Below are 57671 nucleotides of genomic sequence, written 5' to 3'. Positions count from 1 at the left end.
GATGAATAACCATATTTTTCAACATATTTCCAGTGAAGATCCCATAGCATAGATGCCCATATAAACCCAATAGAATGAGAATCAGCAACCATATCATTACCACTTGCAAACTCCAGTCCGTTAGTATCTCCATAAGTAAAACCGTTTATTGAGAAATCCGGAGAATATTTCGCAGGTCTGATACCACCACCTGTTATTGGCTGCCCAATTGGGTAAGTTCCCATTCCTCTTGCTACCGTAGAGTTATCTCCCGGTTTATTCGTTAGCATCAAAGCAAAGAAATCTGACCATCCTTCACCCATTTGTTCTTTAGAATAGGTTGTGTTATTCCCATAAGGGTCAGCATTTAAACAAGTATATCCATCTCCTGTTAATCTGTTGGATATTCCATGTCCATATTCGTGGGCTACAATACCATTATCAAAGCTTCCATCATATTTTGTATCAGCTCTCAGCGTTGTATTTACTGGAATATTGGCATCAAGTTTACCTTTCATAAATAACCCTTCGGCTTCAGTAATTAATATCGAAGGTATTGTAACTGTTGGAGAAACAACTCCATCTCCTGCCATATTACCAATGGTAGCACCATTGGCTGAATTGTTATATATGATAGCCCCTATAGCTCCAGCTAATTGTGCATTTTTAACTTTAATTGCAAAACCACAAGTTCCTCTTTGAATTAAAGCTATTTTGCCTGTTAGCTCTCCCGCAGGGATAGCTGTACAGGCTTCTAAAACGCTTGGCAACTTAACATCACCTGTAATTCCTATATCATTTATCGGAGTTCCAAACTGAGCTATTCCAGCATTCACAATTCTGGAAGTAGCATCTGCAGGGGTATTATACCAAACTTTTCTATTAGACTGTAACCAAAGGTACATTTGCATTACAGGATTATAGCTATCCGGGCCGGTAGCGAAATTTGCATTATTAAACCCTTTTCCATCCTGAGATTGAGCAAAAACTTCATCGTCATCTAACCCTCCAAGTGTAAAATTATTACTTTGGAAATTTCTTGCTGTTTCATTAAACCCGAATTTATAGAATATATCATGTACCATATTACTGATATAAAACAAATTGGTAGTTGCAGCAGACAAATTATTATATGTTAATGCATTAGGATCATATGTAAAATTAAAGTTTCTTGTAGCTCCTCCATCAGGTGAAGTTCCAAAAGTATCTTCATTATTATCTTTATCATCATAAGCATATACATTATTACCTCTTGTAATGGTATAATGAGTGGTTCCATTAGAATGCCAGCCTTCAGGTGAAGAAGCCAGAATCCAAGGATTATTAACTACAGAACGGGAGCCAAAAGTAGGTGCTTCAATTGGCAATGGAAATACATTATAAGATGCATTATCCGGAGCTAGAAACAACATATTCTTTTTTTGAATATTATCATGGATATAAAAATCCTGCACTTGTGGCATTACATTTAGCTGATTCTCACCATGTGCATAGGCTTCATCATGAAAATTACACGAAAGAGTCAGATTCATTTTACTAATGATCTTCCCAGTATTAGCATCTATCAAGATGTTCCAAGAATCAGCAGAATCTGGGTCTTTTAAAATAAACTCATACGCTAAACGAAGATCTTTATTTTTATTATCAATGTAAACAAGTCTTTGTTTTGCTGAAAGTAATTTATTCTCACTCTTTTCAAAAAAGCCTATGATTGGAAGGCTTGCAATCTTATCATTCCCCAGATCAGCCGCAATATTTTGAAGTGCTATTTTTTCACTTATTGATGCATTTTTGGAAGAAGCTGTTACATAGTCTTTTATAAAATTATCCGTATAATAGGTAACTTTATTATCTTTAATAAGCGCTGTTGCTACTGAACTATAGATAGGTAAGCCATTATAGGTCTGTACCAGCTTCACAACATTACCATTTAAAGATTTTGACGGATCTACATTATCTACAATAAAATTATTGAGATCAGATTTCTTATATTCTCTTATTTTGTTTTGAGAAATATAATCCTTAATAAGCTTTTCATTATCTTGTCCGAATGCTATTGACGGAAATACAGAAAACACCGCAAACAAAATAGGTAGAGTTTTATTTTTCATATCCATTATTAAAGACGCGAATCTACAAATATTTCATAAATAAAAATTAAAATAATGAAATAAAATACAAAAATAATTCAATACAATTCACTAGAAAATTTCAAATCAATAATATTCATTTATCAATACATAAAATCCACGTTCAATTTCATCCCTTTGATACGCTATTTAATACCATTTAATTGTTTCAACCTTAGTTTGTGATTCAAAAAAAACTGCCCTTTCGAGCAGTTTTACCTTTATTATTTTTTGATAATTTTTTCTGAATATATTTCGTTTTTATCTGTTATTACATTAACAATATAAACACCTTCTTTTCGGGAACTGAGATCTATATCTATTTCTTTTTCTCCACGTAATATTTTATTATAAACGGGATTTCCTACCAGATCTCTAATTTCAACCGTTCCTGACTTAATGCCTTTATTCAAAATCACTTTAAATAATCCATTGGTAGGATTAGGAGTTAGTTTAAAAATCTTCTCTGCGGTTAATGGATTAGAAGTTCTATGTTCTGAACAATCCATGGTAATATCATAATCAAAAAAAGGATAGTTATTCCAGCTATAAGCAACTTTATATTCACTACCTTCCAAATAGCGCATAGTTACCCTGAACTTGTGCTCTCCTGTTGCTCCTGCATTTACCGCAGCATCAAAATCTGAGGGTTGGAAATTATACTGGAAAAAATTCCCACTTCCAAAGGTAGGATTGAACACTATAGGATACGCATTACCTGTCTGTAAATTCACCAAATCCAATTTAAATTCAATTAAAGTTGAGAGGCTATTAAGATGATAATAACCAGAAATATCAGAAGTACGATTGATACATTCTCCCGGTTCATATTTAAAATTCACAGCTCCTGCATAGCTGTAATAGTCACAAATCTTCTCTGCTATATCCTTCCAATAATTCGTTTCCATAGCCGTCATACCAAATCCGTTGGGTCTATTATAATACAATCTCATTGAACCATTATTAGGATCACCCGGAACTGTTTCAATAGGTCCCGAATAGTCACCTCCGCCACTTGCAATAGATGCAGCAGCCTTTACCGCATCAATATTGGTATTGGCATGAACTACTGTAAATCTCGCATATCTGTCGTTTTTAAATTTCAACATGTTCGAAAATGCCTGAGGAGAACCATAATTTGTATTGTTAAAATTTACAAGATATGAACCATTCATATTGCCTGCATTTCTTTCTGCATCAGTAAATACAACAACTCTTAAAGGCTGTAACTGATTTAATGTTGTTTGGCTGCTTACAATATCGGGATTCGGATTACCATCCAAAGCATCCCCAACCAACCCTAAAGATTCGTGGAAATGATCTCCAAAATCCAGACGTCTCTTAAAATTCTGAACAATAAACTGATCGCTTGTAAAATCAGACTCAATATAAATCATAGGTGTAAATATACCACTAGTATCTCCATACTTTCCGACTCCATATTGCACAACAGCTACTCTATGTGCGGGATTACAAGCTAGGAGCTGCTCCATTAACTTTACAGCACCACGCTTCATTTTGGTATAACTATCATTAGTAGTAGAGCTTCCATTATCCAGCATGATGACATAATCAATACCTTGTTGTGCCTTAAAGCCATTCCATGACATTACAAATGTCAGAAGAAAGAATAAAAAAGTTTTTTTCATGGTTAAAATTTTATTTTGATTGATGAAAATAGCATTTTTATCACAATACAATGATGTATTTTAATCTATTTTAAATAAATAACCTGAGTTCGGGATAAAACATTTCTGTTTTCAGGAAGCAAGGAAGCCGGGAGATGGAAGTGAGTTGAGGTTAAAAAAACACTTACAATCCTGTAATCTATTATTCCTTTAAGACTGCTTCATCAAATTTTACGGCAACGTCAGAAATTGTAGTTCCGATAATAACTTCCAGCCTCACTCTTCCTGCTTACAGCCTATTATCCTTAATTTTATGATCCCAAACTCGGGGGTAAATAATTAAAATTTAACCAAAATAGAAACCTATTAGGTTTATTCACTGTTTCCGTTACTTTATCTACAACTATTCATCATTGTGATCCTTTCCTAGCCCCGATAGGAACGGTTACCCCACAGCATGAGCCGGAGAATTTGGGAATCCGGGTGTTGGAGTGCGATGGCGCGAGGAGTATGAGTGGATAGCGGGAAAAAGCTCCTGAAAATAAGGCACAAAAAAAAAGCCGCTCAAATGAGCGGCTCCTTATTTATAAATGGTTCAAAGATTATTTACCTTCTTCCATTTTTCTTTTCAACTCTGCTAATGCATCGATGTCTCCAAGAGTAGATCTTTCTTCGTTGTTTGAAGAAGAAGATACATTTCTAGAAGAAGATTCTTTAACGTTTTTCTTTTCTTCGTCTCTGAAGATCCCTGTGTGAGAAACTACAACTCTCTTGAATTCTTTGTTGAATTCAATTACTTTGAATTGAGCATCTTCACCTTTCTTGATTTTAGATCCATCTTCTTTCTCTAATAATCTTGAAGGACAGAAAGCTTCAACCTCAGCATCTTCGAATTGTACAGAAGCTCCTTTATCGTGAACTTCTACCGCTTTACCAGCGTGGATAGTTCCTTCAGCATATTTAGTTTCGAATTTATCCCATGGGTTTTCAGTCAATTGCTTGTGACCTAGAGATAATCTTCTAGCTTGGATATCTAGTTCAAGAACTACAACATCTAATTTATCACCTACTGCACAGAACTCAGATGGGTGCTTGATTTTCTTAGTCCAAGAAAGATCAGAGATGTAGATTAATCCGTCGATCCCTTCTTCTAACTCTACGAATACACCAAAGTTAGTGAAGTTTCTTACAGTTCCTACATGCTGAGATCCTACCGGATACTTAGCTTCGATGTTTTCCCATGGATCTTTAGACAATTGCTTGATACCAAGAGAAATTTTTCTTTCTTCTCTATCTAAAGTTAATACTTCAGCTTCCACTTCATCACCTACTTTTACGAAATCTCCAGCAGATCTTAAGTGAGTAGACCAAGACATTTCAGAAACGTGGATTAATCCTTCAACACCTGGAGCGATTTCTACGAATGCACCATAGTCAGCAAGAACTACTACTTTTCCTTTTACTTTATCTCCAACTTTCATGTCAGCAGAAAGAGCATCCCAAGGATGAGCTTCTAATTGCTTCATACCTAATTGGATTCTTGTTTTCTCATCATCGAAATCAAGGATTACAACTTTTACAGTTTGTCCGTCCTCTAGGATTTCAGATGGGTGGTTCACTCTAGACCAAGAAAGGTCTGTAATGTGGATCAATCCATCAACACCTCCTAAGTCAATGAATACACCGTAAGAAGTGATGTTCTTAACAGTACCTTCAAGAACCTGACCTTTTTCAAGTTGAGCGATGATTTCTTTTTTCTGACCTTCGATATCTGCTTCGATCAATGCTTTGTGAGAAACCACTACGTTTTTGAACTCAGGGTTGATTTTCACAACTTTGAACTCCATAGTTTTTCCTACGAACTGATCGTAATCTTTAATTGGCTTAACGTCAATTTGAGAACCTGGTAAGAATGCTTCGATTCCGTGAACGTCAACGATCATACCACCTTTAGTTCTAGATTTAACAAAACCGTTAACGATTTCTCCAGTTTCGTGAAGTTCGTTTACTTTATCCCAAGCTTTAAGCGTTCTAGCTTTTCTGTGAGATAATTGTAATTGACCAGTTTTGTCTTCTCTCTTGTCAACCATTACTTCTACCTCATCACCTACTTTTAGGCCTTGGTTGTAACGGAATTCGTTAAGAGAAATAACACCTTCAGATTTGAAGTTGATGTCTACGATAGCTTCTTTGTCAGTTAATCTAACTACTCTACCAACTAAAACGTCATTATCGTTTAGGCTGTTAAGAGATCCGTTGTAGATTTCTTCTAAATCGCTTTTTTCTTTTCTCGCATCTGCATCAAGACCTGATTCGAAAGAATCCCAATCAAATTGTTCTGGTGCTACGTTTTGGTTTAAAATAACCTCTGCTGAATTTGTCTCTTTTGACATTTTCTAATAAAATTTGTATTCCTTCTTTTTTAATGGTTTGAATAAATGCGGATTTAAAAAATACGGAAGTAATTAATTATAAGTATTTTACTCTTCAAACCTTTTCGCCACAAAAGTGGGTGCAAAGATAAAAATTTTATTTGAGATAAACAATAGTTTTCAGGTTACAACATTTTCCATTAAACAACTGAATACCAACACGTATTATTAAAAGAGTAAAGGATTTAAAAATTTAAAGATTAGGAAGAATTCGAAAATTAGCTCATCAACGTTTTTTCTAAAGCTCTTTCAAATTCTTTTTCAGTTTCATGGTTATAAAAAGGTACTGCAGTAATTAAATATTCATCCGTATGAATGGTAATGGTTTTCTTTTCCTCTCCCATCTCCTTCAAAAAATCTTCTTTCCATCTGTCATAATCAATTAAATGAGTTCCTTTCGGCTCTATAAAAACCTGGTAAGTCAGCTGTTTGTCTTTTCTCTGACTGCAAAACAAAATAAAATCCGGTTCAAAAGCACGTCCTAACTTATCAAAGATCTTAATTTCCCTTTCATTACGGATCAGATGAATATCCTGATACTTTTGATTCAATCCTTTGAAGCGTCTGGAAAACAATTCTACAAATCTTTTTTCTTCACTGGTTCCATAATTAGCATTGTAAACATACCATGGTTCTTCTGAAACTATATTCTCCTGTCCTTTTGCCCTTTCACTGTTTTTATTAACCCTGATCTCTTTATCTTTGAAAACCTGATGAATAGGCTGCGGCTGGAACGATGAACCTTCATAATCTGGAGCATTATGTTTAATATCCGCTTCTATATTTTGCAGTAATCCATTGAGTGCCTGAAGGTAATCAAAATGTGAAATTTCCTGAAGGCGGCTTTGCGTTCCATGGAATATGATTTCCATTCCACCCAAATACTTCTCATCCTCTATAAAATCCCGAATAGATCTTATATTAGGAAAATAACGTGAAAGGTTATCGAAATAGTAAAAAGGATTCCGACTTAAGGCATATCTTACTACATGTTTCTGAATATCCTGAACTCTCACCCCTTCAGATTTTATTCCTTCTTCAGGAGGAGCTGGTTTCTCCAATTCAAAAAACACATTGGACATGCTTCCACTTCCTGAAGAAAGCTGATAACTGAACTTAGGCTTAGAAACTCCTAAATCTTTAAAAGACTTTATATGAGTAAAACTTTTAGGGATTTTCTTATTTGAAAACACAACTCCTTTTTTATACAAGTCTGTGGTTTTAAATATAGATTTTAGTTTTAACTGTTTGGTTTCAAGATTGGCTTCATCTTCATATATTCCGGAGTCTACTAGTGCTTTTTTGAGTTCCGAAATATAGCGGCTGTCTTCCTTGGTGTGATAGTATAATTCTTCTAAAATTTTCAGATCGTTTGCCATATCATCATCATATTTTCTCACAAACTTATCTTCGTCTTCTCCTACAGCAAATGGATAATACCTTGCTCCACGACCGATTAACTGAGCTTCAGAAAGGGTTGTTTTGCCTGGTTTACCATCTTTTCCGTCGCGGTCTTCATATAATCTTACAATATCAAACAAATTGAGAACATCCCAGCCTTCATTGAGCTTCTGTACAGCAAATACAGCACGAATTGGATTATTTTCTTCTTCTAACGTATTGAGTAAAATCTGGTTTTTCTCTGCTTCTGAGTCATTATTGGCACTCAAACAATTTTCTTCCCTGAAATGAGTCTGTATCCGTTTTACAATATCATTGTTTGAAATATTTTTAGTTTTAAAAAAATCAAAGGCCTTTTGAACAACAGAAACTGTAGATGTTTTCCTTATTTTTTCTACTATTTTTTCAGAGAAGTCATCAATCAGCTTGTGAAAGTTTTCTTTATTGTGTTCGGATTCTTTGATGGTTTTCTTGGCCTTGAAAAGAATAACAGGTTTCAGGTTAATATGATGAATGGCAGCCAATTCCTGGCGGTACAAATTGAGGATCAAAGCCTGAACAATCCTTTCCTGTTCATCATACATGGAACGTACAAGATTAATTTCCTTGGAAAACTTATCGGTTCTGAACTGGGCAAGATCATATTTATAAATGACTTTATCTTTATATTTCTCTGTGATTTCCCGGCTTTCATAATCCAAAGTAGCTGTAAATTCCAGCAGGATATTCTCGAAATTCTGATGCAGAATCTCCAAAACGGTTTCTTCCCAGCTTCCGAAGAGGTTTCCGCTTTTAGTGCCACTGTTCAGATGATGGGCCTCATCGGCAATCAGGACAATCTTTTTATCCTTAAAATCTTCATAGGTTACACTGTTTTCTTTGGTATTGTTTAAATCTATATGAAGCTGCTGGATCGTGGTAAATTTGATATTAATATTTTCATGATCGGATTCATCAAAATTATCAATCTGTTTCAAAAAGACCTCTTTACCATCAATAACGATTTTGTTCTGAAATAAATATTTGGATGTTTGAGGATTAAGAAAATTATCTTTCGTTTTCTGAATGATATTATTGCTGTTGACAAAAAACAAAAAATTACGATATCCTTTTTCATAGAGATGAAGCATTAAACCGCCCATTACCATTGTCTTTCCACTGCCCGTCGCCATATTATAAAGGAGATGCAGAGGTTTCTTGGGTTTCCCGTCAAAATCTTCCCGCTCCGTATATAAATAGCGTCTGAATGCTTCTTCCTGATACGGACGGATTCCAAATTTCAGATTATCGGTGATTCCATTGGGTAAAGAAACTTCTGCCAAAGCCTTACGCGCAAATGGATTATTGAATATTTCGTGTAAAAATACCATCTGCTTACTTTTTAAGTTGATAAAATGCTTTTGTTACTTTTTGCTCTTCCGGAGTGCATTCAAAGTTTCCATCATTAAGAGAAGAAAGGTTTACATAGAGCTGGTTCTTGTCGAGCAGTTCACAAAGGTGTTGTTTCTGTTCCTGTAGGCTTAATGTTTTGAAATCCTCAATATATTGTTCCTGTTTCTGAAGATCTACATTATAGTTAAGAAAAGATTTTTCTTTCATCTCTTCCCAAATCTGAAGAAGTGTTTTTTCATCTTTTGCTTCTTCTATTTTTTCTATGAAGGTTTGATTGTATTTTTTGAGTTCAAGATAGATGAAGGAGCCGCCGCCTTGCCAGTTGACGGATTTTGAGATACCGCCTTGTTCACCATCAATTACTTTCTTCAAACGCTCTACCGCAACAGTCTCTATGTAATCCATTTGCTCTATTCCGATATATTGGCGGTTCATTTTGTGAGCTGTGGATGCCGTGGTACCGCTTCCAAGATGGTAGTCTAAGATAATGTCATTTTCATTTGTCGCCAACTCAATAATTCTTTTTATAAATCCTTCTGGTTTAGGATTCGAAAAAACTTGATTACTAAATAAACTCTTCAAATGTTGTGTCCCATTTGTTGTAGTTTCAAGATCATCCCAGATTGTTTTTGCAACTTTTCCTCGTTCCATTGCTTCTGATAAAAACCGTTTTCTTTGAGGCCCTGCATTACCATCAACTCCGAAAACTATTCTATTATCCTCTAATAATTCTTTATATTTTGTAAAATCATTCTTCCAACTACATCCTACATTTGGCTTATACACTATTCCCGTATTTGGATTTTTAATTTCGTATTGCTGATTTGGACGCCAACCACCAACCTGAAAAGGATCTGCTTTCCAAACACCTCTTGCATCATTATCAGGATTAGAAAAACCAATTCCATCCTCTTGCAATCTAAACTCCATTCTATTCTTCACATAATAGTTTTTATCTTTAAAATAAACTAAAGTATGAGTATGCGAATTAGATATAATTGCTGTATTTGTCACGGACTTTGTAGAGTTCCAAATTATATCAGATAAAAAATTTTCATATCCAAAAACCTCATCACAAAGGACTTTCGCATAATGAGCTTCTCTATCATCTAAACTTATAAAAATTACACCATTATTTTTCAGTAATAATTTTGCAACCAAAAGTCTATTCTTCATAAAAGTTAACCAAGTAGAATGATTAAAACTATCATTATATTTAAACCCATCGTTTCCTGTATTATAAGGCGGATCTATATAAATAAGCTTCACTTTTCCTGCAAATTCTTTTTTCAGAGAATGCAATGCTAAAAGGTTATTCCCTTTGATAATCAGATTATCGGTAATGGTTCCGTTTTCATTTCGGTTGAAAAGAGATTCTTCACTTTGTTCAGAATGACAGAGTGCTTTTTCGCCCTCTTTATCAAATCTTTTAGCATTGGTTAAGACTTTTGGATCCAACAATTCAGTAATTTCATCCTGTGCCAGAACTTCATTGAAGAAAATCTCTTCTCTTTTATCTTCCTCACGGCTTTGTCCACCTTCCAGAATACAGTCTTTAAATGGCCATACCAATGAGACTTCATTGCGTTGTTTCAAATGCTTACCATCAATCGTTAGGCCTACTTTGTTTTTGAATTGAGTATAGCTGTCATTCAGATAGTTTTTCTGCTCAAGGAACTGAATAAAAAGGTTTTGTTTGAACACCCAGACCTCTTTTACTTTTATGAAAAATTTTTCTTTCAAATCGGAGTCTTCCAATAGCAATCCGATCAATTCTTCATCAAAGTTCTGTGCTTTATTCAGGACAACCCATTTTTTTATTTCTCCATTATCGGAAACATAGTTAGGTTCTTTCTTAATCTGTTTTTCAAGAGTTTGGTAGAGTTTCATGGTATTAATTTTATTGCTTCAAATTTATTTTGAAAGCACGTGATATTTCTACGGGAATCCGTAAAACAAAACGCAAATAGTGAATTTTGCTTCGCAAGTGAATCATCAGTTATTATAATGTAAAAAATCACTAGTTCAGCAGATAGATTATTTATTATTGAAAGGTTCTTAAATCTATAGTAAAAAGGCTTCGACTCCGCTCAGCCTGACCATACATAATTCAACAGCATATTATTAGAGTTGTCATTCTGAGCGGAGTCGAATCATCTATAATTAGTAGAAGACAAAATGAGATTCTTCACTTCACTAAGCTTCATTCAGAATGACAGCAACACCAAACTACAACTAATCATCATTCTCACACCCTTCCATTCTAAAATTCTCAAACACCTCAAACTCCAAAATTCACTACCTTTGCACCATGGAACTACAATCAATTTATCAAAAGCTGCAGATTCAGGATATGAATCAGATGCAGAAATCTACTTATAAAGCGTCTGAAAACAATACCGATATTGTTTTGCTCTCTCCTACCGGATCCGGAAAAACGCTGGCTTTTTTATTTCCGGTTCTTAGAAATCTGAAAAAGAATGTTCAGGGTGTTCAGGCATTAATATTGGTTCCTGCGCGAGAGTTGGCCTTACAGATTGAACAGGTTTTCAAATCAATGGGAACTGATTTTAAAGTTTCCGTTTGTTATGGTGGCCATGATAAAAAGATTGAAGTCAATAATTTAATTGAAGCTCCAGCGGTTTTAATCGGAACTCCGGGAAGAATTACCTATCACGTAAGAAATAACAATTTCGATCCGAAAACAATTAAGACATTGGTTCTGGATGAATTTGATAAGGCTTTGGAACTAGGGTTCCATGATGATATGGAATTTATTTGTAGTTCTTTAAAAGGGCTTTCTCAAAGAATTTTAACGTCTGCAACAGCAATGGATGAAATTCCTGCATTTACAGGCTTGAAAGATGAAAAAATCATCAGCTTCCTTAAAGAGAATGAAGTAAAGCCGGATATTCAGCTGAGGAAAGTAATGACGATTTCGGAAGAAAAACTGGATACCCTTTTCAACCTGGTTTGTAAAATCGGGAATAAAAGGACTCTGATCTTCTGTAACCACCGTGATGCAGTAGACCGTATTTCTGAACTTCTTCATCAGATGGGCATCGATAGAGAGACTTTCCATGGCGGAATGGAACAAGATGAAAGAGAACGTGCTTTACTGAAATTCAGAAATGATTCTGCAAGAATCCTAATTACAACTGACCTTGCTGCCCGCGGACTGGATATTCCTGAAGTGGAATCTATTGTACATTATCAGCTTCCTCCAAAAGAAGATGCTTTCATCCACAGAAACGGACGTACCGCAAGAATGAATGCCAAAGGTTTTGTGTACCTGATTATGACAGAAGAGGAAAATTTCCCATTCATCAAAAACGACACTCCTGAAGAAAGTGTTGCCGGATTTACTAAAGTTCCGCAGAAAACACCTTTCCAGACCATTTACATCAGTGCAGGAAAGAAAGATAAAGTCAACAAAGTAGATATTGTAGGTTATCTGCTTAAAAAAGGAGAATTACAAAAAGAAGATGTAGGTGTTATTGAAGTAAAAGACACCACTTCTTATGTTGCCGTTTCAAGAAATAAGGTGAATGCTCTTTTAAGAAAGCTGCAGAATGAAAAGCTGAAAGGGAAAAAAGTGAAAATGGAAGTTGCTTATTAAGCGTACTCTCAATACTATATAGTCATTGCGAACGAAGTGAAGCAATCTCATACCAACAAATCATGTTAAATGATAAGAGATTGCTTCGTCGCTATGCTCCTAGCAATGGCACAAAAATTATTTTATTCCTCTTACTCTCATCGGAAAAGTATACACCGATTTTGAAGCGGTAATGAATAAGACATCATTATTTTCTCCTCCAAAAGTCACATTGGAAGTCCATTTTTCAGGAATAGAGATGTGATAAATTTTCTTACCATCACGGTTAAAAACATGCACTCCGTCTCCTGTTAAATAAAGATTTCCATGTTTATCCAGGGTCATTCCATCTGAACCCATTTCACAGAATAATTTTTTCTCAGACAATTTTCCTTCTCCCAGAATATCATATACATACGTTTTTCCGGCATCAATATCGGAAAGGTATAATTTTTTTAAAGTCTCACTGCCTACAATTCCATTGGGTTGGATGAAGGTGTCTAACTTAGACATCTTTCCGTCTTTATTTCGGTAGTAAAGGCTTTTATTGGGTAATTCTTCCTTAAAATTTCCCCAATAGTCTCTTTTGTATAAGGGGTCCGTGAAGTACATCCCTCCAAAAGCATCATTCCAGACATCATTAGGGCCATTCAACCTTTTACCTTCAAAATTTTTGAATAATACCTCTACTTTTTTATCTTTTGAAATCTTCCACATTTCTCCGTTATCATCTGAACAGGTAATCAGGAAACCATCCTTATCAAAATGGGTTCCGTTTGCTCTTCCTGTTTTATCTAAGAATTCTATAACCTGATTCGTTTTCCAGTCCCAGTAATAGATTTTATCATTAGGCTGATCGGTAAAATATACATTTCCCTCTTTATCTGCTGATGGGCCTTCTGTAAAGCTAAATTTATCAGAAACCATTTTAGGTTTTACTCCTTCATAAAACATTTTACTACTATTTACTGATTGACAGTTTACTAATGCGAAAACCAAACCAATCAGGCCTGCTTTACAAATATTCTTCATACTTCATTTTTAGATCTGCAATTTACGACATGCTTTTTTGCTTTCAAAAATATTTTCTCTTATTGATATATTATTTTACAAAATACAAAATGTCCCAATTGTCCTATTTTTGAAGTAGATCATATTAGGAGTCGATGGATATAATTCAGAGCTTTGCAGTAGAGGAATCAATACCGTTTATCTACAGAAATTCAGTTGGGTAAGCAGGAATTGATCCGGATGAAAAATATTACCAAAATACTTTTATAGCATACGATAATGAGCGCAGAGTCCAACAACATCAAATCCCTGGAAATTGAAAATGAAGATTTTAGAAATTCGGTAGGAACAATGGATGAGACCGGAAAAAGAAAATGGATCTTCCCCAGAAAGCCGAAAGGAAAATATACCAATTACAGGAACTACACCAGTTATGTTTTATTGGCTTTATTCTTCGGATTACCTTTTCTAAAAATTAACAATAATCCATTTTTCTTATTTAATGTTATTGACCGAAAGTTCTTTATCATTGGACAGCCATTTTACCTTCAGGATTTTTTCATCCTTGCCTTGGGAGCAGTTACCTCTGTCATCTTTGTCATGTTGTTCACCGTGGTTTTTGGAAGAATATTCTGTGGCTGGCTTTGTCCGCAAACCTTATTTATGGAAATGGTATTCCGTAAAATAGAATACCTAATTGAAGGAGACCGAAACAAACAAATGAAACTCGACAGACAGGAATGGGATGCTGAAAAGATAAGAAAGAGATTAACGAAATGGTCTGTATTTATCCTGATTTCTCTTACCATCTCTACTTTCATGTTCATGTATATTGTAGGCTATGAACAGGTCTTCCAGATTATGATTGAAGGCCCCTCAGAACATCCTTTAAAGTTTATCACAATGATCTTTTTCACGATGACTTTCTATTTTGTTTTTGCGTGGCTCCGTGAGCAGGTATGTACTCTGGTTTGTCCTTACGGAAGACTTCAGGGAGTATTAATTGATAAACAGACGATCAACGTATATTATGATTTCAGAAGAGGAGAAGGCCGTTCAAAATGGAGAAACAATGAAGACAGAAAAGCGGCTGGTAAAGGAGATTGTATAGATTGTAATCAATGCGTTGTAGTCTGTCCTACAGGAATTGACATCAGAAACGGACAGCAGTTGGAGTGTGTTAACTGTACAGCGTGTATTGATGCCTGTGATGAGATCATGGATAAAGTAGGCCTGCCTAAAGGATTAATCCGCTATGCAACTGAGTCTGAAATCGAAAATCGTGAGAAGTTTAAATTCACTTCTAGAATGAAGGCTACAACTGTCATTCTTGCTCTTTTAGTAGGATTCCTTGGCTTTTTAATGTATGATCGTGGTTCTATGGAAGCTAAATTCATTAAGCCTGCTGGTTCTACATTCTTCATTAAAAATGGTAAAATCACCAATACCTTCATTTATACACTTCTGAATAAATCCAATGAGAAAAAGGTTCTGACCATTAAAGTCATCACTCCTGAAGACGCTGAAATCACTTATTTCGGATCTGAAAAAATTATTTTAAAAGGAGACCAGATCTTAAAAGGAAATATCAACATCTCTTTCCCTGAAGATAAAATCAAATTCTCTAAACAAAATATGACAATTGGCGTTTTTGATGAAGAAGGAAAAATGGTAGATTCTTTTGAAACTACGTTTGAAGGACCGTTTAAACTAGTGCTGTAATATATAGAGAGAGTAAGAAATAGGGGACCTGGGTTTTGAAGTTTATAAAATCATTAACTGATAACCAATAATATAATAAAAGAATTAAAGACCTGCCATTATAAAAGCTTTAAGTCTTGGACTTTATCCCAAATTAGGCCTTATATTTCCTCATAAACTGAGTAGGGGTCATTCCGGAATTTTTCCGGAAGACTCTTACAAAGTAGGAATATTCTTCATACCCTAGTCTGAAGGCAATCTCTACAAGGTTTTCATCGAGGTACATCAGCATTCTCTTAGCTTCCAGCACGACCCTTTCTGTGATAACTTCTGTAGCTGTTTTCTGCACTACCGCCTGTACGGTTCTGTTCAGATGTTTTGATGAAATACCCAATAAAGATGCATAATAAGCAATGGATTTATGTTCAGTAAAATATTGCTCGATAAGATTTTCAAAGTCCTGATAATGCTTAAAATAGGAAAGTCCGGCAGAAGAGGTTAGTGTATCGAAATCCTTTGAAAACAGCCGGGTTGAATTGATGAAAATCTGAGACATGAATGATAGGATAAGTCCATTTTTCATCAGATTGTTAGATAGATGCTCCCTTCCCAGTTCCTGAAACAAATGGATGTTCTTTTCCAGTTCTACGACATCCAGTTGCAGTTTTCTGGGAAAAGATACTGAGCCGAAAAAAGGAAAATTTCTTAGTTTCTGATTCACATAATGCATTTCATAAAATTCCTGGGAACAAAAGAAAATATACCCTTCAATATCTTCTGAAAGCTCCCAACTGTGAATTTGTCCCGGTGAGAGAAAAAACAAGCTTCCTTCCGAAACATCATACCGCTGAAAGTCTATCTCATGAACACCATTTCCGTGAGTAAAAAGAACAGCTGCATAAAAATCATGCCTATGAGGTTTTTCTATATGCTGATGCCCCACAATCAAATGGTTTTTCATCGTATTAAAATAAAAATCCGAAGGATTCTTACCCTGAAAAAGATCAATATGAAGAACGGAAATAGAATTCATCCTATAAATAAATGGATGATAAAAGTACTATAAATAAAGCCAAGCTACAAATCCAATACAAAAAAGGACCGACTATTGCCGATCCTTTTTATACTATTGAGTGATTATTATTTTATAACCAGTTTACTGTTGTATACTCCTTTTGAAGAGTTAATGCTGATTACATATACTCCTTTAGGTACCTTAACATTCATTTCTTTGGTATTATTTCCTTCACTTTGATAGGCTGATGAATGGATCAGTCTTCCACTTGAATCAAATAACGTTACTTTCACTTCCCCTTTTATATTCTGAGATTTGATAAAGAAATTGCCATCACTTGGATTTGGATATACTTTAATATCATCGGCCAATGGAGACGAAGATACTTCTCTGGTAGCTAAAGTCCCTGTTTGTTGTGTACATACTTCCAGTGACCATCCTGTAATAGTCCCTACACTTCCCGGATTATTGTCTGAAGCAAACAGTTTCCATTCTCCCTGTGCTTTATGACCTTTAAAGATAGTTAAAGTTTCATACGATTTAGTTTCTCCCTGAACTGGCGAAGCACAAGCAACAGCAGCTCCAGTATCACTGAATGCCGCTGTAATTCCGGAAGAATTGTTACAGCTTCGGTTCCAGAACAAAGCAGAAGCTCCTGTAGGACTTTCAATACCCAAAGATAAGTGTCTTACATTCGGATGGGTAACAGCAGGGGTAATTTTAACCTTGGTAATAACTCCGGGATTGTTTACCATTAAAGGGACTTTCACAATAGGTGATGATATATTGCTTCCTCCAGGACCATCTTTAATGGATATCGGATCTCCGCTATACGTATAGGTACTACAACTTTCACCGGTTACACTATAATCTATCACAAAGCTAGGGCTCACTGCATAGTAAACATTTCCTACTGCTTCAATCATAATATAAGCATTGGATGCGGTAGAGCCTGCAGGAATAGTTATTTGTTCACTCCCATCATTAGGTGTATTGGCAACAATTGTAGTAAATGTTTGTCCTCCATTTCTAGATAATTTAATGTTTACATTGGCTGTATTTACTGGTGCAGCATTGGTACCAGCCACATCCCAAGTTACCATAAAGCTTCCTGCTGAAGATAATGACTGCCCAAATGTTGGCGCAGTCACTTGAAAAGGACCCGTATTTGCATTTACTGTTACTGCAGACGTATTCTGCCCTACCTGAGGCTGCAAAGGATTATTATCTCTTACAGACATATTAAAATTAAGAGTTCTCGCAACACTGGAAACAGACTCCCATCGGGTTGTCAACACACCGGATAATACGGTATTAAACTCAGGGAAATATCTCTGTGAAGTACTTATTGGCATTTTTGATCTAAAAACAGGACCTGAAGGTTTTGTAGCATAAGCATAGGAATTAGTTCCCATTTGAGCATTAGCAGCCTGATCCGTCTCTTCTATCGTATAAGTATAAGATCCTGCATTAGCATCGGTTGTTGTTCCTTTTAAAACAAATGGAGTAGATTTTGGAATAATATAATTCCCTCCAAGTGTTACTGTAGGTGCTGGGTTTGTGAAAGCTGTAGTTACTCCACATGAAATTGAATTTATTCTATTTTTAATTTGGTTAACACTATTTATATGGTAATAAGCATCAGAATTGAACTGAACATCTAAATTCCCTCCTATAATTCCTGTATAAGCCATAATTGTACTTCCACTGGCTGGTTCTACTTTTTGATTAGCCTGATTTGTATGGGAAGTATAAGTATGTCCTGCCCCCATTTGATGCCCCATTTCATGAGCAACATAATCTATATCATAGGTGTCTCCCTCAGGGAAGTTACAGGCAGTCCAACCTCTTCCAGGAAGAGAACCGCATAAAGCATCAGTATAAGCTGCTCCATTAGCATCTTTTTTATCCAGTAGGTGTCCCATATCAAAATCTGATATACTAATTTGGGACACAATACCTATATGAGCTTCATCAGGACCGGCATCATCAGGATATGGATCTGTTGCTGAATTCAAAAATATAATAGCATCATTATTGGCAATCAAATTAAAATGAACAGACAGATCTTTTTCAAAAACTCCGTTCATTCTGGTTAAAGAAGCATTCATTGCCGACAAAATCACAGCTTTTTTTTGTATGTCAGTAGCTGTAGCAGGAGTTCCGGCAGCAGTTAAATGATATTGTGCATATTCTCCTGTACAAGAAAGTGCCATTCTAAAAGTATTAAATCCCGCCGTTTTTTTATTTACCGCATTGTTTTTTTTTTCAGGGGTACTTTCTATTGCTTGCTCCTTTGTGGAACATTCAAACGGTTCTTTGTCCTGCCCTCTCCTCGCATTAGAGTCAAAAACAGCGTATACTGTTCTGTCTTCTGTATAAACTTCAATAAATTCTGAGATTCCGGAACGGGTTATCATAGAAGAAAATCCTACCGGTGATAAACTGAATCTTAAATATACACTAGGATCTTCCAATGCAGTTCCTACATAGGATTTAATATCTGGATATTTTTCCTGTAGCTCTGGTGCCATATTAGAATATTCCCAAACCTGAAATTTTTCTAATCCTCCCTTAACAGTAGGAAGAGAAATAATTGTTCCTTTCTGGCTTGAAAAACGGGCAGGTGCATTTTTCAGAAGTTGTTTGAGCTGATGGGCATCAAGTGAATATAATCCTGAAAATTCGAGTTTTTCCTGAGATTTTTTCACTTTTTCAGACCTAAGCTCGGTCCTTTTCCACTGTGAAAATCCCAGGAAAGGAATCATCAGTGCGAAAATTAAGAAATAATGTTTCATATCATTGTAGGTTTTTGTGTTTCACTAAGTTATAAAAAATATAATGTGTTTTATATTTTTTTTCACAATACAATGATATTTTATTTTCTGATTAAAAATTCAGGTTATCACAGGACTTTGCAAGATATATTTGGATGAAACTTTAAAAAATTTTTATCTTTGAGGTTTAGGAGCTGTAAAATGAAAATAAACTTACCTGATAAACTGTATTACTCCATAGGAGAAGTCGCTAAGGCATTCGATGTAAACACTTCATTAATACGCTATTGGGAACAGGAATTTCCTATCATCAAACCTAAAAAGAATAAAAAAGGAAATCGTTACTTCACTCCTGAGGACATCAAGAACCTACAGATGATCTATCATTTGGTAAAAGAAAAAGGATATACATTGGATGGAGCCCGTGTTGCCTTGACTACCAATAGTAAAATTTCAGAAACCATCACCATTATTGACCGCCTTGAGTTTGTAAAAGCAGAGCTTTTAAAGCTGAAAGAATCATTGGGTGATAGAGACTCTGAATAATCTCTTCAACTTTTCTTTAAATCATTCTACGCCAAAGAATACAAAGTCTTAATTTTTAACAGATTACATTTTTTTATATTCTAATATCAAGCATTTCACCCCTTGGTATTGCCATGCATGGTTTTTATCAATATGTTTATACATTATACATATGATGAGAAAAAACTATTACCAAAAGCTGGCTTTTATGGTCATTTTACTGGCTATTCTATTGGCTTTTCAGCAATATACAAGCAGGGATAAAGAATCTTTTCCCGATATAAAATTTATTGCCGGCAATTCAATTACTGCCAACATAACAGATTTCGACCCGAATATTTTAACTCCGGAGCGATGGCAAAAGCTTGGTTTTTCTGAAAAACAGGTATCTACTATTCTTAAATATAAAGATATTGTAGGTGGAACTTTTACATCCAAAGAGCAGCTAAAAAAATGCTATGCTATTTCTGATGAAAAATTTGAAGAAATAAAACCTTTCATACTACTTCCTGAGGCTTCTGTAAAGGATCATTCAAAACGTTTTACCAACTTTGAAAAGAAAAAAATTATAGTTTCCGGAAAGTTCAATCCTGATCTCAAAACTTCCCATGACTGGGTCAAAATGGGGTTCAGTGAAAGGCAGGCTGAAGCTATGATAAAGTATAAAAACTATTTGGGTGGCAGCTTTATCAGTATGGAAAAATTCAAAGAATGCTTTATCATTTCCCCGGAAAATTACAACAAACTGAGACCTTATCTACTTTTACCTGCAAAAACTCCTGAAAATTTTAAGACTTCCGGCTTCAATCATCCTGATAAGATTAAGGTACAGTATTATACTTTTGATCCGAACCTTCTTGATGTTGAAGGATGGAGGGCACTTGGCTTTTCAGATAAACAAACTCAGGCTATCGTCAATTACCGTGATAAAAATCTTCATGGCAGTTTTAAAAACATGGATGATATTCAAAAATGCTTTGTTATTTCTGCAGAAAAGTTTCAGGAGATGAAACCTTTTATTAAACTCAATCCCGAGACTATAAAGAAAGTGGAAATACAGCAGGAAAAAACGGATTTTTCAAAAACAGATCTCAACACTATTACGTTCAAACAACTTATAGAATTTGGGTTGGATGAGAAAAGTGCCGGTTCTATGATTGGCTTTAGAAAAAAACTGAAAGGTTTTGTTAATAAACAGCAGATTCTGGATACTTATAATATTGATAAAGAATTGGTTCAAAAATTAATATCCATTGCTCCATTAGATGCATCCAATGTTCCAAAATACACCTTAGCGGATGCTCCTGAAGAATGGCTTAAAGATCATCCCTATTTCAAATATTCCGCAGATAAAATCATATTCTACCGGACAACTTATCCTGATGATAAGAAAATTCTAAAGTTTCTGAAATTAAAACCTGAATATGAAGAAAGAATGAAATTGTATTTAAAATAATAGGGTATTGAGTAAACATATCATATCAACAAATAAAAACTCCCCAAAACAAATACTACTATTTTGGGGAGTTCTAATCTGAAACATTGGTTTATATTTTAGTGATGCATATAATTACTAGGACCATTGGTTCCTTCAATTGATTCAGGGAGTATTCCATATTTGGAGCGTAAATTAACTGTCCCAAGGGTTTTTCCGGTCGCAATTTCAATAACACTAATGGTGCCGGAATTTAAGTTAGGAATATCAAGCAGGTTATTTTGTACTGCTACCACTTCTTTTCCTTTTTTAGTTTTAAAGAAAACCATGTGATGAGCTCCTTTATCTGCGGTAAGGGTTTTTAAAAGTTTTAGATTGGGAAGATTACTGATGTCAAAGACCAAAACTTTTCCAGGATCTGCAAAACTTACATAGAGTCTGTTGTTATCATCAATATACATTTCGAGCGTCCAGCCTAATCCTTGGGTACTTCCATCAAATATTTTGGTAAAAGCATCATATTTCTTAGTGGCAGCATTGTATGGAGCAATCCAGATATCACCTCCAAGCATTGTTGTAGCAAGGGCATATTGTGGAAATTTTCCACGAAGCAATAAAACTTCGACTGGGCTGGATAAATCCGTTGGTGAATCTGCAACCTGATAGGTTTCTTTTAATTCATAAGTATTCAGATCTATTAAGGTACAGGTATTTCCAAAACCACTGGTAAGATCAGGGTGAATGGTAGAGGTAACCATCATGAGCCCTTTTTCTTCATTCACAGAAATGCCATGCGGATACATAATAAACTTGTTGGGATTGTCCTGAATTGGAGCTTTGATGGTTTTGATAAGCTGATTATTATTAGCATTAAAAACCCCTACGCTTCCATCTTTTAAGCCTCCAGCTCCACCCATAAAGGTCATAAAGAATCTTCCGTCATTGGTGAAGAATAAATTTTCTCCCACTGTATTCTCTCCAGTATCAATAGGTGTTGCACTTACTAATTTGGGCTGTCCTATTTTATCTTTTTCTGCTTTTATTTCATAAAGATAACTGCCCCCCAAAGCCGTTGTATACAATTTATTTTTGTTCTGATTATAATAAAGATGATGAGGCAGAACACCAACGCCTAACTCAAGTTTATTACTAATATTTCCAAAATCGGGAGCTTCAGGATCAAGCTCTATCACCGCTATACCATCGGATTGGCCTGTCAAGCTTCTATAATCAATAAAAAAAGCAGTGTCGTGTGGAATCTCTGGATGATTTTCATGTTGACAATTAGAAAATATCATCAGGATAATGATAAATAGGGGAACTTGGTTAAATTTCAATTTCATGATTTTCAGTTATTTAGTTATTCGTGTTATAAATATAACACAATTTCAATAAAAAAAACTAAAAATATTACACATTTATGTGAATTTTGTAAATATTAATTCCAAAACGTTCTTTTCAACTGTTATTTCTAAATAAGCATCATTAAAATTACATATCCTTTCAAAAAAATAAGCAGGAAACTGCTTCCTGCTTATCATTTATACTTGTTACTTAATTGTATAATCTTAATCGATTGTTTTACTTGAGTCTGTGAGCAAAGTGTTTAAAGATTTCAGCTCATCCTCTGTTAAATCTCTCCATTTTCCGATTGGGAGATCAAGTTTGATATTCATGATACGAATTCTTTTCAGTTTTTTTACTTCATAGCCAAGGTATTCACACATTCTACGGATTTGTCTGTTTAATCCTTGGGTAAGAATAATTCTGAAATTCATATCATCAATCTTTTCCACCTCACATTTTTTAGTCACAGTATCCAGGATAGGAACTCCATTTCTCATTTTTTCAAGAAATCTCGGATTAAGGGGCTTATCTACTCTTACAATATACTCTTTTTCATGATTGTTTCTTGCACGCAGGATTTTATTTACAATATCTCCATCACTGGTTAAAAGAATAAGACCTTCACTGGGCTTATCCAGCCTTCCAATCGGGAAAATTCTTTTGGGGTGATTGATATAGTCTACGATATTATTCTTTTCACGTTTTGTATCTGTAGTACATACAATTCCTACTGGTTTATTAAAAGCAATATAAACTGGTTTTTCCTGTGGTTCTCTGATAGGTTTTCCGTCTACTTCCACGAGATCATCATCGGAAACTTTGGTTCCCAATTCGGGAATCTTTCCGTTAATCTTTATCCTTCCTTCTTCCAACAACTTATCTGCTGCTCTTCTTGAACAGTAACCTACTTCTGATAAATATTTATTAATACGTGTCTTTTCCATTAGTTTCTACCATAATTGGTATCATTTTTCATTCGCTAAAAATCTAAAATCGTTACTTAAAAACTGATCTGTAGCATCTTCAATTTTATACTCTCCGATTTTTGTTCTTCTCAATTGTGTCAAATAAGCACCTACACCTAATTCCTGGCCGATATCATGGGCCAAACTTCTGATATAAGTACCTTTTGAACATCCAACGGTAAAACTTATCAAAGGAAAATCTATTTTTATATCATTGAGATAATGAATCGTTGTTTTTCTGGATTTCATTTCTACTTCCTCTCCTGCTCTAGCCAGATTATAGGCTCTTTCACCATCAATCTTTATGGCAGAATACACCGGTGGTTTTTGTTCAATTTCCCCAACGAATTTTTCCAAAACTTCTTTTACCTGCTCCTCTGTGATATGGACTATATCCTGATGAAGAATTTCCGGTTTTTCAGTATCGTAGGATTCTGTTTGAACTCCTATTTTGATCTCTGTCCAGTATTCTTTAGGTGCGTCCTGAATTTCAGGAATCTTTTTGGTGAATTTTCCGCAACAAACAATGAGAAGTCCAGTCGCTCTTGGGTCCAGGGTTCCTGCATGTCCGATTTTAAATTTTTTAGGAAGGTCAAATTCCCTTTTCAATTTATATTTCATTTTATTAACAGCCTGGAAGGAAGTCCAGTCCAAAGGCTTATCTAATAAAAATATGTATCCTGATTTCAGTTCTTCCGCCGTCATGAATGGATGATGAATATTTTTTATTTAAAGAAATAGAAATAGATTAATAAAGCAATTCCTACGAAAATCCGGTACCATCCCCAAGGTTTGAAACCATATTTGTTAAGTACTCCAATGAAGGCTTTGATGGCGATAAGCGCTACAATGAAAGCCACAACGTTCCCAATTACAAAGATCATAATGTGATCCTGTGAGGCCATAATCATTTCATATCCTTTCTGAGGATTAGCTGTTTCCTTTCCCCATGTTTTTACAAAAACAGAATACACCGTTACGGCTAACATGGTAGGTACAGCAAGGAAGAAAGAGAATTCTGCAGCAGCTTTTCTGGTAAGCCCCTGTGTCATACCACCAATAATGGAAGCAGCACTACGGCTGGTTCCCGGCATCATAGCCAGACATTGCCAGAACCCTATGGTAATTGCTTTTTTTATAGTAATCCCCTTCTCATCATCAATCGTAGGATTTTTAAACCATTTATCTGCAAATAATAAAACAACACCTCCTAAAACCAATACAGAAGAAATAGCAATCTGATTTCCCAGAACGGCTTCAATTTTATCATCGAATAAATACCCCAACACCAATGCAGGAACTACGGCAAATGCCAGCTTAAAGTAAAACTGAATATTTTTCAAGTCAAAAAACTTCTTCCAATAAGCCACTACAACTGATAAGATAGCCCCAAACTGAATGGATACCTGAAACATTTTTAGAAATTCATCCTCAGGCATTCCCAATAAACTAGCAGTGAATCCCATGTGCGCTGTAGATGAGATAGGAAGATACTCCGTTAATCCCTCTACGATGGCAATAATAATCGCTTTAATTATATCCATAATTCTTTTACAAAAATTAAAAAATTAAGAGATTGAGATATTTAAAGTATGGGACTTTAAATACCTTAATCTCTTAATCTCAAAATATAAATTTTATTTATTTTCTTTTTAAAATAGCGTAGATTTCTATTACAAAACCTATCACAACAAATAACGGAGCGATTCTGATCCTTCTTATGGAAAAGATATCATCATTCCATGAATTGGGATCAAGCTTACCGTCTACGGTATTGGCATCAGGCCCCATCATCAACAGAAATCCAACCACAATAAATGCCAGCCCGATCAGCATCCATTTAAAGTTCTGCTGTCCGAAATAGAACGTGTTTTCCTGTGGTGCTTCTGCTTCACTTCCGAAGTTTGAAGCAGAAAATTTATTTGTTTTTTTGCTCATTTTTAAGAGTAATATAAATCGTCAACGTTTGATTTTAAGAATCTCCATGTTGCAAAAATAGTACTTAAGACAGAAATAAAAATTCCTACTCCCAACACCAAGATTACTAACCAGAAATACTGATTGTTGTCCTGTACAAAAGCTGATCCGATCTGGCTTGTGAAATAATACCAAACCCCTCCCAGGGCAAGAAGCCCGATTAAAGAACCTATGGCACCTAAAACAATTGCTTCAATGATAAAAGGCTTAAGAATAAATCTTCTTTTTGCTCCTACCAGCTGCATGGTTTTAATAATAAATCTCTTGGAGAAAATTTTCAGACGGATGGAGTTGTTGATTAACACTACAGCCAATACAAGGAACAGTAATGAAAATCCGAAAATCCATTTTAAGATTCTGCTCAGGTTGTTGTAAACATCTACCATCAAAGTACTGTCATTCTTCACATCAATGATGCCAGGAACTGATTTTATTACCTTGATTGCCTCATCAATTTTCGCAGGATCTACGTATTCAGGTTTTAAAGCAACTTCAATAGATGATGGGAAGATATTTTCTTCAAACAATGCATCACTATCAATTCCCATACTTTTCTTAGCTTCCTTAGCGGCCATGCTTCTTGAAATATAGGTTGCTTTTTTTACAGGAGCTAATGTCTGTACCTTTTTAAAAGTTTCTTCTTCCAGTTTTGCAATTTTCACAGAATCTTTAGCGTCATAATTTTCATCAAAGTAGGCGTTCACCACCAACTGTTCTTTGATATAGTCAGAATATTTCTGGGCATTAATTAAAATAAGCCCCATTAAACCTAACAAAAATAACACTAAGGCAATACTTATCACTACTGTAATATTGCTGGACCGAAGCCTTTTCTTATTAAACTCATCTACAGATTTAGCCATTAATATTAAAATTTTTGGCTAAAATAGAAAAAATCTTCCGAAATTTGGGAACGAAAAAGAGAAAATCACTGTTAATAAAATCATAAAAAACATTGAGTGTAAAAGCAAAAAAGCATCTTGGTCAACATTTTTTGACGGATGAAAACATCGCAAGGAAAATTGTAGAAGGTCTTAGTTTTGAGAGCTATAATAACATTATGGAGGTAGGTCCCGGAATGGGAGTTCTTACCAAATATCTTCTTGAAAAAGATCATCACATTTACCTTGCCGAAATTGATACGGAATCTATAGAATACCTGAAAAACAACTATTCTAAGGTTACGGAAAATACTTTTGTAGGAGATTTCCTGAAACAGGATTTTAATTTTATTAAAGATGAACAGATTGCTATTATCGGAAATTTTCCGTATAATATTTCATCTCAGATATTATTCAAGATTGTAGACCATTATGAGTTGATTCCTGAAATGGTAGGGATGTTCCAGAAGGAAGTGGCTGAAAGAACTGCTGCCGTTCCAAGGACTAAAGATTATGGTATTCTGTCTGTTCTTATTCAGGCTTACTATGATGTATCCTATATGTTTACGGTACATGAAAACGTCTTCAATCCGCCACCAAAAGTAAAATCCGGCGTTATCCGTCTTACAAGAAACCCTAAAGAAGGTTTAGCCGGAAATGAGGTTCTTTTTAAGCAGATTGTAAAGACCGGCTTCAACCAAAGAAGAAAAAAGCTATCCAATGCTTTGAAAACTTTAAATATTCCTGAAGTTTTAAAAGGCCATGAGTTTTTAGATAAAAGAGCGGAAGAACTTAGTGTATCTGATTTTATTCACTTCGCCAATCTTTGGAAAGAAAACCAATAAGGTGTACATCACAAAAAGTTCTTCATAAAAGAAGCTTTATCGGTATTTGTATAAAAAGAAAGCCTTTCAGATGAAAGGCTTTCTTTTATATATTATTCTCTGTTTTTCAACATGATCCAGCCGGACCAATTCATCTGAGTTTTAGATTTAGGATAATCATAGGTAAATTTATACCAATAGGTTGCAGAAGGTAATCTTTTGCCAGCTAGAGTTCCGTCCCAAACTGGGGTATCTTTTGTAAATCTGAACATCTCTACTCCATATCTGTCATAGATAGAACCTGTAAAGTTTTTGAACTGTCCTAAAGACTTCAGATCCAGCACATCATTGATTCCATCATTATTAGGAGTAATAAAATTGCTGATCTGTAACGTAAAGAAGTCAAAAGTTCCTATACAGTGGGTTCCTACTCTTCTCACCAGGATGGTATAATTGGTATTATCTAAAAGTCCTGTAAATACATTAGATTCCTGCCATGTAATTCCGTTATCAATAGAATATTCAAGACTGCTTGGCATATTATTCATTGGAGGGTTTACTGCAGAAACCGTCAGTGTCTTTTTAGATGTCTGATAATCTATTCCGATGACATAAGGAATGGCAGCTCCCATTACCTGAGCAGAGAAGATTTTTTTACAGTATCCGTTATCAATCTCAACGGTATAAATTCCCCATTTCTCTACATCTATCTTTTGTGTAGTAGCTCCTGTACTCCATTTGTATTTATAATTTTTTCCTGCACCTGCATCCAGGGTTACAAGGTCTCCATCACATATTTCAACGTCTTTTAAAGGGCTTTTAATTTCAGGAACCACTTCAATTCTTATGGTTGCAGGATTAAGAGATTTACATCCTTTTGCGCCTATTGCATATACAGTAAATACAGTAGTCTGATGTAGTGTAACCGTCTGTATATTACCTGTTCCAGAGAAATTATCCCAAAGATAGGTATCTCCTCCTTCAGCCGTAAGCGTTACACTTTCTCCCGGACATATTTGTATAGCTGATGTTTTCAATTTGGCAACAGGAGTTTCTTCTTTAAATAATTTCAATTCAACTATTTTTCTACAGAAACCTCCATTTGAAACAACTACATATAATATCTGGCCATCAGTACCATTATAGTTCAGAATATTTTGGATATAATTGTTATTTTCAGCCAAAGCATCAGCCTGATTTTCATAAAATTTAAATACAGCTCCCGGCGTTGGGCTGATAGTGGGTTTAATGGTACTTAGATCAAATGTTGTAATATCCGGTGTACTACAAAGCAATAATGTGGCATCATGTGCAACAGGTGTTGTTCCTCCATGAATTTCAATGGAAGCTTTACCCGGACAAGGGTTTCCGGGAACACTTACTTCAATAGTATAGGTTCCGGGCTGTGTAGCAGTAACAACATTGGTTGTAGCGTTAGGAATCAAAGTTCCGTTATAATACCATTGGTATAATAAGTTTGGATCATTTACAGAAGCGGTAAGCACCTGAGGTACGTTATCACAAACATTAATGTCACTTGGTAATTTTGTTCCACCAGGGCCTAGAAGGTCTACCCCTATATTAAAGGAACCTCCTTCCAAAAATACTGCAGAATCGAAACTATGGTCAAGATAATCTGCAATAACCATTTTAAAATGATATTCCTGACCTGCTACTACATCAGCAATGGCCGTAAGAGGAACTGTTCTTCCGTTAAAATTGGTAACAACACTAGGGTTATTATATCCTCCAAAATACTGTTCATTAACAGCCCCGCAAGTAGTTCCGATTGCCGGGTGAATATTGGTAATACTTACTGGTCCAGCTCCTCCCGGTAATACAGCCATATTCGTATAAGGGCCTCCAGATGTAGGTTTCAATAATATAATAAATGCATCCGCATATTTACAGGGAAATGTTCCTGTATATTCTTCAGATGCAATTAAATAATTAAATTTAATTTGAGAAGTTGTAGGAACAAAATCGAATTCCAAAAGTACTGCGTCATTTAAATCATCTGCAGCTACTCCAATAACCTGTGCCAGATCACTATCTGTACCACCTCCATTGGTATCACTATTACTGGATTCAAAGCCATTACCTGCCTTTCTTGCATAGCCTGTAGAAAGCACAATCCCGTCTTTAAAAGGAAAATTAGTTGTTGCCTTATGGAAATATCCCCAGGCTCTATCAGCTTCTCCTACAGCATGATTAGGGGTAATTTTCACATTGGTTACATTCGGAGTAATACAAGTATTGGTTCCTGATGAAATCAATACGTCTTTTACCAATTTTTCTATCGTAAAATTGGATTCCGGATATCCCGGAGCATTCACATCAATAAAAGCTCCTGCCTTTTTAGCCTGGGCAGACGCTTGTTTTTTTATGACTTGTCTGGGTTGTTGGTTTTGAGATAAATAAAAATTTGAGATAAATAAAAAAAACAAACAAAGCGGTAGGTATCTTATCATAATATTTTTGTTTCAACAAATTTAATTTTTTTTTAAATATACAATACACATATTTATGTTTTTTATAAAAAAACTGTAACATTTCAACCAACAAAATACAATTAAAAGCAATATAGCCATTTTTAACAAAATGATAATTCAAATTCAAAATATAATTTATAAAATTCACTACTATTCGAAAATCATATTAAAAACACCATCAATATTTAAGACAATAAATAGCAAAACCCTCCAATAATGAAGGGTTCTGCTATTTATATTAAATTATTTTAGTTTCTGTTTTTTAATAAAATCCAACCTGAACGCTGCTCTAATTTCTTATTTGCAGGGTTTTCCCACTGAACCCTATACCAGTAAGTCCCTGTAGGCAAATTGATTCCTTTTAAAGACCCTCGCCAAATAACATCTCCTTTTGTCGCCTTAAAAACCTCCGCTCCATACCTATCAAAAATAGAAGCTGCAAAATCTTTATACCCACTAATTCCGCTAAAATCTATAGTATCATTTTTTCCATCCATATTAGGAGTAATAGCATTACTGAGTACAAAAGTGAAATAATCTATTGAAGTTCCACATTTTGCATTTTTCACTCTAACCATTAAATGATACATTGTATTATCCAATACCCCATTAAATACATTTGAATCTTGCCAGGTTACTCCATTATTTATAGAATATTCCAAAGTTCCTCCTGTTGGATTACTTGCTGTAAGTGTCAGTATATTCTTATTATATACAACATTGATAATTTCAGGCAGATCAGGATTAATAAGCTGCGCCGTAAAGACTTTAGAACATACTCCATTGCTGATGGTTACAGAATAAGTTCCGGCAATTTTGGTAGTAATTGTCTGTGTAGTAGCTCCTGTACTCCACAGGTACGTATAATTAAGCCCAGCTCCAGCATCAAGAATTCCATCATCTCCTGCACATACATATACATTTTCCAATGTAGAAACAATGGCTGGAACTACTTCAATTTTGATCTTAGCAGGAGCGAGAGAGCTACATCCGTTTCCACCTAATGCAAATACAGAATATTCTGTAGTAACCGTAGGTGTTACTACCTGCGTATCTCCGTTTCCGGTAAGCCCTACCCAATTATAGGTAATTCCCCCTGTAGCGGTAAGAGTAACGGATTCACCGGCACATATTTTCACTTTATCCGCCGTAACCCCTGCTATCGGGGGTCCTACCTGAACTGTAACGTTTACAGGTGCAGAAGCACACCCATTAGCTCCAACAGCAGTTACGCTATATACCGTAGTGCTTGTAGGAGACACGGTTTGTGTATTTCCGGTACCTGTAAGACCATTCCCCCAGATATAGGTAGCTCCGCCAGATGCAGTTAGGGTTACCGATTCACCTTCACAAATACGGGATTGTGATGAAACCAAGGTTGCCACTGGCGCTACTTTATCCTGAGTTACTGTTACTGTTGAAGTATATGGACAACTCAAATTTCCCGGCTGGAATAGATTTTTAACAGTTAATGTATAGGTACCTCCTGCACTTACTACAGGTGTAAGAGTATTCCCCCCCGACACTATACTTCCCCCAACTGTGGTCCATGTAATAGTAGATCCTGCTGGTACTACAGAAGCAGATGCATTAAGTGTAATTTGAGGCGTTGTACAAGTAATAGTCTGCGGTGCAGCTATTGTTAAAGTTATTTCTGCAGTTCTCAGTAATTGTAAAGAAACTACATAACTACATCCCCCATTACTAACCCTTACATAGACTGTCTGGTTTGCAGAAGTAGGTGAATATGTTGTAGGGGCCGCAATAGAATTACCATTACCGGCATTAGCATCGTTTTGGTCCACATAATAGGTAAATGTAACCCCTGTAGCCGTAGTAATCTGCCCTTCTGATTCTTTAAGATTATAAATTAGTCCCGGAAGATAACACTTATGCAGAATAGCATTTTGCGCTGTAAATGGCTCTGACACTTCAATAGTGATAGTTGCCGGTGTAGCAGAAGCACATCCATTAGCTCCAATAGCCGTTACAGTATATGTTGTAGTAACTGTAGGTGATACGGTTTGTGTATTTCCATTTCCAGGAAGACCTCCACCCCAATTATAAGTAGCTCCTCCTGAAGCTGTAAGGGTTATTGATTCTCCTTTACAAATTTTCAGTTTAAGAGCTGTAAGCGATGGGTTAGGTGGTGCACTGTTTCCTGTCACCGTTACTGTTTCCATTGCTGTACAAGTAATACTTCCAGGCTGGTACACCTGTGATATTGTCAATGTATAGGTTCCTGGTGCATTAATTACAGGGTTAAGAGTATTTCCACCTGAAACAATAAATCCCCCTGTTGTAGTCCAGTTAAATGTTGCCCCTGCAGGGTAAACTGAAGCTGAAGCATCCAGTGTAATCTGAGAATTGGCACAAGTTAATACTGCGGGAGGTACAATAGATGCTGTCATTTGGGGAGCCTTTACCAGAGCCAGTTCAGCTACTTTGGCACAGAAACCATTTCTGACTCTTACATATACCTTCCCCCCTGCACTTTGATAAGCAGTAGGATTAGGAATTGTATTGGTGTTTCCCGCATCGGCATCGGCCTGTGTTGTATAATAACTAAAAACCGCACCTGCCGTTGTACTTATGGCTGGCTGCGCTGTTGGTAAATTAAATGTAGGATTTCCCGCAACATAACAGGCGGTTAATGTAGCATTCTGCACTGTAGGAGAAGTTCCTCCTACAACAGTAATGCTTGCTTCTCCCGGACAGGAACTTCCTTGTATATACACTTTAACAGTATATACACCAGGCTGCGTAGCCGTATAACTGGCATTGGTTGCTCCGGAAATAGAATTATTATTTAAAAACCATTGATAGGTTACATTAGGCACCTGAACGGAAGCAGTGAAAGTTTGTGGAGTATTATCACACATATTCACAGAGCTTGGAAGCTTCACTCCGCCAGGACCAAGAATATTTACCCCTAAATCAAACGATCCCGCATCTAAAAATACGGCTGAATCATAGTTAGGATCCTGAAAATCGGCTAAAACCATTTTAAAATGATAGGTTTGTCCGGGAACTACGGTTGCTTTTGCCGTTAAAGGAATGGTGCGACCTTCAAAATTAGTTTCAATCTTAGGATTACTATTTGTGCCCCCGTAATAAGCTTCATTTTTAGGCAAACAATTAGGATACCCCGGACGAATATTCGTTACACTCACCGGCCCTGCCCCACCTGGAAGCACTGCCAAATTGGTATAGGTAGGATCTCCAACTTTCTTCAAGAACAAAGCAAAACCGTCTGTAATATTACATGGGAAATTATCCTGATATTCTTTTGAAGCAAATAAATATTTAAAAGTAATTTCAGAGGAAATGGCTACAAAATCAAACTCTATATAGGTGGCATTCTTCAGTTTATCAGGTGGAATACCTAAAGCACCCGCCAGGTCATCATCTCCTCCTGTTCCCAGATCATCATTAAGGTCTGCAACTGGAAAATTCCCAGCATTTTTAGCAAACCCCGTAGAAAGAACAATCCCTTTACTGAATGGAAAATTTGTAGTTGCTTTATTAAAATATCCCCAGCTTCTGTTCTGATTAGATGGAGGCAAATTCGGATACACTACCACATTGCTTACATTATTACTGGCACATCCCCCGCCTGAGATAAGGACATCCTTTACAAGCTGAGTAATACTGTAAGAAGACTCAGGATAATTGGAAGTGTTTATATCTATAAAAGTTCCAGCTTTAGCAGCGGCACCATTATTTTTTGGGAGCCCACTTTTTTTCACCACTCTGTCTTGAGCAAAAATAAAGCTTCCTATAAATACAAAAAATAACACTAAAAATAAACTTCCTTTCCTCCTATTTAACATTTTATATTATTTTAAACAAAAATACTATTTTTTTTGATTGAAATTCAATTTAACATTATTTACATTATTACTAATTCAAATTTATTTATCGTAGAATATCAACTTTATTTATTTTAATCTCATAAAAAAAGACTGACAAAACAGTCAGTCTTTCAATTATCATTTTAAATTATTCTATATTTTTAAGCAGGATCCAACCTGTTTTCACAGTTAGCAATTTGCTCGCAGGGTCTTCAAAGGTAACCTGGTACCAATATGATGAAGATGGCAATCGTTTACCTTGGAAGTAACCATCCCAATACGGCCTTACTTTCTCCGCCTTGAACACTTCTTTTCCGTAACGGTCAAAAATTTTACCACTGAAATCCTTATATCCGATTATTCCTCTGAAATCAATAAGATCATTAATATTATCACCATTCGGAGTAATTACATTTTTCATCACAAAAGTAAAGTATTCAATAAAGCCTACACAGCTTGTATTCTTCACTCTAACACGAATGGAAATGATTTCATTTTTAGGCACATTTGCAAATATATTGGAAGCCTGCCATGTAAGTCCGTTATCTACAGAATATTCCAATATCCCATTACTAGGGTTACTTGCCGTAAGAATCATTGTTCCTCTATCATTATAATTAATATTAATAATTTGAGGGACCACAGCTTTTATAACCTGCGTTTTAAATTCTTTAGAACAAACTCCATTATTGATGGTTACTGTATATTCTCCCGGTTTATTTACTGAAATAGACTGTGCTGTTTCACCTGTATTCCATTCGTAGGTATATCCCGGACCAGAACCTGCATCTAAAACAATTCTGTCTCCTTCACAAATATGACCACCCTTTAACACAGAAACAATGGCTGGCACCACCTCTACAGTAACTTCTGCCGGCTTTGCAGATTTACATCCCTGAGCTCCGATAGCATATACAGAATAGGTTGTTGTTTTGGTTGGACTCACGGTTCTTGTTCCATCTGTAACAGAAGCGGTATCTTTCCATTCATAGGTTACCCCACCTGTTGCTGTCATTAATACAGATTCTCCTAAACATATCTTCAGTTTTGCAACATTAAGACCGGCAGTAGGAGTTGCTTCCTTATTCAGAGTAAGCGTTGCCATTCTACTACAAAATCCGCCATTAGTTACAAGAACATGTAACACCTGGCCATCTGTTCCGTCGTAAGTGGTTATATTTTTAATATAGCTATTATTTTGAGCCTGTGCATCTGACAGAGTCGTATAAAAACGGGTTACCGCTCCCGGTGTTGTCGTTATCATAGGGATTGCAGTCTCTAGATTAAAAGTAGTAACAGTAGGGGTTGTACAAAGCTTAAGAACAGCATTTTGTACTGTGGGGCTTGTTCCTCCTATAACGGTAATTTTAGCTTCTCCCGGACACTGGCTTCCAGGGACCATTACTTTTATGGAATACACTCCCGGCTCAGTGGTAACATAAGCAACATTGGTTGCTCCTGGAATTAAAACTCCATCTTTATACCACTGGAAAGTCATTCCCGGAACCAATTCCAACTGAGCTTTTAATGTCTTAGGAGCATTATCACACATATTGATAGTAGGTGGAAGGTTTGCCCCGGTTTCATCTACAATTTTAACCCCGATATCAAATGATCCTCCTTCCAGGAAAACAGCAGAATCCAGGCTATGATCTTTAGCATCTGCGATTACCATTTTGAAATGATAAGTTTCTCCAGGAATTACAGTCGCAATAGCAGTCAAAGGAATAGTTCTTCCAGCATAATTGATTCCTAAGTGAGGGGTATTAATCCCTCCAAAATAAGCCTCATTAATAGGACCACAAGAGAAGTTAGGTCCTGCTGGAACAATATTCGTAGCACTCACCGGCCCGGCACCTCCAGGTAGAACTGCTAAATTAGTATAAGTAGGATCACCTACTTTTTTCAGCAAAAGTGCAAATGCATCCGAGAAACCTGTACATGGATAACCTCCGGAATATTCCTCAGAAGCAAATATATAATTGAATCTTACCTGAGTAGAATTAGGAACAAAGTCGAATTCAAGCGCTACGGCATCTTTCAATTCTACCGTGGCATTAGTAGCAGCCACAAGATCAGGATCACTTCCTGAACCAGGCTCTTTACTCATATCATCATTAAAGCTATTTCCTGCATCTTTTGCATAACCGGTAGTTAATACAATTCCATCCTTAAAAGGAAAATTTGCAGTTCCTCTGTTAAAATACCCCCAAAATCTATTGTCATCAAATATGGTATGATTAGGAGATACTGTAACATTGGTAATATTTGCTGTTGTACAGGTACTTCCCCCATTAATCAGAATATCTTTTACCAGCTGTTCCGGGAAATAACCTGTTGCTGGATAAGGCGCAACATTCACATCTATAAAATTTCCGGCTTTCAAACTTGCCCCTGTAGGTTTTATTTTTGCAGGCTTTCTGCTAGGACCAACCTGTGAGAATACTGAAGCAGAAGTTAGTAAAAAAGCCAAAAGAAAAAAGTAGTGTTTAAATCTATAATGCAACATTTTATTTTGATTTTGTTCAAATGTAGCAAAAATAACAATATCAAATCAGCATTTCACCTACATATCGTCCACTTTTTAGCAAAAATTCACAATAAATATATTTTATTTTTAAACTAATTGTAAATAAAAAGATATTCCAACATTAAAAAAAACAGATCAATTTTATTAATCTGTTTTTTTATGATGTATTTTTTTTCAAAAATTCTTTATTCTTCCTTTTTTAATTCATCAATCTCACTCCGAAGTTGAGCAATAATATCCTTCAATGCCTTTATTTCATTTTTATTTGAATTTACATTGCTTTTCAGAATAACATTTTTAGCCTTTTCATTGTGATCTTCTTCATCTTCTTCTTCATTAATTTCTTCTATATCTTCACTAATTTCCTCAATGTCTTCCTGGATGTCTTCTATATCTTCATTAATCTCTTCTATATCCTCACTAATTTCTTCTATATCCTCGCTGATTTCTTCAATATCTTCCTGAATGTCTTCAATATCCTCCTGAATATCTTCAATTTTTTCATGACTTTTATTTACAGACATCTGAATGAAGATCGCAAGATAAATAGCTTCCAGAGAAAGTACTGTCGTAAGGATCAGAAGCATTTTATCAAAATCAACAATATGCAGCATCGGAAGCAAAAACGAAGTAACAAACAAGAGAGTATGCACTATCAGAGACTGAATAGATCCTATCCATGAGGTTATACTGTCTGCTATTTTTTCCAGAACTTCTGCTTTTTCATTATATTTTTTCATCCTTTTAATTTTTACAACAGTTCTTTAGTTACTCCTAATCCAAACAGAGCAAAATCATATTTTGCAGGATCTTTATCATCAAACTTTCTGATGGTAATATCCAATTCTTCCACTGTTTTCCAGTCATTCTGTGTTCTTTTCAGCAATCCCAGCTTTCTTGAGATATTTCCGGTATGTACATCTAATGGAATAGACAGATATTTCTGATCAATATCCTTCCAGATTCCGAAATCTACTCCACGTTTGTCCTTCCGTACCATCCACCTCAGAAACATAATGATTCTCTTGGCTGAAGAGTTTTTGTAAGGTGAACTGATATGTTTATGGCTTCTGTGCTTTTCGGTCTCCAGAAAACTACTTCTGAATCTTTCTATAGCATGCTGAAAATTGGTTTCAGATTCTTTTACTTTAAATAAATCTTCCAGGCTTTCATTCTCTGTATAAATCCTGTTGAATTGCTTGATAAAATAAGAAAAATCTTCTCCGTTAAAGGTTCTGTGGATGCTTTTATCATGAATCTCTTTTACATCTTTTTCAGAATAATTCATTACAAAATCATAAGGAGAATTCCCCATAATATCCAATATTTTATTGGCAGAATTGATAATGGATTTTCTGTTCCCCCATGAAATGGTTGCTGCCAAAAAACCTGCAATTTCAATATCCTGCTTTAATGAGAAACGATGCGGAATCTGTATGGGGTCATTTTCTATAAAATCAGGAGCGTTGTATTGGTCTGCCTTTTCATCCAGAAAGCTTCTAAGCTCTTCAAACTTCAACATAATTTTTTTAAATTTTTACACTTTCCAGAGCTTTTGGCAGGAATGAATTAGGAAAAATGTTTCGGGCCTCATCAGTAAACACCGTTAAATCTGCATATCTATTAGAGAAATGCCCCAAGATAAGCTTTCCTACCTGAGCCTTTTGGGCAATTGTGGCCGCTTCTAATGCTGTGGTATGCCCGGTATAATCTGCCATTTCCTTCAAATCATGCAGGAAGGTAGATTCATGATACAGAACCGTAACATTTTTAATAATTGGAATAACACTTTCAAGATAACGGGTATCGCTACAGAATGCATAAGATACAGATGGAGTCGGATCAAGAGTCAACACCTCATTTTTAAGAACATAACCATCACTTAGTACGAAATCTTTCCCTGCTTTTATATTGTGATAATCACAGCTTTCAATTTCATTATACTTGGTAATCTCTTTCATATTCAAATGCCTGTCTTTTGGTTTTTCTTTAAAAAGATAACCATTACAGTAAATTCTGTGATCCAGAGGAATCGTATACACTTCTACTCTACTGTCTTCATAGATCTTTTCTGAATAGTCTTTATCCAGTTCATGATAAACCACCTCAAAACCACGATGGGTTTCTGTAATCTGGAAAATAGTTTCCATCATTTTTTTGATTCCTTTGGGACCATAAACATGTAAGGGATTATCCCGTCCTAAAAGTCGAAAAGAGGCAATAAGTCCCGGAAGTCCGAAACAGTGGTCTCCGTGAAGGTGAGAAATAAAAATATGGTTAATTTTTGAAAATCTGGCTTTTGCTTTTCTCAGCTGCACCTGTGTTCCTTCCCCACAATCGATCAGGAAGTGCCTTTCTTCCATTTCCAGCAGCTGGGCTGTGGGTGAGGAATTGATAGTGGGAATCGCTGAATTAAAACCTAATATTGTTAAATAAGTACTCAAATCAATAGTTTCTTGTAACAAATGTACGACAGAAATTTTAAAACATATATTTTCCCATTACATTTCAACAGGAAATGCATAAAAAAAGTCATTTTCCCTTCATGGAAAAATGACTTTTATTTATCTGTTATATTGATTATTTTACTTTTAAAAAGTCCATAAACAAATCCAGTGCCTGCTTACGGTGGCTGATCTTGTTTTTATCTTCCGGTTCCATTTCTGCAAAGGTTCTGTCATATCCTACAGGAACAAAGATAGGATCATACCCAAATCCTTTTAATCCTTTATTTTCTGTCAATAGATTTCCATGAACCCTTCCTTCAAAATATTGAGCTCCGTTTTCATCATAATAACATAAAACTGTAACGAAGTAAGCTTTTCTGTTTTCTATTCCCTTCATTTCTTCCAACACTTTTTCAATATTTTTAGCAAAATCGTGATCTCCGGCATAACGGGCAGAAAATATTCCAGGCCTTCCATCTAAAGATTCTACAACAAGTCCGCTATCATCCCCCAAGCTTGGAGCCCCTGTCTTTTCAAAACAATATTTAGCTTTAATAAGAGCATTGGCATGGAAAGAGTCTCCGTCTTCTACAATTTCTTCGTGAATATTATAATCCGTAAGGCTTTTAACGATACAGTCATCTCCTAAAATCTGCTGAATCTCTTCTTTTTTATGCTCATTATGTGTAGCTACCAATAATTCCATTTCTATATTCATTTTCAATTTTACTTTTTAACTGCTGTTGATTACATTTCAGAATAATGCACTTTATATTTCTTCATAAAAAGATAGTAGAACAAAGAAAAAACCACAATTCCTACAGCCAAAATCAACCATTCTGAAACATTAAAAACTTTTGCAAAACTTTCATCTTTACCATACAGTACCAGTAATGACAAGGTCAGATTATTAAATGCATGCAACAATATCGGCATCAGTAAAGATGTTGTTTTATGATATACCAATCCCAGAACACATCCCAGCATTACAGCACTGATAAACTGCCATGGATTTCCGTGAACAATCCCGAAAATAAGGGAAGCATATAAAATAGCTCTCCATGGTTTCACTCCTTTATTAATCAATCCTTTCTGAATAATCCCTCTGAAGATAATCTCCTCAAAAATAGGCGCCATAATCACCGTCATGATAATCATTACCAAAGGATTATCGGTTAACTGGCTCATAAGTTGAATGAAATATTCATAAAAGTCTCCGAAAAAGGGACCTGATGTAGGAATCAGCGTTGTGGTAAACTCTGAAATAAGCATCATCCCGGCCATCATCGGAAAAATAAGTAGATATGTATAAAAATTAACGGATGAAAGATTGAAATTAAGTCTCTTCTGGGTAGTTCTTCTTACAATAAAAAAATCGAAGAAAGCAATGGCAGTAACGAATCCTACAGAATTGGCTACCATGAGAAACCAATCTTTCAACTCAAGATTTTCTTTGAAAACCACTTTCCAAAAGGCACTGAATAAAGACACAGCCATCGTTCCCACAAATAACCCAACCACTAAAGTAACAGCGCCCAGCCATGTGAAAGTAAACTTCGGATACCTGCTATTTTCCATTCTTTTTTCTGTAAAAGTTTATTGAAACAAAGATAATTTTTTTGAGTGCTATAGGCAACTAAAAAGGAAAATACTTAAATTAGCCCCATTACCATGACTATCATAAAAACAAATACAGCAATTCCTTTCGCCGGTGTTGAATCTCAACTTAACAGGTTGGCCACTTTTATCCTTCAGACCACCTTTTTCGGGATGTTGTTTTTATTATTCAGTCTTCTTATCCTCGGTCCCGTTTATGGAATCTATAAAAGAGGATTTGAAACTATGCTTTCAGCAGTATTGATATGCTGGGGAATTTCACTTCTTATCTTAATTCCTGCTACCCGGTACTATATCATAAAGAGAAAAAATCTTTCAAGGAAGATCGTTGTTGATAATACTGGACTTTTATTTTACAATTCAAAAAATGAAATCGTAGAACAGATATTATACACAGAGCTTCGTTCCTCAAATCAAGATTTTGATATTTATTCGGTAACAACAGTTGGAGGGAGCATTGTTCCTTTTCTTGAAGTAACTTTAAAACCTGGAAAAAAAGAAGAAACGAGAAGACGTATTGATATGAATCTTCCCCTTCATGTTGTAAAGAACAAATTTACTTTATACGCCCATTTTATGCATGGAATTACAGTTTTTCGTCCGGATTTAAAAATAGATCCTATGGCTCTCAATAGCTTTTCTATTGATCCAACTACCTGGAAAGTTAATAGCAAAGGAACTTCATTAGGAGGCTGGCTTTTAATTCTTGCCGTATTTGTGATCTGTGGAGCCATTTTTGGTCTTGTATTCTTATTAGCTGAATTAAAAAATTGATCATAAAATATTAATTCTATCTCTGACTTTTCAGCCCGAATCTCAAAAAGACGGATTCCTCCACCAACATTCCAGTAATTTAAATTTGAAAACCTCGTAAAAAATCACGATTTTTGCAACTTCAAAATACGATATGTCAGACTTAATCAAAGAAATACAAAAAAGAAAGACCTTCGGGATCATTTCCCACCCGGATGCCGGAAAAACTACTCTTACGGAAAAACTACTCCTTTTCGGGGGGGCAATCCAGGAAGCGGGTGCGGTAAAATCCAACAAAATAAAAAAAGGAGCTACTTCCGACTTTATGGAAATTGAAAGACAGAGAGGGATCTCTGTAGCTACTTCCGTATTGGCATTTGAATATAGAGACCATAAAATCAACATTCTGGATACTCCGGGTCACAAGGACTTTGCTGAGGATACTTACAGAACTTTAACAGCCGTAGATTCAGTAATTGTTGTCATTGACGTTGCCAAAGGGGTTGAGGAACAAACTGAAAAACTGGTTCAGGTATGTAGAATGAGAAATATTCCGATGCTGGTATTCATTAATAAACTTGACCGTGAAGGTAAGGATGCCTTCGATCTTTTGGATGAAGTAGAACAGAAATTAGGATTAACGGTTTGCCCACTTTCTTTACCAATTGGTATGGGAAACGACTTCCAGGGAATTTATAATATCTGGGAAGACAATATTCAGTTATTTTTAGAAGAAAAAAAGCAAAAGGTTGGAGATTCTATTAAGTTTGATGATATTAATGACACTTCAATAGATGATGTAATTGGTGAAAAAGCTGCCACTACTTTAAGAGAAGAGCTTGATTTAATCCAGTCTGTTTACCCTGAGTTTAATCGTGAAGATTATATGAAAGGCGATCTACAACCTGTTTTCTTCGGTTCTGCTTTGAATAATTTTGGAGTTCGTGAATTATTGGATGCATTCATCGACATTGCTCCGATGCCACAACCTAAAGAAAGTGATACCCGTTTAGTAAAACCTGAAGAAAGCACTTTCACAGGATTCGTATTTAAGATTCATGCGAACATGGATCCTAAGCACAGAGACAGATTAGCTTTCGTAAAGATTGTTTCAGGAACATTCAAGAGAAACGAAAACTATCTATTGGTAAGAGAAGGTAAAAAAATGAAGTTTTCTTCTCCGAATGCTTTCTTTGCTGATAAAAAAGAAGTAGTGGAAGAAAGTTTCCCAGGTGATATTGTTGGTCTTCATGACACAGGAAGTTTCAGAATTGGTGATACTTTAACGGGGGGTGAAAAGCTAAGCTTCAAAGGAATACCAAGCTTCTCTCCGGAGCATTTCCGTTATATCAACAACAATGATCCCCTTAAAGCTAAGCAATTGGCAAAAGGTATCGATCAGTTGATGGATGAAGGAGTTGCCCAGTTATTTACGTTAGAAATGAACGGAAGAAAGATCATCGGAACAGTTGGAGCCCTTCAGTACGAGGTTATTCAGTACCGTCTGGAGCATGAATATGGGGCAAAATGTACTTATGAACCGCTTTCAATGCACAAAGCTTGTTGGATAGAAGCTGATGAGAAATCTGAAGAGTTTAAAGAGTTTGCAAGATTAAAGCAAAGATTCCTTGCCAGAGATAAATACAATCAATTGGTATTTTTAGCTGACTCTTCTTTCACCATTCACATGACACAGGAGAAGTTCCCGAATGTGAAACTTCACTTTATCAGTGAATTCAGAGAAAATTAAGAATTACATTCTATATAAAAAATAAAGAAACCCGTTCCAAAGTATAGAACGGGTTTCTTTTTACAATAAAATCTTAAAATTCTATTTTTTAATTATCAGTTTCTTGGAAATTTTCTGTCCATCTTTATCTACCTGAACTACATATACTCCGTTAGGAAGAGATGAAAGATTAACTTCTTCCTTAATTTTCTGACCTTTGATTTCTTTTGCAGCATTCACCAATCTTCCATCAACAGTAAAAACAGTATACGAAATACCATTTTGGGATTCTGTTTCAATGGTAAATATTCCTTTGGAAGGATTTGGATAGATTTTAACTCCTTCATCGGCTTTTTCAATTTCTTTTGTTGCTAAGGAACCTGCCCTAATCGTAAAGTTCATGCTATTAACATTCAGGAAAACATTATCAATCGCTTTAATCATAATCCTTGCATTTGAGGTCTCACTTACATTTTGAGGAACATTGAATGTATAAGATCCGTTATTGGGTGTACTGGCTACCAATGTGTGAGGAAATGTAAGTCCTCCATCTGTAGAAAGTAGAATAGTGACATTAGCTGTATTTACTGGTGCTGCATTAGTATTGGCAACATTCCAAGTAATTGTTTGAGATTGTCCTTTATTCCAGACAACTCCTGCAGCATTTTGAGAAGTAACAATAAACGGTCCAGCACCAGCAGAAACCGTTAAAGTAACATTATCACGGGCAGTTTGTCCCCCTACCGGATTATTATCTCTTACCATTAATGAAAAATTAAGTACTCTGGCTACTGAAGGAAGTTTTTCCCAAGACAATGGGTTTAACGCATCTATTATAGTAGCATCATAACCCGCAACAATAGTAGATAATTTTGGGAAATATCTTGTTGGGGATGTTCCTGCCCATAAAGAACGGAACAAAGGACCTCTGGTATTTGTTGGTCTTGGCGGCATGGTTGCAGCACCAGTATCTATTTGTTCCCAGTTATAAGTAATGGCATCACCATCCGGATCTGTTCCTACTCCTGTTAGAGCAAATGGCGTTCCCATAGGAATAGTTTTATCAGGTCCAGCATTAGCGGTAGGCTCATTATTTCCTGTGTTTGTATTAACTCCACAATTTCCACCTCCGGTAATCCAGTTATACATTTCCTGTATACTTACTGCATGAAAATAAGCATCACTATTCGATTGCACGTCAGGTGCACATATTCCGGCATATCCCATAATAGTACTTGCACTTCCCGGTTCAACGGATGTTGCAGTATTCCTATTACAACTATTATTTTGGGTATGATTAGCTCCAAACTGGTGTCCCATTTCATGAGCTACAAAATCAATACTGAAGGGATCTCCTACCGGGTTGGCGGATCCTGTTACTCCTTCAGCTTTAAGGGTAGAGCAGACTGCCGGTCTTTGAGCCAATCCATTATCATTTCCCGGACTTGCTTTAAAAAAAAGATGTCCAAGATCATAATTATTAGCTCCAATTATATTATTGGTTACTACAACATTTTCGCTAATCATCTGATCTGCATCCAGATCATCAAAGGTATCCGTGGTGATAAAAAACAGTTGATCCGTATTAGGGATTAACTGCAGGGTAACAGCAATTTCATTTTCAAATACCTGGTTAACACGGGCTATCACCAAATTAACAGCAGCCAGTACAGCAGCTCTTTTCTGTGCATCTGTTCCGTTTGTTACTCCTGCCTGTTGCGCTGTATATGCAGTGTATTCTGTTGTGGTAGTGATTGCCAGTCTATATCTTCTCATTAAACCGTCAACCACAGTTTTTTTATTTTCTGCTCCCAATTCTGCCAGTTTATTTTGGACCATATCTTCATTGAACAGACAGCTAAATCTTCCGGAAGAAACAGCATTTTTTCGATCATATACTATATAAATCTTGTTATCAGAAGAATAAGAATCTATATAATATATTCCTTTTGTACTTCTGATCGCGGCATTCAAACCGAAATATGGATCAAGGGAAAATCGTATATTGACCGTAGGGTCTCCAACCTTTTTACCCACATAAGATTTTATATCAGAATATTTTGCCTGCAAGTCATCATGCATTGTAGAGGCTTCATAAACTTCATAAGTATCAAATTCACCTTTGTCATCCGGAAATTTCATTAAAATACCTTTTTCCGAAGCCGATCTGCTTCTGTCATGGGTAGAAGCCAACTGCTGCTTGAGTTCATCCATATTCAAGTTCACTAATTGATAAGCTGAAGTCCTTACCGTCCTCTCTCTTTTTTCTTTCACCTCTTTCTGCGAGGCTCTGTTCCAGACATTCTTCTGTGCAAATGCTGTCCCTGAAAGCATTACAAATGCTGTCAGAAATAATATTTTTCTTTTCATAAGGTTTGCTTTTTTATTAATATGATGTTATTATTATTTTTAGGCTTTTCAAAAACTTTAAGAATCAATATGGGATCTCCCGTTTTCTGCTGAGCATACTCAAAATTTTCAATTTCTTTATAATAGACCCTCAAAACAGCATTCTTTCTTTCCAGTTTTTCAACTTCAATATCTCCATACTTTATTTGACTGAGTTTAGGCTTCAATACTAAAAAATATTCCCCATCCTCTAAAATTGGAATTGGAGCAGATCTGGAGTACCTGGGATCACGAAGTTTCTTATATAAAGCATGAATTTCTTCACTGGAATTGATAACCGTATATGGTTTTAAATCAATACTAAGATTAAGTCTTCTAATTTCCGAAAAGCTGATCTCCTGCTGATCTTCTTTATCATAACTTTCTTGTACCCCATTTTTATAATGAATACAATTCAATACCAGAAAACAACAAAAACTAAAAAAAGTATACTTTGACAGTGAAATCATAGCATCAAAAATAAATATTATTTAAATATCAAATCAAAAACAAGTGAATAAACCCAATAAATAAGAAGTTCATAATATAATTGACAGAAAAGTATTAAAGAAATTACACAAAGCTTAAAAAAAACACTAATAAATAAACAAGTAGGTCAACTGTCCATCTTTCGGTAAAATTTTGTAAATCTCTTGTAAAACGAATACAAGTTACTGAAAACATTATACTTATAATTTTACTATTAGAATACATTTCATTTACAAGTACTTCAGAAGCTTCATGATTAATTTTACTTCATCAAAAAAAATAATGTTATGAAAAAGTTCATATTACTCATTACGATATCAGGCGCTTTTATTGCGTGCAGTCAAAAAGGTGAGGTTTCCAAATCTAAAATTGAAGAAACTGTAAATAGTATAGACAGCGCTGCTTCTGTTGCTTCAGAGGCTGTTGATAATGCCAGCAAAACCGCTAATCAGGCTCTTGATTCAGCAAGTATAAGAATAAAAGATATTGAAGGGGCTAAAAATGATATCCAGGAGAAAATAGAAAGTACTTCCAAAATGGTAGATTCATTATCCGATAAGATTGCTTCTACAAAACTGGAATCAAAAGTTGAAAAAAAAGATTCTGTAGTTAAAAAATCCAACAAAGTAGCTGCCACCGTTTCGGCTCCTAAAGTAATTAAAGAAACTAAAATCATTTACAAAGAAAAACCAAATAACGACCGCTATGAACTGAATGTACCTAAAGATAAAATGGTAAAAACGGGATATCTTGTAGTGAAGGCAGATAATGTGGAAACTGTAAAAGAAATCATCAGAGAGGAAGCCTTCAAAAACAATGGATATATTAAAAGTGAAAATCAGTCTTATATTGAATCTGCCAATCAACAGGATGAAAATCAAAAGATCTACAGGATGAACATCAAAATTCCTATTCAGCATTTTGATGGATTAATGGAAGCTTTAAACAACAATATAGGAGGTATTGAAACCAGAGATATTCAGGTTACAGGACGTAATTATACAGACAACACCATTTGCAGTATTGATATAAATATTACTGATAAAACCGAAGCGGAAAAGGAGCCTAAAACTTTTGGTGGGAAATCATTGGCAGCCATTGAATCCGGCTGGGGGGTGATTACTTCAATCTTTCTTTTTCTTCTTCCGCTATGGCCAGTGTTTCTGATTGGTGGTATTGGATATTATTTTTATAAAAAGAGAAACAAAAATGTTCCTGATAAAGATTCCCATTAAAGTTTAAAATCGATCACAAGATCGATTTTTTTTATTAATAACAATATCAGATAAAATATCTTATTAATTTATAGGAAAAAAATCTAATTAACCCGAGTTCGGGATCATAAAATTAAGGATAATAGACTGGAAGCTGGAAGAGAGAGGCTGGAAGTTACTATCGGAACTACCATTTCTGACGTTGCCGTAAAATTTGATGAGGCAGTCTTTAAAGGAATAATACATTACAGGGTTGTAAGTGTTTTTTTAACCTCAACTCACTTTCCTCTTCCAGCTTCAGGCTTCCTTACTTTCTAAAAGCAAAAATGTCTTATCCCGAACTCAGGTTAATTAAAATTCACTGATGGTAATAAACAGGGTTCCGGATATAGTCTGCGTATTATTTCTATCTGTATTCATAAAACGTATTCTTACATTGGAAGGAGAAGTAAGTCTTGCTGAAGCTATTGATACAGCTCCCGGCAAATCAAAATTCGGGGATACACTTACTATGGCCTGTGTAGAAGTTGGCCTATTTGCTGCTGGAATCGTCACATTGACGTCCAAAATCCCTGAGGAATTAAAAGCTCCGGTTAAAAATGTTGAATCTCCGCTGCTGATCGAATTATTGACCGATGTTGAAAAATTAATCACATTTTTATTAACTGTTCCGGTACTTCCCAACTTAAAAGTACCATTAACATCCAGTCGTGAAGATGCATTAGGTGTGGAAGTGTTTATCCCCACAGCTGAAAACATTTTTGTTCCTGTAAACGACTGATTGCTTGTAGTAACCACTCCCCTTGCTGTGGTACTTGCATCCGGTACATTGAGTCTTATACTTTCTCCTAAAGAAGCAGGTGAATTTAAGATGTTGATATCATTACCTGAAGTTCCAAGGGTTAATGCTATACTTCCCAAAGCAGATGGTGAAACAGGGATCCATGTTGTGCCGTTCCATTGAAGTAACTGTCCGTTGGACGCACCATTCTGCCCAAGAATAACCGGATTAGAAGCTGTTCCGTTTCCCGTTAACGGGCTTGCTGTCACTACAGAAGTTAATCCATTACCCTGAGTAATAATCTGTAAAGCCGTTGCTCTTTTAAGAACACCCCCCTTATCAAATACAACAATAGAATCTTTTGCAGAAGCATTAGGTGCTGTTTCTTTAATGTTTCGTATACGTACTGAGCCGTTAACGTCTAATGTTTCAGTAGGTTGAGGCGTATTGATTCCCACTTGGGAAGTAACGTGTATTACTGCTCCAAAAAGAAGCAATAGAGATAAAATTTTCATCATAGTGTGATTTATTTAATGAAACAAATGTAATAAACTTATTGAACATCAAAAATAAATCACTGATTTTCACTATTCTATACATAATTATTTTGAAATTTAGTAGCCTCTAAAATATGAAACGGCTTTCATAATCATGCTTAGCAAAAATATTTATTAAAAAACAATACCAAAATTGATCAGTACTTTGTAATATAATAAGCTCAAAAAAATGAGTGCGCCATCAAATACTATAACATTAACAGGGTTGTTTTCAGAGTATAATGATACTTTAAAATAAGAAGGCCTCCAAAACGGAGGCCTTTTACATTATTTCATGTTCACTACTTTGTCTACGACAAACTTTGTATTTCCTCTCCACGGAAGAGCGCCATTGTATTCTTTGTAATGGAGATCAAAGGTTTTACCACTATTGGTTTCCAATTGTTTGAAAACTTCAGGGTCGTCTACGGAAAATTCAAACTCATAGCTTGTAATACCTCCCGTTTTTCCTTTTCCAAACCCTTCCTGAATCAGTTTACCTTCATAAGTTTTGAAGACATAGCCTTTTTTCATAGCATAATTCAGGTATCCAGATTTTACGCCTTCACCAAAAACGAAGAAGAACTTATACCATACAAATACTCCTAATAATAGCAGTACGACACCGAGGGTAATCCACAAAGTTTTTTTCATAGGGAGTGTGTTTTATTGTTATTTATTTTGCGATACTTCTTGAGATCACAATTTTCTGGATTTCAGAAGTTCCTTCGTAGATCTGAGTGATTTTTGCATCTCTCATTAATCTTTCTACATGGTATTCTTTCACATATCCGTATCCACCGTGAATCTGCACTGCTTCAATAGTAGTATCCATTGCTACCTGAGAAGAGTATAATTTTGCCATAGCTCCGCTTTCAGAGATATCTTGTCCTGCATCTTTCTCACAAGCTGCCTTGAAACATAACATTCTTGCAGCAGTAATCTGAGTAGCCATATCTGCTAATTTGAATGCGATAGCCTGGTGGTTGATAATCTCAGTTTTGAAAGCTTTTCTTGTTTTAGCATATTTCAGAGCTAATTCATAAGCTCCTGAAGCAATTCCTAATGCCTGAGAAGCAATACCGATTCTACCACCGTTCAATACAGCCATTGCAAAATTGAAACCAAACCCGTCTGCACCAATTCTGTTTTCTTTAGGAACTTTTACGTTGTTGAAGATCAAAGAGTGTGTATCACTTCCTCTGATTCCCAGTTTATCTTCTTTTACTCCTACTTCAAAACCTTCCCATCCTCTTTCTACAATAAAGGCATTAATTCCTTTGTGTTTTTTCTCAGGATCTGTTTGTGCAATTACGATATAATAAGTAGCTGTACCTCCGTTGGTGATCCAGTTTTTGATTCCGTTTAAAAGATAGTAATCTCCTTTGTCTTCAGCAGTTGTTTTCTGAGAAGTAGCATCAGAACCAGCTTCCGGCTCAGATAAAGCGAATGCTCCGATAACCTGTCCGCTTGCAAGAGGAGTAAGATATTTTACTTTTTGCTCTTCAGAAGCAAATTTTTCCAAACCAGCACAAACCAATGAATTGTTTACAGACATTACAACCGCTGCAGAAGCATCTACTTTTGCAATCTCTTCCATTGCCAGCACGTAAGAAACACTGTCCATACCTGCACCACCGTATTTAGGATCCACCATCATTCCTAAAAGGCCCATTTCTCCCATTTTCTTCACCTGCTCAACAGGGAATTTCTGGTCGCGGTCTCTTTCAATAACTCCAGGTAATAGTTCGTTCTGTGCAAAGTCTCTTGCCGCCTGCTGAATCATCAGCTGTTCTTCAGATAAATTAAAGTCCATAAAAAAAATAATTAGATAGCCGTAAATTTACACTTTTTAAGCAAATCTGAAAAAATAAATTAAAAGTAGGGAAAATACTGATGGAAAGGGAGATGGGAGAGATTCTGGATGCGGGGTTCGGGATTCTTGATTTTGTGATATTGATGCCTTATAAAACAGATGTTAGGTGGTTAATAAGACCTGTTAATAATGAAGAGGCATTCTGCTATAGAAAGATTTAGATAATCCGTTTTTACGGCTTCCAGAGCGCTTTTACACAGAATTTGTTATGGTACACATTCAACTTATCTCCAATTATCAGATTCAGATGTATACAATTAAAAAAAATGCTTATATTTAGATTTATTTATAAATTATTTAAAAAATCATGACGATCAAGAGATTATTCGATATTCCGCACTACGCTTTAGCAAAATATCCTAAAACGGATATGTTTGTAACAAAATATAATGGTGAATGGAAAAAAACTTCTACGCAGGAGTTTATTAATGAAGGAAATAAGATATCCAGAGGATTACTGAAGCTAGGTATAAAACCGGGTGATAAGATCGCTTTGATAACCACCAATTCTCGTACAGAATGGGCAATAATGGATTTTGGGCTTTCCCAAATTGGCGTTGTTTCGGTACCGGTTTATCCAAGTATTTCGCCGGAGGATTATGAATTTATCTTCAACAATGCTGAAATACAATATTGCTTTGTTTCTGACAAAGAACTTCTTAATAAGGTAATGAAGGTAAAGCACAACATCCCAAGCTTACAGGGAATCTTTACTTTTGATAAAATAAGTGGTGCTGCCAACTGGAGTGAAATTCTGGATCTTGGTGAGGATGAATCTACTCAAATTGAAGTGGAAGACCTTTCCAATGCCATTAATACAGAAGATTTAGCTACTATTATTTATACTTCAGGAACTACAGGAAGACCTAAAGGAGTCATGCTTACCCATAATAATATTGTTTCCAATGTATTGGGTTCAATTCCAAGAATTCCAAAGAAAAAAAGTCTGGATTATAAGGAAACAAGAGCTTTAAGCTTCCTTCCTATCTGTCATATTTTTGAAAGAATGCTTTTCTATCTTTATCAATACAACGGTTTTTCTCTTTACTTCGCTGAAAGCATCGAAAAAATGGGTGAAAACGTAAAAGAAGTTAAGCCTCATTATATGACTGTAGTCCCAAGACTGGTAGAAAAAGTATATGATAAAATTTACAATACCGGTTCTTCTGCCGGAGGTTTAAAATCGAAAATCTTCTTCTGGGCTTTGAATTTGATTACCAAAAAGAAATCTGTTTCTAAGCCATCAGGCATTCAGGAACTTATTGCTGACAAACTGGTATTTTCAAAATGGAGAGAAGGTTTAGGAGGTGAGATCATTACATTAGTTTCCGGATCTGCAGCCTTGTCTACAAGACTGAATTTAATGTTTCAGAATGCAGGAATTCCTATTTTGGAAGGGTATGGATTAACAGAAACATCACCTGTAATTTCTGTAAATAGTTTTGAAAAAATGAGAGTAGGAACTGTAGGAATTCCATTGGATAATTTACAGGTTAAAATTCAGGAAGACGGTGAAATTACAGTAAAAGGACCTTCTGTCTTTAAAGGTTACTTCCGGAATGAAGAAATGACTAAGGAAGCATTTACTGAAGACGGATTCTTTAAAACAGGAGATATTGGCCATATTGATAGTGATGGCTTCTTACAGATCACGGACCGTAAGAAGGAAATGTTCAAAACATCAGGTGGAAAATATATTGCTCCTCAAACTATTGAAAACCTAGCTAAAGCCTCAAAATTCATTGAGCAGATCATGGTGGTAGGTGATGGCGAAAAAATGCCTTGTGCTCTGATACAACCTGATTTTGAATTTGCAAAAAACTGGGCAATGAGAAATAATCTCAATATTGGTTCTACTCCTGAAGAGATTGCAAAAAGCACAGAACTGAAACAGAGAATTGAAAAAGAAATTGATGGAATTAATGAACACCTTGGAAACTGGGAGAAAATTAAGAAAATTGAGCTAACTCCTGAGATTTGGAGTATCGAATCCGGACTTCTGACTCCCACACTGAAATTGAAGAGAAAAGCGGTAAAAGAGAAGTTTATAGCCCTTTATAATAAAATGTACGATCATCAAGATTAAAATAATATCAACCGCTTCAAATGAAGCGGTTTTTTTTCAGGGTTTAATTAGGTTTTGACTAAAACCAATGGAATCTGTTATAAAAAACAACTCCCCCCCTTGCTAGTGAAATTTTTACTCTCGTAGATTTAACAGATTATGCAGATTCTTTTACTACAACCTTTATCATTCCGACTGGAATCCAAACTTATATTTTACCATGTTGAAATTCCTCATTCGTCGGAAATCGGAGATTCAGTGTTGCCAATGACAAAAATACTGGTGAATCGTTAATATTATTCGTGAAAATTATTTGTGTAATTCTCGTGTTTGGATAAAACGAAAAAAGCTGCCTCAAAATGAAACAGCTTTTGTATTGTTGAAAATCAATAATTAGAATTTAATTACAGATTTCATTCTTTCGTTTTCTTCCATTACCAACTCATCGTCAACAAGGATTTTTCCAGAGTGCTCATCAATAATGATTTTCTTTCTCTGAGCAATTTCCATTTGCTTTTGTGGTGGAATAGTGAAGAAAGATCCTTTTGGAGCTCCTCTCTCTAATCCTACTACAGCAAGACCGTTGATAGAGTTTGTTCTGATTCTGTTGTAAGAAGCTAATAATCTCTCATCGATTTTACCTGCATATTCTTTAGACTGCTCTAACAAATATTCTTCTTCTTTTTGAGTTTCAGAAATAAGACCTTCTAATTCTTCTTTCTTGAATTTCAAGTGGTTTTTCAAATCGTTGATCTTATCGTTCAACTCACTTAAAGTTTCGTTTTTGTGAGCAATTTTAGCTCCGAATTCTTTAATTCTTTTTTCAGCAAGTTGAATTTCCAGATCCTGGAATTCCATTTCTTTTCCTAATGCTTCAAACTCTTTATTGTTTCTTACATTATCCTGCTGAGATTTGTATTTCTCAATTAAAGTTTTTGCATGGTTAATCACTTCATGCTTTGTTTTGATCTGATCGTCCTGATCTTTAATGTCTGCATGAAATTTTTCAGCTCTCTTTTCAAGACCTTCAATCTCGATTTCAAGATCTTCAACTTCAATTGGCAATTCTCCTCTAGTATTTCGGATTTCATCCAATCTTGAATCAATGATCTGTAAATCGTATAAAGCTCTTAATTTTTCTTCAACTGAAATATCGTTGGTTTTTGCCATATTTAAATGAAATAATTTACTGGGTTTGTTTTTTCAATAGATTTTGAAATTGCAAATGTACTAAATTTTTGTGATAAAATTTCAAATAATTGTTGAGTGACAAATTGTTCTGATTCATAATGTCCTATATCACAGATCAACATTTTAGACTCGGCTAAAAAATAGTCGTGATATTTAAGATCTCCGGTAAGGTAAGCATCACATTTTTTGGAAACTGCTGCACGTATTCCGCTGGCCCCTGAACCTCCAAGTACTCCTACTCTTTTAATTTTTTTGTTATTAAAAGCAGAATGTTTGATGACATCAAGACCAAATTTTGCTTTAACAAATCCTAAGAAGTCCTTTTCGTCCATTTCTTCTTCCAGCTCACCATACATTCCCAGACCAACATGATGATTTTTATTATCAAGACTGTATATCTGATGGGCAACTTCTTCATATGGATGTGCCGCTTTCATCGCTCCCACAATTTGTCCCTGCTTAAACCCTTCAAAAATAACGGAAATCATATCTTCATCCGCATTCTCTCGAATGTTTTGTTGTCCGGAAAACGGATTAGAGCCTTCAACAGGTCTGAACGTTCCGTTTCCATTAATGGTAAAGCTACATTCATCATAAAACCCTATATTTCCGGCTCCTGCTGAAAATAGGGCTTCCTTTACTTTTCCGGAATAATCTTTAGGTACAAAAACTGTCAGCTGCCTTAAGTTGTTTTCTTTGGGCTGAAGGATCTTCATATTCTTTAATCCCAACTGACTGCATATTCCGTGATTTACCCCGAAAAAATCATTATCAAAAGCTGTATGAATGGCATAAATGGCAATTTTATTTTCTATCGCTTTTAAGACGGCTCTTTCTACATAATTTTTCCCGGTTAAAGACTTTAATCCTGAGAAAATAATAGGATGAAAACATACAATCAGGTTACAATTTTTCTCAATGGCCTCATCCACTACATTTTCCAGTGCATCATGACAAACCAAAATTCCGGATACATCACGATCGGGAACTCCACATAGGAGACCTACGTTATCAAAATCTTCTGCCTGTCTTATACTTATTTCCTCTTCTATCTTTGAAATTACAGTTCTTAGCTTCATTCGTCTATATTTTACAGTTACAGCGAAGATATTAATTTTAGAAGGATTCAGAAAAAAATTCTACACCAACAAAAAGCCGGCTGATGAAGACCGGCTAAGGATGAAAAAATAATGTAATGTTGTTTAATCTTTAAAAAGGGATACTCTTGTAAAGGATTCTATCTGTACTCCACAGTTTATATCTGATTCCATAAAGAGTTCATAACCTTTTCCGGGATCAAGACTTGCAGGGTCTGCAATGGTATAGAAATAAAAGGTGAGAAGATTACCTACTCCATTGGAACCGCTTGGAACAAGCTGAATAGAATTAACTTCAAATCCGGAATCAGGGTTTTTGAAAGTTGCTTTTACAGATCCTATTGAATTGGAGTTGGGCATAATATTAGCAATCAACCTCCAGACATGAACCTGACCATAGATTTCATTTTCTCTCCACTTATTATTAGCAGTATAGATATTGGATGTAACGCCAGGAAATGGAACGGTAGTTTCGGGCCAGCTTGTAGTAGGGCTGGCAGCAAAGACCAAAGGAGTGGCATAAATTACCTGTTGTCTTGTACCATAACCATTTCCTGATGCAACTAAACTGAAAGTGGGTTTTACATTTGCGTTTCCAGAATTTACCTTAACGACACCGTCATTACCAGCCTGAGAGGATGTGGGAACAAAAAGCTGTCTCCAGAGGGTACCATCCCAATACTGGAAATTATTCGTTGTCGTATTAAAAATAAGAGTTCCTGCAGTAAGATTAGCATTCACAACACCTGCAGGAGGCACTGTTGATGCTACATTATCAGCTAGGTATGTATCTCGGTCCGTATCTGTAAGCCGAGGAATCAAAATACCTTTCTGATGAGACACCATATCCAATACTGTCGCTCCATTGGGAGTGGTAGTATTAATACCAACCTGTCCACATACAAAACCATATATGAACATTGGCAATAACGAAGTTAATATTTTTATCATGATCTTTGGTTTTGTAGGATAAAATTACAAACTAAAAATATGTTAAAAAATAAATTTTTATATGTCATTTTTTATCCGTATTTTACTTATTATAATTTATTGATAAACAGTAATTTAAACATATATAATTCACTTTTTAATGATGGAAAATAAATTAACATTTGTAAGTTTCTTTTAACAATCATATCTTTACCTACTACTTAATAGAAATTATTAACTTCGCCGTGAAATAAACCCATTAAAATGGAAAGAGAACACAACCTTGTTCCTGAGGACACTTTATGGAAAAGATACCTTTACCGGATAATTTATCGCTCCGATACCAGACTCGGCAAACTTTTCGATATTACTCTACTTTCTTTAATTCTTGTGAGTACTGCTATCATTATGATGGAAAGCGTACCTCAGCTTGACAAAAAGTTTCATTATACATTCCTGATTCTTGAATGGATTATCTCTATTTTTTTTACAATAGAATATTCTATGCGAATTGCTGTAGTAAAAAATAAAAAGCATTATCTCTTCAGTTTTATGGGGATTATAGATTTTCTTGCTCTAGCCCCTTTCTTCCTGAGTTTTTTCTTTCCTATTACCAAATACTTTCTGATCTTCAGAATGTTGAGAATGCTGAGAGTTTTCAGGATTTTCAATTTATTGGACTTCATGAATGACGGTTATCTTATCGTAAGGGCTTTAAAAAACAGTTCAAGAAAAATTTATATATTTCTTCTTTTCCTGATTATATTTTCAGTGATTGTAGGTTCTCTTATGTTTATGGTAGAAGGTGGCCGACAGGGATTTGAAACCATTCCACAGTCTATTTATTGGGCCGTAGTAACGGTAACCACAGTAGGATACGGAGATGTCTCTCCTATTACTCCTATGGGGAAATTTTTCGCTGTTATACTGATGCTTGCCGGTTATTCTATTATAGCTGTTCCTACAGGAATTGTAACGGCAGAGATGCGAAACAAAAGACAAAATCTGGAAAAGATATGTGACCGTTGCGGCAATGAGGATATTGACGATGATGCAAGGTACTGCAAACAATGTGGCAAGAAATTAGCTTGATATTAGATATTAGTTAATCTATTCACCAAATACCACAATGTCATGGAATCAACAAAGAAAAACAAGCCGAATAGTTTAGTAATTATTCTTTTTGCATTAATAGCACTGATGATTATTATTTATTTTATTCTTGTAATGTTCTTCCCAGCTGTTTTCGACCTGATGAATACGGGAGATATACAGCCGGTGCCGAACAAATAATAGATAATAAGTGATCAATGATAGATTTTTTAAAAATAAAAAGATGAGCGAAATTTTCGCTCATCTTTTTTAATCCAATAGGGTATTCATTACATTATTGAATGTTCCATCAACTGCATTTATTTCTTTATTGCTTTGATTGTTTGCTTAGATCCATCCTTCATATTCAAAACCATTACATATATTCCTTGTTTCAAATCTCCTAAATGAAGGGCTGAAGAAGGATTTTCAATTGTTTTCATTAATCTTCCGGCAGTATCCAGGATGAAGACTGATTTTACCTGATCTGCTTTTGCAATATTCAATACCTCAGCAAATGGATTTGGATATACCTTAATTTCATTTTTAGTTTTAGACACTTCTGAAGTTCCAAGAGTTTCTTTATTAATAGTAATTGTAAATGCTCCCTCTAAGTTATCTGTGACACCACTATAATGTCCTACATTTACATAATATGTAGTTCCTACCACAGTTGGTACGGAGATTTCTTCTGCACTACCCTGGCCATTACTATCGATAGTACTTTCGCATACTAAATTATCACAAGTACCACTAAACACTCCTATCTGAGGATCAAAATTGCTTCCTGCCGGCATTGATACTTTAATATTATGAACAGTACCATCTCCAGTGAATTTAAACCATGTTCCATCATTCATACTATTAGAGCAAATAGAAATAAATCCGTTGTTATTAGTAGCTCCTGCTGCATCAGATTGTGTATATGCATAAGGGAATGCAGAAGCTGCTAACGCTCCTGAGCAATCATCATTTACCGGAGGTGGAGGAATTGTCCCTATACAAATATCAAAGCTTTGAGCCTCTCCTGCTGCTCCATCTGTATAGACTCTTACATAATAGGTTTCTCCTACTGTAAGACCAGAAATTACCTTAAGCTCATCATAATCTGAACACTCAACATTTGCCAGATTACTGCAATCACCATTTAAAACCTGAAACATCAGTGAATAGCTATCCACTGATCCAATAGAAACCATATTACTCAATGAAATTACATGAGACACTGAAGTTGCAGTAAATTTGTACCATACATCATCATCTGCTTCCCCATAACAAGGATCTACAGACACATTGGAATCTGTAGCCTCAAAGGTATGCCCAGATGTTTTACTTCCACAATTCATATCCGGATTTACCGTTAATGTAATTGCTGTAGTACATTCATCATTCAAAGGAGGGGAGAGTGTGGTGGAAAATTTTGTCTCAGAACAGCCTGAAGATTCTCCTCCTGCTCCTACTGCTATAATTCTTACATAATAAGTAGTATCTAAAGAAAGAGGAGCTGATGGAGTAAAACTCGTTGTGGCTACCGTTTGCTGATTCACAACATTAGAGCCTCCTGGAGTGGTCC

General features: G+C 35.5%; 43 protein-coding genes (2 of these 43 only partly in view). 12 read left to right on the top strand and 31 right to left on the bottom strand.

The annotated features are described in order from the left end of the window. The 5 genes from CHSO_RS08505 to CHSO_RS08485 form a co-directional block, all read right to left on the bottom strand. Positions 1–2090, bottom strand: the 5' portion of a protein-coding gene (locus tag CHSO_RS08505) for a T9SS-dependent M36 family metallopeptidase (RefSeq protein ID WP_232509168.1). 547 nt of this gene lie to the left of the window's left edge; the window shows 2090 of its 2637 coding nt (coding positions 1–2090); it begins with the start codon at positions 2088–2090; its stop codon lies beyond the left edge, outside the window. Positions 2091–2332: 242 nt separating this feature from the next. Then, positions 2333–3757: a T9SS type A sorting domain-containing protein gene (locus CHSO_RS08500; RefSeq protein WP_045494896.1), complete on the bottom strand. Its 1425-nt coding sequence runs from the start codon at positions 3755–3757 to the stop codon at positions 2333–2335. Positions 3758–4338: 581 nt separating this feature from the next. Continuing rightward, the gene (gene rpsA / locus CHSO_RS08495) at positions 4339–6129 is read right to left on the bottom strand and encodes a 30S ribosomal protein S1 (protein WP_045494893.1); all 1791 of its coding nucleotides are present in this window, start codon (positions 6127–6129) and stop codon (positions 4339–4341) included. A gap of 257 nt (positions 6130–6386) precedes the next feature. Further along, positions 6387–8939 (bottom strand): DEAD/DEAH box helicase family protein, encoded by a 2553-nt coding sequence (locus CHSO_RS08490; protein ID WP_052480539.1) that lies wholly within the window; start codon positions 8937–8939, stop codon positions 6387–6389. Positions 8940–8943: 4 nt separating this feature from the next. Beyond that, positions 8944–10851, bottom strand: coding sequence for a DNA methyltransferase (locus tag CHSO_RS08485; RefSeq protein ID WP_052480538.1), 1908 nt, complete (start codon positions 10849–10851; stop codon positions 8944–8946). 421 nt (positions 10852–11272) lie between these two features. Between CHSO_RS08485 and CHSO_RS08480 the strand changes: the two genes are divergently transcribed. Continuing rightward, the gene (locus tag CHSO_RS08480) at positions 11273–12580 is read left to right on the top strand and encodes a DEAD/DEAH box helicase (protein ID WP_045494887.1); all 1308 of its coding nucleotides are present in this window, start codon (positions 11273–11275) and stop codon (positions 12578–12580) included. A 117-nt stretch (positions 12581–12697) separates the two neighbouring features. On the opposite strand, the gene CHSO_RS08475 is transcribed toward CHSO_RS08480, so the two are convergent. Continuing rightward, a complete protein-coding gene (locus tag CHSO_RS08475) occupies positions 12698–13591 on the bottom strand; it encodes an SMP-30/gluconolactonase/LRE family protein (RefSeq protein WP_045494884.1) in 894 nt (297 codons plus the stop codon). A gap of 258 nt (positions 13592–13849) precedes the next feature. On the opposite strand from CHSO_RS08475, the gene ccoG reads away from it, so the two are divergent. Next, positions 13850–15292, top strand: a complete 1443-nt coding sequence (gene ccoG / locus CHSO_RS08470) for a cytochrome c oxidase accessory protein CcoG (protein WP_045494882.1) — start codon at positions 13850–13852, stop codon at positions 15290–15292. Positions 15293–15425: 133 nt separating this feature from the next. Here the strand turns inward: ccoG and CHSO_RS08465 are convergent, their stop codons facing one another. Then, entirely contained in the window at positions 15426–16304 is an 879-nt protein-coding gene (locus CHSO_RS08465; RefSeq protein ID WP_045494876.1) for an AraC family transcriptional regulator, read from the bottom strand. 107 nt (positions 16305–16411) lie between these two features. Next, a complete protein-coding gene (locus tag CHSO_RS08460; RefSeq protein WP_052480537.1) occupies positions 16412–19084 on the bottom strand; it encodes a reprolysin-like metallopeptidase in 2673 nt (890 codons plus the stop codon). Positions 19085–19264: 180 nt separating this feature from the next. Between CHSO_RS08460 and CHSO_RS08455 the strand changes: the two genes are divergently transcribed. Both CHSO_RS08455 and CHSO_RS08450 read left to right on the top strand, forming a co-directional pair. Continuing rightward, entirely contained in the window at positions 19265–19609 is a 345-nt protein-coding gene (locus CHSO_RS08455; RefSeq protein ID WP_045494873.1) for a MerR family transcriptional regulator, read from the top strand. 151 nt (positions 19610–19760) lie between these two features. Further along, a complete protein-coding gene (locus CHSO_RS08450; protein WP_084220952.1) occupies positions 19761–21044 on the top strand; it encodes a helix-hairpin-helix domain-containing protein in 1284 nt (427 codons plus the stop codon). Positions 21045–21142: 98 nt separating this feature from the next. On the opposite strand, the gene CHSO_RS08445 is transcribed toward CHSO_RS08450, so the two are convergent. From CHSO_RS08445 to CHSO_RS08420, 6 genes are all read right to left on the bottom strand, one after another. After that, entirely contained in the window at positions 21143–22366 is a 1224-nt protein-coding gene (locus CHSO_RS08445) for a YncE family protein (protein ID WP_052480536.1), read from the bottom strand. Positions 22367–22591: 225 nt separating this feature from the next. Further along, on the bottom strand, positions 22592–23314 hold the full coding sequence (gene rluF, locus CHSO_RS08440) for a 23S rRNA pseudouridine(2604) synthase RluF (protein ID WP_045494868.1): 723 nt from the start codon (positions 23312–23314) through the stop codon (positions 22592–22594). Between the two features lie 21 nt (positions 23315–23335). Beyond that, positions 23336–24040, bottom strand: coding sequence for a tRNA pseudouridine(55) synthase TruB (gene truB, locus CHSO_RS08435; protein ID WP_045494866.1), 705 nt, complete (start codon positions 24038–24040; stop codon positions 23336–23338). A gap of 20 nt (positions 24041–24060) precedes the next feature. Continuing rightward, entirely contained in the window at positions 24061–24879 is an 819-nt protein-coding gene (locus CHSO_RS08430) for an undecaprenyl-diphosphate phosphatase (RefSeq protein WP_045494864.1), read from the bottom strand. Positions 24880–24976: 97 nt separating this feature from the next. Continuing rightward, the gene (locus CHSO_RS08425) at positions 24977–25273 is read right to left on the bottom strand and encodes a DUF3098 domain-containing protein (protein WP_045494862.1); all 297 of its coding nucleotides are present in this window, start codon (positions 25271–25273) and stop codon (positions 24977–24979) included. A gap of 2 nt (positions 25274–25275) precedes the next feature. After that, positions 25276–26175 carry a cell division protein FtsX gene (locus tag CHSO_RS08420; RefSeq protein WP_045494860.1) on the bottom strand — a complete coding sequence of 300 codons (900 nt, stop codon included), beginning with the start codon at positions 26173–26175 and terminating at the stop codon, positions 25276–25278. Between the two features lie 92 nt (positions 26176–26267). On the opposite strand from CHSO_RS08420, the gene rsmA reads away from it, so the two are divergent. Continuing rightward, positions 26268–27038, top strand: a complete 771-nt coding sequence (gene rsmA, locus CHSO_RS08415) for a 16S rRNA (adenine(1518)-N(6)/adenine(1519)-N(6))-dimethyltransferase RsmA (RefSeq protein WP_045494856.1) — start codon at positions 26268–26270, stop codon at positions 27036–27038. 92 nt (positions 27039–27130) lie between these two features. On the opposite strand, the gene CHSO_RS08410 is transcribed toward rsmA, so the two are convergent. The 8 genes from CHSO_RS08410 to CHSO_RS08375 all read right to left on the bottom strand — a co-directional run bounded on the left by CHSO_RS08410 (position 27131) and on the right by CHSO_RS08375 (position 39918). Next, positions 27131–29488, bottom strand: coding sequence for a T9SS C-terminal target domain-containing protein (locus CHSO_RS08410; RefSeq protein ID WP_045494854.1), 2358 nt, complete (start codon positions 29486–29488; stop codon positions 27131–27133). A gap of 269 nt (positions 29489–29757) precedes the next feature. After that, positions 29758–33342 carry a T9SS C-terminal target domain-containing protein gene (locus CHSO_RS08405; protein ID WP_045494851.1) on the bottom strand — a complete coding sequence of 1195 codons (3585 nt, stop codon included), beginning with the start codon at positions 33340–33342 and terminating at the stop codon, positions 29758–29760. A gap of 169 nt (positions 33343–33511) precedes the next feature. After that, positions 33512–35836: a choice-of-anchor L domain-containing protein gene (locus CHSO_RS08400; RefSeq protein ID WP_232509167.1), complete on the bottom strand. Its 2325-nt coding sequence runs from the start codon at positions 35834–35836 to the stop codon at positions 33512–33514. Between the two features lie 242 nt (positions 35837–36078). Continuing rightward, the gene (locus CHSO_RS08395) at positions 36079–36633 is read right to left on the bottom strand and encodes a DUF1003 domain-containing protein (protein ID WP_045494846.1); all 555 of its coding nucleotides are present in this window, start codon (positions 36631–36633) and stop codon (positions 36079–36081) included. 11 nt (positions 36634–36644) lie between these two features. Next, positions 36645–37415, bottom strand: a complete 771-nt coding sequence (locus tag CHSO_RS08390; RefSeq protein WP_045494844.1) for a TIGR02757 family protein — start codon at positions 37413–37415, stop codon at positions 36645–36647. A 7-nt stretch (positions 37416–37422) separates the two neighbouring features. Further along, complete coding sequence (locus CHSO_RS08385; protein WP_045502169.1) at positions 37423–38337, bottom strand: ribonuclease Z; 915 nt, start codon at positions 38335–38337, stop codon at positions 37423–37425. Positions 38338–38473: 136 nt separating this feature from the next. Next, complete coding sequence (gene rdgB, locus CHSO_RS08380; protein ID WP_410493399.1) at positions 38474–39058, bottom strand: RdgB/HAM1 family non-canonical purine NTP pyrophosphatase; 585 nt, start codon at positions 39056–39058, stop codon at positions 38474–38476. A gap of 29 nt (positions 39059–39087) precedes the next feature. Next, positions 39088–39918: a CPBP family intramembrane glutamic endopeptidase gene (locus CHSO_RS08375; RefSeq protein ID WP_045494842.1), complete on the bottom strand. Its 831-nt coding sequence runs from the start codon at positions 39916–39918 to the stop codon at positions 39088–39090. Between the two features lie 93 nt (positions 39919–40011). Here CHSO_RS08375 and CHSO_RS08370 point away from each other — a divergent pair, with 93 nt between their 5' ends. Both CHSO_RS08370 and CHSO_RS08365 read left to right on the top strand, forming a co-directional pair. Then, entirely contained in the window at positions 40012–40731 is a 720-nt protein-coding gene (locus tag CHSO_RS08370) for a hypothetical protein (protein WP_045494841.1), read from the top strand. Positions 40732–40864: 133 nt separating this feature from the next. Then, positions 40865–42460, top strand: a complete 1596-nt coding sequence (locus CHSO_RS08365; RefSeq protein ID WP_045494839.1) for a peptide chain release factor 3 — start codon at positions 40865–40867, stop codon at positions 42458–42460. Positions 42461–42541: 81 nt separating this feature from the next. Here CHSO_RS08365 and CHSO_RS08360 read toward each other — a convergent pair whose 3' ends face one another. Both CHSO_RS08360 and CHSO_RS08355 read right to left on the bottom strand, forming a co-directional pair. Then, positions 42542–44809 (bottom strand): reprolysin-like metallopeptidase, encoded by a 2268-nt coding sequence (locus CHSO_RS08360; protein WP_045494837.1) that lies wholly within the window; start codon positions 44807–44809, stop codon positions 42542–42544. After that, on the bottom strand, positions 44806–45297 hold the full coding sequence (locus tag CHSO_RS08355) for a hypothetical protein (protein WP_045494835.1): 492 nt from the start codon (positions 45295–45297) through the stop codon (positions 44806–44808). The genes CHSO_RS08360 and CHSO_RS08355 overlap by 4 nt, the downstream gene beginning before the upstream one ends. 306 nt (positions 45298–45603) lie before the next feature. Here CHSO_RS08355 and CHSO_RS08350 point away from each other — a divergent pair, with 306 nt between their 5' ends. Continuing rightward, positions 45604–46551, top strand: a complete 948-nt coding sequence (locus tag CHSO_RS08350; protein WP_045494833.1) for a DUF4349 domain-containing protein — start codon at positions 45604–45606, stop codon at positions 46549–46551. A gap of 330 nt (positions 46552–46881) precedes the next feature. On the opposite strand, the gene CHSO_RS08345 is transcribed toward CHSO_RS08350, so the two are convergent. The 3 genes from CHSO_RS08345 to CHSO_RS08335 all read right to left on the bottom strand — a co-directional run bounded on the left by CHSO_RS08345 (position 46882) and on the right by CHSO_RS08335 (position 49663). Continuing rightward, entirely contained in the window at positions 46882–47829 is a 948-nt protein-coding gene (locus CHSO_RS08345) for a hypothetical protein (protein WP_045494831.1), read from the bottom strand. Positions 47830–48135: 306 nt separating this feature from the next. Continuing rightward, positions 48136–48501, bottom strand: coding sequence for a hypothetical protein (locus CHSO_RS08340; RefSeq protein ID WP_045494829.1), 366 nt, complete (start codon positions 48499–48501; stop codon positions 48136–48138). A 22-nt stretch (positions 48502–48523) separates the two neighbouring features. After that, positions 48524–49663: an acyl-CoA dehydrogenase gene (locus tag CHSO_RS08335; protein WP_045494827.1), complete on the bottom strand. Its 1140-nt coding sequence runs from the start codon at positions 49661–49663 to the stop codon at positions 48524–48526. Positions 49664–49743: 80 nt separating this feature from the next. Here CHSO_RS08335 and CHSO_RS25925 point away from each other — a divergent pair, with 80 nt between their 5' ends. After that, positions 49744–49884, top strand: a complete 141-nt coding sequence (locus tag CHSO_RS25925; protein WP_171817625.1) for a hypothetical protein — start codon at positions 49744–49746, stop codon at positions 49882–49884. A 146-nt stretch (positions 49885–50030) separates the two neighbouring features. Next, positions 50031–51809 carry an AMP-dependent synthetase/ligase gene (locus CHSO_RS08330; RefSeq protein ID WP_045494825.1) on the top strand — a complete coding sequence of 593 codons (1779 nt, stop codon included), beginning with the start codon at positions 50031–50033 and terminating at the stop codon, positions 51807–51809. 372 nt (positions 51810–52181) lie between these two features. Here the strand turns inward: CHSO_RS08330 and CHSO_RS08325 are convergent, their stop codons facing one another. The 3 genes from CHSO_RS08325 to CHSO_RS08315 all read right to left on the bottom strand — a co-directional run bounded on the left by CHSO_RS08325 (position 52182) and on the right by CHSO_RS08315 (position 55027). Next, the gene (locus tag CHSO_RS08325) at positions 52182–52958 is read right to left on the bottom strand and encodes a zinc ribbon domain-containing protein (protein ID WP_045494824.1); all 777 of its coding nucleotides are present in this window, start codon (positions 52956–52958) and stop codon (positions 52182–52184) included. 2 nt (positions 52959–52960) lie between these two features. Next, positions 52961–54058 carry a Nif3-like dinuclear metal center hexameric protein gene (locus tag CHSO_RS08320; RefSeq protein WP_045494822.1) on the bottom strand — a complete coding sequence of 366 codons (1098 nt, stop codon included), beginning with the start codon at positions 54056–54058 and terminating at the stop codon, positions 52961–52963. Between the two features lie 123 nt (positions 54059–54181). Further along, entirely contained in the window at positions 54182–55027 is an 846-nt protein-coding gene (locus CHSO_RS08315) for a hypothetical protein (protein ID WP_232509166.1), read from the bottom strand. A gap of 243 nt (positions 55028–55270) precedes the next feature. Between CHSO_RS08315 and CHSO_RS08310 the strand changes: the two genes are divergently transcribed. Next, positions 55271–56098 (top strand): ion transporter, encoded by an 828-nt coding sequence (locus tag CHSO_RS08310; RefSeq protein ID WP_045494811.1) that lies wholly within the window; start codon positions 55271–55273, stop codon positions 56096–56098. Positions 56099–56140: 42 nt separating this feature from the next. Further along, positions 56141–56299, top strand: coding sequence for a hypothetical protein (locus CHSO_RS25920; protein WP_171817624.1), 159 nt, complete (start codon positions 56141–56143; stop codon positions 56297–56299). A gap of 119 nt (positions 56300–56418) precedes the next feature. On the opposite strand, the gene CHSO_RS24965 is transcribed toward CHSO_RS25920, so the two are convergent. Then, positions 56419–57671, bottom strand: the 3' portion of a protein-coding gene (locus CHSO_RS24965) for a T9SS type A sorting domain-containing protein (protein WP_171817623.1). It continues 712 nt past the right edge of the window; only the last 1253 of its 1965 coding nucleotides appear in the window; its start codon lies beyond the right edge, outside the window — the gene reads right to left on this strand; its stop codon occupies positions 56419–56421.

Origin of the sequence: Chryseobacterium sp. StRB126, from assembly GCF_000829375.1 — a bacterium.
Lineage (GTDB): Bacteria > Bacteroidota > Bacteroidia > Flavobacteriales > Weeksellaceae > Chryseobacterium.
The sequence above is the reverse complement of the archived record's forward strand: the minus strand, read 5'-3'. Positions and strand labels throughout refer to the sequence as shown.

What these genes read in the sequence shown, in the direction of transcription:
- CHSO_RS08500 (WP_045494896.1), bottom strand. Translation starts at nt 3,757, where the DNA reads ATGAAAAAAACTTTTTTATTCTTTCTTCTGACATTTGTAATGTCATGG.
- rpsA (WP_045494893.1), bottom strand. Translation starts at nt 6,129, where the DNA reads ATGTCAAAAGAGACAAATTCAGCAGAGGTTATTTTAAACCAAAACGTA.
- CHSO_RS08490 (WP_052480539.1), bottom strand. Translation starts at nt 8,939, where the DNA reads ATGGTATTTTTACACGAAATATTCAATAATCCATTTGCGCGTAAGGCT.
- CHSO_RS08485 (WP_052480538.1), bottom strand. Translation starts at nt 10,851, where the DNA reads ATGAAACTCTACCAAACTCTTGAAAAACAGATTAAGAAAGAACCTAAC.
- CHSO_RS08480 (WP_045494887.1), top strand. Translation starts at nt 11,273, where the DNA reads ATGGAACTACAATCAATTTATCAAAAGCTGCAGATTCAGGATATGAAT.
- CHSO_RS08475 (WP_045494884.1), bottom strand. Translation starts at nt 13,591, where the DNA reads ATGAAGAATATTTGTAAAGCAGGCCTGATTGGTTTGGTTTTCGCATTA.
- ccoG (WP_045494882.1), top strand. Translation starts at nt 13,850, where the DNA reads ATGAGCGCAGAGTCCAACAACATCAAATCCCTGGAAATTGAAAATGAA.
- CHSO_RS08465 (WP_045494876.1), bottom strand. Translation starts at nt 16,304, where the DNA reads ATGAATTCTATTTCCGTTCTTCATATTGATCTTTTTCAGGGTAAGAAT.
- CHSO_RS08460 (WP_052480537.1), bottom strand. Translation starts at nt 19,084, where the DNA reads ATGAAACATTATTTCTTAATTTTCGCACTGATGATTCCTTTCCTGGGA.
- CHSO_RS08455 (WP_045494873.1), top strand. Translation starts at nt 19,265, where the DNA reads ATGAAAATAAACTTACCTGATAAACTGTATTACTCCATAGGAGAAGTC.
- CHSO_RS08450 (WP_084220952.1), top strand. Translation starts at nt 19,761, where the DNA reads ATGATGAGAAAAAACTATTACCAAAAGCTGGCTTTTATGGTCATTTTA.
- CHSO_RS08445 (WP_052480536.1), bottom strand. Translation starts at nt 22,366, where the DNA reads ATGAAATTGAAATTTAACCAAGTTCCCCTATTTATCATTATCCTGATG.
- rluF (WP_045494868.1), bottom strand. Translation starts at nt 23,314, where the DNA reads ATGGAAAAGACACGTATTAATAAATATTTATCAGAAGTAGGTTACTGT.
- truB (WP_045494866.1), bottom strand. Translation starts at nt 24,040, where the DNA reads ATGACGGCGGAAGAACTGAAATCAGGATACATATTTTTATTAGATAAG.
- CHSO_RS08430 (WP_045494864.1), bottom strand. Translation starts at nt 24,879, where the DNA reads ATGGATATAATTAAAGCGATTATTATTGCCATCGTAGAGGGATTAACG.
- CHSO_RS08425 (WP_045494862.1), bottom strand. Translation starts at nt 25,273, where the DNA reads ATGAGCAAAAAAACAAATAAATTTTCTGCTTCAAACTTCGGAAGTGAA.
- CHSO_RS08420 (WP_045494860.1), bottom strand. Translation starts at nt 26,175, where the DNA reads ATGGCTAAATCTGTAGATGAGTTTAATAAGAAAAGGCTTCGGTCCAGC.
- CHSO_RS08410 (WP_045494854.1), bottom strand. Translation starts at nt 29,488, where the DNA reads ATGATAAGATACCTACCGCTTTGTTTGTTTTTTTTATTTATCTCAAAT.
- CHSO_RS08405 (WP_045494851.1), bottom strand. Translation starts at nt 33,342, where the DNA reads ATGTTAAATAGGAGGAAAGGAAGTTTATTTTTAGTGTTATTTTTTGTA.
- CHSO_RS08395 (WP_045494846.1), bottom strand. Translation starts at nt 36,633, where the DNA reads ATGAAAAAATATAATGAAAAAGCAGAAGTTCTGGAAAAAATAGCAGAC.
- CHSO_RS08390 (WP_045494844.1), bottom strand. Translation starts at nt 37,415, where the DNA reads ATGTTGAAGTTTGAAGAGCTTAGAAGCTTTCTGGATGAAAAGGCAGAC.
- rdgB (WP_410493399.1), bottom strand. Translation starts at nt 39,058, where the DNA reads ATGAATATAGAAATGGAATTATTGGTAGCTACACATAATGAGCATAAA.
- CHSO_RS08375 (WP_045494842.1), bottom strand. Translation starts at nt 39,918, where the DNA reads ATGGAAAATAGCAGGTATCCGAAGTTTACTTTCACATGGCTGGGCGCT.
- CHSO_RS08370 (WP_045494841.1), top strand. Translation starts at nt 40,012, where the DNA reads ATGACTATCATAAAAACAAATACAGCAATTCCTTTCGCCGGTGTTGAA.
- CHSO_RS08365 (WP_045494839.1), top strand. Translation starts at nt 40,865, where the DNA reads ATGTCAGACTTAATCAAAGAAATACAAAAAAGAAAGACCTTCGGGATC.
- CHSO_RS08360 (WP_045494837.1), bottom strand. Translation starts at nt 44,809, where the DNA reads ATGAAAAGAAAAATATTATTTCTGACAGCATTTGTAATGCTTTCAGGG.
- CHSO_RS08355 (WP_045494835.1), bottom strand. Translation starts at nt 45,297, where the DNA reads ATGATTTCACTGTCAAAGTATACTTTTTTTAGTTTTTGTTGTTTTCTG.
- CHSO_RS08350 (WP_045494833.1), top strand. Translation starts at nt 45,604, where the DNA reads ATGAAAAAGTTCATATTACTCATTACGATATCAGGCGCTTTTATTGCG.
- CHSO_RS08345 (WP_045494831.1), bottom strand. Translation starts at nt 47,829, where the DNA reads ATGATGAAAATTTTATCTCTATTGCTTCTTTTTGGAGCAGTAATACAC.
- CHSO_RS08340 (WP_045494829.1), bottom strand. Translation starts at nt 48,501, where the DNA reads ATGAAAAAAACTTTGTGGATTACCCTCGGTGTCGTACTGCTATTATTA.
- CHSO_RS08335 (WP_045494827.1), bottom strand. Translation starts at nt 49,663, where the DNA reads ATGGACTTTAATTTATCTGAAGAACAGCTGATGATTCAGCAGGCGGCA.
- CHSO_RS25925 (WP_171817625.1), top strand. Translation starts at nt 49,744, where the DNA reads ATGGAAAGGGAGATGGGAGAGATTCTGGATGCGGGGTTCGGGATTCTT.
- CHSO_RS08330 (WP_045494825.1), top strand. Translation starts at nt 50,031, where the DNA reads ATGACGATCAAGAGATTATTCGATATTCCGCACTACGCTTTAGCAAAA.
- CHSO_RS08325 (WP_045494824.1), bottom strand. Translation starts at nt 52,958, where the DNA reads ATGGCAAAAACCAACGATATTTCAGTTGAAGAAAAATTAAGAGCTTTA.
- CHSO_RS08320 (WP_045494822.1), bottom strand. Translation starts at nt 54,058, where the DNA reads ATGAAGCTAAGAACTGTAATTTCAAAGATAGAAGAGGAAATAAGTATA.
- CHSO_RS08315 (WP_232509166.1), bottom strand. Translation starts at nt 55,027, where the DNA reads ATGATAAAAATATTAACTTCGTTATTGCCAATGTTCATATATGGTTTT.
- CHSO_RS08310 (WP_045494811.1), top strand. Translation starts at nt 55,271, where the DNA reads ATGGAAAGAGAACACAACCTTGTTCCTGAGGACACTTTATGGAAAAGA.
- CHSO_RS25920 (WP_171817624.1), top strand. Translation starts at nt 56,141, where the DNA reads ATGGAATCAACAAAGAAAAACAAGCCGAATAGTTTAGTAATTATTCTT.